Origin of the sequence: Telmatospirillum sp. J64-1, assembly GCF_006980715.1 — a bacterium.
GTDB classification, from domain to species: Bacteria; Pseudomonadota; Alphaproteobacteria; order Rhodospirillales; family Magnetospirillaceae; genus Oleiliquidispirillum; species Oleiliquidispirillum nitrogeniifigens.
In genome coordinates, this window is the sequence record NZ_SBHN01000001.1 from 224739 (window position 1) to 281158 (window position 56420).

Annotated in this window: 52 protein-coding genes and 2 CRISPR repeat arrays (1 of these 54 only partly in view); of the genes, 36 read left to right on the plus strand and 16 right to left on the minus strand. The window is 64.9% G+C overall.

What is annotated here, in order from left to right:
* Positions 1–18 precede the first annotated feature (18 nt).
* A complete protein-coding gene (locus tag EPD66_RS01035; RefSeq protein WP_255448314.1) occupies positions 19–804 on the plus strand; it encodes an HpcH/HpaI aldolase/citrate lyase family protein in 786 nt (261 codons plus the stop codon).
* Between the two features lie 165 nt (positions 805–969).
* Positions 970–1382: a CRISPR direct-repeat array (repeat unit 28 nt; unit sequence CTTCTAACCCCTCATAGGGGACGTAAAC).
* Between the two features lie 156 nt (positions 1383–1538).
* Here EPD66_RS01035 and EPD66_RS01040 read toward each other — a convergent pair.
* Positions 1539–2324, minus strand: a complete 786-nt coding sequence (locus EPD66_RS01040; protein ID WP_142846417.1) for a YafY family protein — start codon at positions 2322–2324, stop codon at positions 1539–1541.
* 142 nt (positions 2325–2466) lie between these two features.
* On the opposite strand from EPD66_RS01040, the gene EPD66_RS24315 reads away from it, so the two are divergent.
* The 8 genes from EPD66_RS24315 to cas2 are packed head-to-tail and all read left to right on the plus strand — an operon-like array spanning position 2467 to position 11493.
* Positions 2467–3198: a CRISPR-associated endoribonuclease Cas6 gene (locus EPD66_RS24315; protein ID WP_221930826.1), complete on the plus strand. Its 732-nt coding sequence runs from the start codon at positions 2467–2469 to the stop codon at positions 3196–3198.
* Positions 3199–3212: 14 nt separating this feature from the next.
* A complete protein-coding gene (locus EPD66_RS01050; protein ID WP_142846419.1) occupies positions 3213–6050 on the plus strand; it encodes a hypothetical protein in 2838 nt (945 codons plus the stop codon).
* Positions 6051–6076: 26 nt separating this feature from the next.
* The gene (cas7d, locus tag EPD66_RS01055; RefSeq protein WP_142846421.1) at positions 6077–7069 is read left to right on the plus strand and encodes a type I-D CRISPR-associated protein Cas7/Csc2; all 993 of its coding nucleotides are present in this window, start codon (positions 6077–6079) and stop codon (positions 7067–7069) included.
* Positions 7070–7094: 25 nt separating this feature from the next.
* Positions 7095–7724 carry a hypothetical protein gene (locus tag EPD66_RS01060; protein ID WP_142846423.1) on the plus strand — a complete coding sequence of 210 codons (630 nt, stop codon included), beginning with the start codon at positions 7095–7097 and terminating at the stop codon, positions 7722–7724.
* Positions 7715–9709, plus strand: a complete 1995-nt coding sequence (locus EPD66_RS01065) for a DEAD/DEAH box helicase (protein ID WP_142846425.1) — start codon at positions 7715–7717, stop codon at positions 9707–9709. Before EPD66_RS01060 ends, EPD66_RS01065 begins: the two co-directional genes overlap by 10 nt.
* A 28-nt stretch (positions 9710–9737) precedes the next feature.
* Positions 9738–10217, plus strand: a complete 480-nt coding sequence (locus EPD66_RS23920) for a Dna2/Cas4 domain-containing protein (RefSeq protein ID WP_185961188.1) — start codon at positions 9738–9740, stop codon at positions 10215–10217.
* A gap of 2 nt (positions 10218–10219) precedes the next feature.
* Entirely contained in the window at positions 10220–11188 is a 969-nt protein-coding gene (gene cas1 / locus EPD66_RS01075; RefSeq protein ID WP_142846429.1) for a CRISPR-associated endonuclease Cas1, read from the plus strand.
* A 2-nt stretch (positions 11189–11190) separates the two neighbouring features.
* Positions 11191–11493, plus strand: a complete 303-nt coding sequence (gene cas2, locus EPD66_RS01080; RefSeq protein ID WP_142846431.1) for a CRISPR-associated endonuclease Cas2 — start codon at positions 11191–11193, stop codon at positions 11491–11493.
* Positions 11494–11626: 133 nt separating this feature from the next.
* Positions 11627–13204: a CRISPR direct-repeat array (repeat unit 28 nt; unit sequence GTTTACGTTCCCCATGAGGGGTTAGAAG).
* Positions 13205–13296: 92 nt separating this feature from the next.
* Here the strand turns inward: cas2 and EPD66_RS01085 are convergent.
* From EPD66_RS01085 to EPD66_RS01110, 6 genes are all read right to left on the minus strand, one after another.
* A complete protein-coding gene (locus tag EPD66_RS01085) occupies positions 13297–14841 on the minus strand; it encodes a Fic family protein (RefSeq protein WP_142846433.1) in 1545 nt (514 codons plus the stop codon).
* Positions 14842–14956: 115 nt separating this feature from the next.
* Complete coding sequence (gene fahA / locus EPD66_RS01090; RefSeq protein ID WP_142846435.1) at positions 14957–16225, minus strand: fumarylacetoacetase; 1269 nt, start codon at positions 16223–16225, stop codon at positions 14957–14959.
* 14 nt (positions 16226–16239) lie between these two features.
* On the minus strand, positions 16240–17577 hold the full coding sequence (gene hmgA / locus EPD66_RS01095) for a homogentisate 1,2-dioxygenase (protein ID WP_142846437.1): 1338 nt from the start codon (positions 17575–17577) through the stop codon (positions 16240–16242).
* A 30-nt stretch (positions 17578–17607) separates the two neighbouring features.
* On the minus strand, positions 17608–18918 hold the full coding sequence (locus EPD66_RS01100; RefSeq protein ID WP_142846439.1) for a TRAP transporter large permease: 1311 nt from the start codon (positions 18916–18918) through the stop codon (positions 17608–17610).
* On the minus strand, positions 18911–19444 hold the full coding sequence (locus EPD66_RS01105; protein WP_185961189.1) for a TRAP transporter small permease: 534 nt from the start codon (positions 19442–19444) through the stop codon (positions 18911–18913). The genes EPD66_RS01100 and EPD66_RS01105 overlap by 8 nt, the downstream gene beginning before the upstream one ends.
* Complete coding sequence (locus tag EPD66_RS01110) at positions 19441–20496, minus strand: TRAP transporter substrate-binding protein (protein ID WP_221930851.1); 1056 nt, start codon at positions 20494–20496, stop codon at positions 19441–19443. The genes EPD66_RS01105 and EPD66_RS01110 overlap by 4 nt, the downstream gene beginning before the upstream one ends.
* Before the next feature lie 247 nt (positions 20497–20743).
* Between EPD66_RS01110 and EPD66_RS01115 the strand changes: the two genes are divergently transcribed.
* Complete coding sequence (locus EPD66_RS01115; protein WP_142846443.1) at positions 20744–21553, plus strand: IclR family transcriptional regulator; 810 nt, start codon at positions 20744–20746, stop codon at positions 21551–21553.
* Positions 21554–21568: 15 nt separating this feature from the next.
* On the opposite strand, the gene maiA is transcribed toward EPD66_RS01115, so the two are convergent.
* Genes maiA through EPD66_RS01135 form a run of 4 tightly spaced genes read right to left on the minus strand, consistent with a single transcriptional unit; the run spans position 21569 to position 25288 of the window.
* Positions 21569–22213, minus strand: coding sequence for a maleylacetoacetate isomerase (gene maiA / locus EPD66_RS01120; RefSeq protein WP_142846445.1), 645 nt, complete (start codon positions 22211–22213; stop codon positions 21569–21571).
* A 56-nt stretch (positions 22214–22269) separates the two neighbouring features.
* A complete protein-coding gene (locus EPD66_RS01125; protein WP_142846447.1) occupies positions 22270–22596 on the minus strand; it encodes a DUF2783 domain-containing protein in 327 nt (108 codons plus the stop codon).
* Between the two features lie 17 nt (positions 22597–22613).
* Complete coding sequence (locus tag EPD66_RS01130) at positions 22614–24272, minus strand: FAD-dependent oxidoreductase (RefSeq protein ID WP_142846449.1); 1659 nt, start codon at positions 24270–24272, stop codon at positions 22614–22616.
* A 53-nt stretch (positions 24273–24325) separates the two neighbouring features.
* Positions 24326–25288 carry an MBL fold metallo-hydrolase gene (locus EPD66_RS01135; protein WP_142846451.1) on the minus strand — a complete coding sequence of 321 codons (963 nt, stop codon included), beginning with the start codon at positions 25286–25288 and terminating at the stop codon, positions 24326–24328.
* 298 nt (positions 25289–25586) lie between these two features.
* Here EPD66_RS01135 and EPD66_RS01140 point away from each other — a divergent pair, with 298 nt between their 5' ends.
* The 10 genes from EPD66_RS01140 to EPD66_RS01185 all read left to right on the plus strand — a co-directional run bounded on the left by EPD66_RS01140 (position 25587) and on the right by EPD66_RS01185 (position 36434).
* Complete coding sequence (locus EPD66_RS01140) at positions 25587–26726, plus strand: homogentisate 1,2-dioxygenase (RefSeq protein WP_142846454.1); 1140 nt, start codon at positions 25587–25589, stop codon at positions 26724–26726.
* 79 nt (positions 26727–26805) lie between these two features.
* Positions 26806–27600 carry an IclR family transcriptional regulator gene (locus tag EPD66_RS01145; RefSeq protein ID WP_221930827.1) on the plus strand — a complete coding sequence of 265 codons (795 nt, stop codon included), beginning with the start codon at positions 26806–26808 and terminating at the stop codon, positions 27598–27600.
* 54 nt (positions 27601–27654) lie between these two features.
* Complete coding sequence (locus EPD66_RS01150; RefSeq protein ID WP_255448315.1) at positions 27655–28524, plus strand: NAD(P)-dependent oxidoreductase; 870 nt, start codon at positions 27655–27657, stop codon at positions 28522–28524.
* Positions 28525–28536: 12 nt separating this feature from the next.
* On the plus strand, positions 28537–29499 hold the full coding sequence (locus EPD66_RS01155; protein WP_142846458.1) for a 2-hydroxyacid dehydrogenase: 963 nt from the start codon (positions 28537–28539) through the stop codon (positions 29497–29499).
* A gap of 271 nt (positions 29500–29770) precedes the next feature.
* On the plus strand, positions 29771–30871 hold the full coding sequence (locus tag EPD66_RS01160) for a tricarboxylate transporter (protein ID WP_142846460.1): 1101 nt from the start codon (positions 29771–29773) through the stop codon (positions 30869–30871).
* Positions 30872–31047: 176 nt separating this feature from the next.
* Entirely contained in the window at positions 31048–32058 is a 1011-nt protein-coding gene (locus tag EPD66_RS01165) for a tripartite tricarboxylate transporter substrate binding protein (RefSeq protein WP_142846462.1), read from the plus strand.
* A gap of 86 nt (positions 32059–32144) precedes the next feature.
* Positions 32145–32657 (plus strand): tripartite tricarboxylate transporter TctB family protein, encoded by a 513-nt coding sequence (locus EPD66_RS01170; RefSeq protein WP_142846464.1) that lies wholly within the window; start codon positions 32145–32147, stop codon positions 32655–32657.
* 48 nt (positions 32658–32705) lie between these two features.
* Positions 32706–34175 (plus strand): tripartite tricarboxylate transporter permease, encoded by a 1470-nt coding sequence (locus tag EPD66_RS01175; RefSeq protein ID WP_255448316.1) that lies wholly within the window; start codon positions 32706–32708, stop codon positions 34173–34175.
* Between the two features lie 211 nt (positions 34176–34386).
* Positions 34387–35049, plus strand: a complete 663-nt coding sequence (locus tag EPD66_RS01180; protein WP_142846468.1) for a response regulator transcription factor — start codon at positions 34387–34389, stop codon at positions 35047–35049.
* Between the two features lie 2 nt (positions 35050–35051).
* Positions 35052–36434, plus strand: coding sequence for a sensor histidine kinase (locus EPD66_RS01185; RefSeq protein WP_142846471.1), 1383 nt, complete (start codon positions 35052–35054; stop codon positions 36432–36434).
* Positions 36435–36450: 16 nt separating this feature from the next.
* On the opposite strand, the gene pcaQ is transcribed toward EPD66_RS01185, so the two are convergent.
* Positions 36451–37386: a pca operon transcription factor PcaQ gene (gene pcaQ / locus EPD66_RS01190; protein WP_142846473.1), complete on the minus strand. Its 936-nt coding sequence runs from the start codon at positions 37384–37386 to the stop codon at positions 36451–36453.
* A 128-nt stretch (positions 37387–37514) separates the two neighbouring features.
* On the opposite strand from pcaQ, the gene pcaD reads away from it, so the two are divergent.
* The 10 genes from pcaD (at position 37515) to phnX (ending at position 47477) form a co-directional block, all read left to right on the plus strand.
* Positions 37515–38285 (plus strand): 3-oxoadipate enol-lactonase, encoded by a 771-nt coding sequence (gene pcaD / locus EPD66_RS01195; RefSeq protein WP_221930828.1) that lies wholly within the window; start codon positions 37515–37517, stop codon positions 38283–38285.
* Positions 38278–38685, plus strand: a complete 408-nt coding sequence (pcaC, locus tag EPD66_RS01200; protein ID WP_370511846.1) for a 4-carboxymuconolactone decarboxylase — start codon at positions 38278–38280, stop codon at positions 38683–38685. The genes pcaD and pcaC overlap by 8 nt, the downstream gene beginning before the upstream one ends.
* A 31-nt stretch (positions 38686–38716) precedes the next feature.
* Positions 38717–40063 (plus strand): 3-carboxy-cis,cis-muconate cycloisomerase, encoded by a 1347-nt coding sequence (gene pcaB / locus EPD66_RS01205; protein WP_142846477.1) that lies wholly within the window; start codon positions 38717–38719, stop codon positions 40061–40063.
* Positions 40064–40113: 50 nt separating this feature from the next.
* Positions 40114–40812 carry a UTRA domain-containing protein gene (locus EPD66_RS01210; protein ID WP_142846479.1) on the plus strand — a complete coding sequence of 233 codons (699 nt, stop codon included), beginning with the start codon at positions 40114–40116 and terminating at the stop codon, positions 40810–40812.
* Positions 40813–40967: 155 nt separating this feature from the next.
* Positions 40968–41996 carry a putative 2-aminoethylphosphonate ABC transporter substrate-binding protein gene (locus tag EPD66_RS01215; protein ID WP_142846481.1) on the plus strand — a complete coding sequence of 343 codons (1029 nt, stop codon included), beginning with the start codon at positions 40968–40970 and terminating at the stop codon, positions 41994–41996.
* Between the two features lie 51 nt (positions 41997–42047).
* The gene (locus tag EPD66_RS01220; protein ID WP_142846483.1) at positions 42048–43172 is read left to right on the plus strand and encodes a putative 2-aminoethylphosphonate ABC transporter ATP-binding protein; all 1125 of its coding nucleotides are present in this window, start codon (positions 42048–42050) and stop codon (positions 43170–43172) included.
* Positions 43169–44863 carry a putative 2-aminoethylphosphonate ABC transporter permease subunit gene (locus tag EPD66_RS01225; RefSeq protein WP_142846488.1) on the plus strand — a complete coding sequence of 565 codons (1695 nt, stop codon included), beginning with the start codon at positions 43169–43171 and terminating at the stop codon, positions 44861–44863. Before EPD66_RS01220 ends, EPD66_RS01225 begins: the two co-directional genes overlap by 4 nt.
* Before the next feature lie 23 nt (positions 44864–44886).
* The gene (locus EPD66_RS01230) at positions 44887–45468 is read left to right on the plus strand and encodes an HD domain-containing protein (protein ID WP_221930829.1); all 582 of its coding nucleotides are present in this window, start codon (positions 44887–44889) and stop codon (positions 45466–45468) included.
* A 31-nt stretch (positions 45469–45499) separates the two neighbouring features.
* Entirely contained in the window at positions 45500–46639 is a 1140-nt protein-coding gene (locus EPD66_RS01235; protein ID WP_142846490.1) for a 2-aminoethylphosphonate--pyruvate transaminase, read from the plus strand.
* Between the two features lie 10 nt (positions 46640–46649).
* Positions 46650–47477, plus strand: a complete 828-nt coding sequence (gene phnX / locus EPD66_RS01240) for a phosphonoacetaldehyde hydrolase (protein WP_142846498.1) — start codon at positions 46650–46652, stop codon at positions 47475–47477.
* 222 nt (positions 47478–47699) lie between these two features.
* On the opposite strand, the gene EPD66_RS01245 is transcribed toward phnX, so the two are convergent.
* From EPD66_RS01245 to pcaF, 3 genes are read right to left on the minus strand one after another with little or no spacing between them, the layout of a single operon-like run.
* A complete protein-coding gene (locus EPD66_RS01245; RefSeq protein WP_142846500.1) occupies positions 47700–48341 on the minus strand; it encodes a 3-oxoacid CoA-transferase subunit B in 642 nt (213 codons plus the stop codon).
* Positions 48338–49021 (minus strand): 3-oxoacid CoA-transferase subunit A, encoded by a 684-nt coding sequence (locus tag EPD66_RS01250; protein ID WP_142846502.1) that lies wholly within the window; start codon positions 49019–49021, stop codon positions 48338–48340. The genes EPD66_RS01245 and EPD66_RS01250 overlap by 4 nt, the downstream gene beginning before the upstream one ends.
* Before the next feature lie 31 nt (positions 49022–49052).
* Positions 49053–50258 (minus strand): 3-oxoadipyl-CoA thiolase, encoded by a 1206-nt coding sequence (pcaF, locus tag EPD66_RS01255; protein ID WP_142846582.1) that lies wholly within the window; start codon positions 50256–50258, stop codon positions 49053–49055.
* A 165-nt stretch (positions 50259–50423) separates the two neighbouring features.
* Between pcaF and EPD66_RS01260 the strand changes: the two genes are divergently transcribed.
* Entirely contained in the window at positions 50424–51191 is a 768-nt protein-coding gene (locus tag EPD66_RS01260; RefSeq protein WP_142846584.1) for an IclR family transcriptional regulator, read from the plus strand.
* A gap of 15 nt (positions 51192–51206) precedes the next feature.
* Here EPD66_RS01260 and nikR read toward each other — a convergent pair whose 3' ends face one another.
* Entirely contained in the window at positions 51207–51689 is a 483-nt protein-coding gene (gene nikR, locus EPD66_RS01265; protein ID WP_142846586.1) for a nickel-responsive transcriptional regulator NikR, read from the minus strand.
* A 168-nt stretch (positions 51690–51857) separates the two neighbouring features.
* Here nikR and nikA point away from each other — a divergent pair, with 168 nt between their 5' ends.
* The 5 genes in view from nikA to nikE are tightly spaced (at most 9 nt apart) and all read left to right on the plus strand, a layout consistent with a single transcriptional unit that may run on beyond the window.
* The gene (gene nikA, locus EPD66_RS01270; RefSeq protein WP_142846588.1) at positions 51858–53453 is read left to right on the plus strand and encodes a nickel ABC transporter substrate-binding protein; all 1596 of its coding nucleotides are present in this window, start codon (positions 51858–51860) and stop codon (positions 53451–53453) included.
* A gap of 9 nt (positions 53454–53462) precedes the next feature.
* Positions 53463–54407 (plus strand): nickel ABC transporter permease subunit NikB, encoded by a 945-nt coding sequence (gene nikB / locus EPD66_RS01275; RefSeq protein ID WP_142846590.1) that lies wholly within the window; start codon positions 53463–53465, stop codon positions 54405–54407.
* A complete protein-coding gene (gene nikC, locus EPD66_RS01280; RefSeq protein ID WP_142846592.1) occupies positions 54404–55279 on the plus strand; it encodes a nickel ABC transporter permease subunit NikC in 876 nt (291 codons plus the stop codon). The genes nikB and nikC overlap by 4 nt, the downstream gene beginning before the upstream one ends.
* Positions 55276–56073 carry an ATP-binding cassette domain-containing protein gene (locus EPD66_RS01285; RefSeq protein WP_142846594.1) on the plus strand — a complete coding sequence of 266 codons (798 nt, stop codon included), beginning with the start codon at positions 55276–55278 and terminating at the stop codon, positions 56071–56073. The genes nikC and EPD66_RS01285 overlap by 4 nt, the downstream gene beginning before the upstream one ends.
* Positions 56070–56420, plus strand: the beginning of a protein-coding gene (nikE, locus tag EPD66_RS01290) for a nickel import ATP-binding protein NikE (RefSeq protein ID WP_142846596.1). 435 nt of this gene lie beyond the right edge of the window; the window shows 351 of its 786 coding nt (coding positions 1–351); the start codon lies at positions 56070–56072; the stop codon falls past the right edge of the window. Before EPD66_RS01285 ends, nikE begins: the two co-directional genes overlap by 4 nt.

Consider the following 56420-nt stretch of genomic DNA (forward strand, 5'->3'; position numbering starts at 1 on the left):
TAAAGCGGAGGTGCGGTCATGCCCATGAATCTTCCCCGGAACGCCTTCAAGCATGCGATCGCCCGTGGTGAACGGCAGATTGGTCTGTGGAGCACCCTGTGTTCGAACATCGTGGCGGAAATCATCGGCGATTCCGGTTTCGACTGGATTCTTCTCGACATGGAACATTCGCCCAACGAGGTGCCGAATATCCTGTCGCAATTGCAGGCCCTCACCGCCGCGACGGCCACCCCCATCGTCCGCCCGGCCTGGAACGACCCGGTCCTGATCAAACGGCTGCTCGATATCGGGGCGCAGACCCTGCTGGTGCCTTTCGTGGAGAATGCGGAAGAAGCGGCGCGGGCCGTTGCCGCCGTGCGCTATCCCCATGCCGGATTGCGCGGCATGTCGGCCTTGCAGCGGGCGAACCGCTATGGCCGCATCAGTGATTACCATGCCACGGCGGAGCGCGAGATCTGCCTCCTGGTGCAGATCGAGACCTCCGCCGCCCTGAACAATCTGGAAGATATCGTCACTGTCGAAGGCATCGACGGCATCTTCGTCGGCCCATCGGACCTTGCGGCCAATCTGGGGCATATCGGCAATCCCGGCCATCCCGACGTCCAGGACGCCATCGCCCAGGCCCTGGCGATCTGCCAGGAAGCCGCAATCCCCGCCGGTATCCTGGCGCCGGTGGAAAGCCAGGCGCGGAAATGGCTGGACGCCGGATACACCTTCGTCGCCGTCGGCAGCGACGTCAGCCTCCTCGCCCGAGGCGCGGACGCCCTGGCCTTGCAATACAAGAAGGCGTTCGAGGTGTCGTGATGAAGGTCCCCAAAGCTAGGGGCGGGGGAAGTTCGGAAATGGCAGCCGCAAGCACCCGTTCCCCGCAGTCGCCGGTACCTTTCTGTCAGGTCGAGAGGGTTTTCGTTGATCTCTCATAGAGGACGTACTGACCTGATCCTCCTTCGCCAGGGCGCTCTTGCCTGTCTTCTAACCCCTCATAGGGGACGTAAACCATGGCGCCGAGCGTGGCGGCGTGCGCCCGGTGCATCTTCTAACCCCTCATAGGGGACGTAAACACCGCACGATCGTTCGGCGTGCCACCGCCGAGTCGCTTCTAACCCCTCATAGGGGACGTAAACGAACCGCTCCAAGCCATCGCGGTGCATCACCTCCTGCTTCTAACCCCTCATAGGGGACGTAAACCTGGGCGTCGGTCAGGTCAGGGCGGTAGGCCAGCAGCTTCTAACCCCTCATAGGGGACGTAAACCCAAGCGGTGAGCAAGTCCAACGTCATCCCGAAGCAACTTCTAACCCCTCATAGGGGACGTAAACGGCCGATTAGAGACCATCACAGTCTCTTCCTGAGAGCCTTCTAACCCCTCATAGGGGACGTAAACCCTGGCTTTGGCTCGATTTTTCCGCTTCCGCCTTTTGCGGGCTGGTGGAAAAGGGGGCTGAACGCCAGGAAAAGGATGTTCGCTCCCCGGGGAATTTTGCAAGATATCTCATCGAACATCGTTCTGCTTGCTCTCCGGGACCATATCGGGCCGAGCTTATCCGGCTTCCTGCTGGCTGGCAATCTGGTCGCATAGGCTTTGCGTCGTCTCGTCGGCGGGCAGCCAGCGGCGGGGGCCGAGGGAGGTTTGCTCGGTCATCCGGCGCACGACATAGCGTGACAGGGCCTTGCGGCACCGGCATTCGCGGATGCCGTCCTTTGTCAGCTCCCATTCCTGGGCCAGCGCCGCGCGCAGGGCGGCGGGCAGGGCCGGGTTCACCTTGAAGCGCAGCAGGATGAATGCCGCCCAGTCCGGGTCGTGGGGATAGGTGAAGCATTCGGACGCAGGCTCCGTCTCGGTGATCCGCGAGAGGACGAAATCCTTGTGTTTCCGCGCAGTGTGATCCCAGGCGCGGAGATGATAGCGGCTTTGCACATGCACCAGATGGGCGGGCGAGATGATGCGCTCGCTGACGCCCTTGCGCCCGGTATAGGCGATCAGGACGGCTCGGCGTTTTTGCAGCGCGGGGAGAAGGACGCGCAGGATATGGGCCTGCACCCGCCTTTCCGTCAGCAGGTCGGCGTCTTCGACGGAGACGCGGAAATCCAGCCCCAGGTCCTTCCAGGCGTGGTTCGACAGGGATTGCGCCCGCAGATGGGCCAGCATCATGTCGGCCGAGCCGGCCCCTTCTTCGGAAAGCGGCGTGTTCATCGCTGCCAGGCAGCGATAGGCTTGGGCCTGCGACAGGCCGAAAGCCTGCTGGATGTCGGCCGCCTTCACCTCGCCGAACCAATGGGCCATCAACTGGATGAAGGCGCGTCGCCGCAGAATCTCGCCCGTCACTCCAGGGTCATCCGTCACCGTTGGTTACGTTCCTCTCATTTTGAGAAAATTAATGGTTGTGGGAGGATTTCTTCTGGTTCAAGCTCAGATTGTCATCTTGTGGTTGATAAAAGCAACCTTTAGGTAATGCGGGGAGGCGGTCATGTTCAGAATTCGCCTGCGTTGCGCCGGAAACCGGCGCATCACCTTCAGCAATGTGGACGTCATCAAGGATGCCGCCGGGGCCATGCTGGAAGCGGCGGGATGCCCGCCACGGATGCTGTACGGGCCGGAAGCGAGGTCCTGGGGGGCCGGGCCGGTGATGCCGCGCCGTATCGCCCCGCTGGTGCGGCAGGCGAAGGAGGTTTTCGTCTCCACCCCCGATCCCGACATCGCCGCCTTTCTGATGAAGGCCGACCCCGCCACCATGCGCAAGCAGCAGCCCGCGACGGGCGAGGTTCTCGACATGACCGGGGCGGCCATCCGCGCCGACCTCGACCCGGTGGTTCCTGGCTGCACCTTCATCGAGGCCGTGGCACTGACCCCGATCGCCATCTCCCGCCAGGGCGGTGCCGAGGGCCGCAAGACCGGCAAATGGCATGACGATATCCGCCACTGCGATATCTCGGCGGCGGTGAACAGCCGCCTGTCGCGGCTGGCGGGGCGCCCGGTGGGGCTGACGCTGGTGCCCGACGATCTTTATCTCGCCGGGCGGGGCAAGGGTCATGCCGTGCGGGTGGACGTCAAGCGCAGCGGCGACAAGGCCGGTGTGGTGGTCGGCCTGCTGTTCCCCTTCGTCCTGTGCGGACCACCGGAAGACCTGCGCCTGGCCTGGTATGCCGGACTGGGCGAGAAGAACCGCATGGGCTTCGGCTTCTTCGGCCTCGCCGCCTGATAAAGGACAGGATCATGAACGAGATCTCCATGCTGGGGCTGCGCCGCCAGGCGCGGGCGCTTGTCCAAGAGGCGCAAGAGGCGCTGGACGAGATCGTCCTGCCCGCCATCCTTTGCGACCGCCTGGGGGATGCGTCGGAGCAGAGCCTGAAGGAAATCGCCGCCGGCAAGCGCACCGATCTGCGTCTTCCCCGCTTCCTCGCCATCAGCGGCAAGGGCGGCCCCGGCCATGAGGAATGGTCGAACGTCACCTTGTTCGATCACGCCACCTCGGTCGGCATGGCGGCGGCCCATTTCGTCGCCCTCGATCTGCTCGCCGCCGAGGTCGAGACGGAGACGCTGCGCGCCTCTGTCGCCACGGCCCTTGCCGTCGGCCTGCTGCACGATATCGACAAGCTGCTGGAAAAGGACTGGAAGGAGGTCACGGCCGAGGAAGCCTGCGCCATCTTCCACCGCTATCGGATCGGTCCCTTCCTGGACCGTTTCGGCGTGACCCTGACGCCCGAGCAATTCACCGCCCTGATCAGCTATGACGAGGTGCGCACCACCTTCCGCCTGCCGGCCCCCCGCATTCCCGATTATCTGGCGAATATCGTGCGGCGCCATGTGCGCCTGGCCGACAAGCTGGATTCCCTGTGGCTGCACGGCCTGCCGTCCGAAACGGCCAAGACGGTCTTGGAGGCCTGGGCGAAGGCGCTGCGCAAGGATGCCAGTTTCTTTCATCCGGAAGCCTTCAGCGATTACGCGCCGATGGTGATTTTCGATCCCCACCATCCCTTCATCCTCGCGAAACTTGCCGATGCCTTGGAACATACCTGCGAGACGATGACGGGGATGCGTCCGCTCTTCCATGCGGTGCGGGACGAAACCCTGGTCTCGTTGCTTCCCGCCGAACAGGCCGAGGCGATCAAGGCCGCCGCCATCGAGGAGGTGGCGCAGGCCATTCCCTTCGACAGTGAGATCCTGTTCAGTGCGGTCGGCATTCCCAAGATCAGCGGCGCGCGGCCCGACTGGGCGATTCTTCAGGCTTTGGTGAGAAAGGGCATTCCAACCGGCGATGTCCGGCGTCTGCTGGCGGTGAACATGGCTGATCTGGAGGCGCATGAAGCGGAATTGCGGCGGCTGGCGGTCGCGGCGGGCTGTCCCGTCGTCAGCACCGAAAAGCTGCCGGGCGGCAAGACCCTGCCGCTTATCCGCATGCCGCAAGAAGACGAGGCGGAATTCGCAGCGGTGCGGCAGGCCTGCCTGGTTTCGCTGGCGGTCGGCGTCGAGGAGGCGACACCGGACAAGGCCTTGAGCCGCAAGGCCCGAGAAGAGAGCTTGGCGCGGCTGCTGGGGGATCTTCCTGAAACACTGGCTTCTTTCGGCGACCTGACCCGGCGCACCTCCCTGACCCTGCTCGCCACCGCGCGGATGGAACAGGACTCCGCTTTCGCGGCGGAACTGGAGGCCCTGATGGAAACCTGGTTCGGCGAACAGGGTGTCTTCGCCACCCTGCCGGACAAGACCACTCCCGTACGTCAGGCCGTCCGGCAGCGTCTCCAGGCCATGGCCGCCGGAGAGGTGGTGGAAGCCCCGGCGGCATCCCAGCATTGCCTGATCACCGGCGAACCGGTTCTGGGGCATCCGGTCGAGGGCAAGGATGGGCTGTACGGCATCAAGTCCAGCGCCCTGTCCTATCGTGAGGGGCGGGCGGAACAGAAGTTCCGCGAACAGGCCGAGGTCTATCTCTCTCCCATCTCCTATGCCGAATACCGCATGCGGGCCGCCAGCTTCGCCAGAATCAAGGGCGGTGAGGACGGCATTCCCCTGCGCCTGTCCTCGCCTACGGCCGGCGGCATCTTCAGCCTGACGGTCAAGGAGATGAACGACCGGGATTTCGGGCTGTTCGACATGGTGCGGGCCGACCGCACCCGGCTGACCTATGACGGGCTGGAAAGCTATTACGGGCGGACACAGCTTGGCCGCTTCGAGCAGATGCCCAATCGTTTCGCCGACCGTATCACCTTCCTGCGCATCGCGATGGAAGCCGCACAGCGCTATGGCCGCCCGCTGCATCTGTTTTCCGGCCTGCCTTATCCGCGCCGGGATTTCTTTCATTGCGACTGCATCGATCCCGAATTGCGCGCCCTTCTGGGCGGCGACAGTTTTCGTCTGGAAGAATTGCCGAAAGCAATCGGCCTGCTGAAGCTGGTCGGGCTGATTGCCGGGGTGCGCAAAGAGGGCGGGCTGGGACTGGTCGATGCCGCCAAGTCCTTCTGCCTGCCGCACAGCCGCTTCGCCGCCGCTTGCCTGGCCTGGGCCACGGCCCGGGACCGGGCGCCCGAGGCCGGAAAGCCGGGGCGGATGGATGTCTCTTCCCAGACGCTCGTCACCCTCAACGACCATATCGCAAACGAGGTTGCCAGGATGGACCAGGACAAAAGCATTGCTCCGCCCGTGGAACTGGGGCGGAAAGCCTGCCGCATTCAACGCCGTCCCGGCTGGGACGCCAGCGCCAATGACGAAAGCTTTCTGCTGCGCACGGCCATCGAGGCGGCGACCGACGCCTATCGGCAGGGATGGCGCGACCGCGAGGGACTGATTGCAGCCGTGGCCGGACGCATTGCCGTGGATGGCGAGAACCGCAAGAAGGGCGAGTTCTATTCCTCGGCGGCTCACCGCGAGCCGGGGCAGAGGATCGATGATGCCATCCAGGATTTCGCCGAAACCTTCGTGGACAGGGCCTGGAACGGCGCGTTCAAGGGCCGCCCGCCGTCTTCGGGCGAGTTGCGCACCTTCCAGGCCGCCTATCGCTGGGCCTTCACGCGCTCCGCCGTGAAGGACGCCAAAGCCGACCTTCCCGCCGCCTGACGCCATTCTTGAACAAGGACAGTGCCATGTCTGTCATTCCCCAATTGAAAAAATATCTCGGTTCCCTCGATCACCTGACCGACGAGAGCAGCGACGGCAAGAAAGACTACACCCATCCCAAGCTGCGCAATCTGGGCGTCGTCTCGCTGGTGCTGGTGCGGGAAATCGTCGCCCCGGCGGTGTTCCGCAACCAGGAGGCCGAGATCACCGACATCACCGTCGGCGGCAAGCGCTTCGTCCGCGCGGTCCCGAACAAGTTCAAGCATCGCGAGCGGGCCAACGGGTTGAAGCTGCTGCGCCATTTCGGCACGGGCGGGGCCTATCCGCAGAACCGTCATGCCATGCCCGAAAAGGCCAAGCCCTCGGCGGCCTTCGACCTCAACAGCCTGGTCTTCGGCGACAGCGTCAACCAGGGCAACAAGGTCCTGCCGGTCAAGGCCGCCGCCCTGTATTCGGACGGGCTGAGCCTGATGCCCTACGAATATTGCGTGGACAAGACCTTCCACAACCGCGCCGCCGAGGACGGGTCGCTGTTCGACGCTGCCAAGAAGGAAAATTCGAACAATCTGTTCGAGCGCCATTTTGTCAAGCCGGGCACGCTGATGGTGCAGGTGATTTCCTGTCCCGGCCGCATCATGCCGGTGGAAGCCTTCGAGCATCTGGTCCTGAGCCTGGGCCTGTCGGGTGCCTATGGCGGCCAGACCTCCGTCACCGGGGTCAATGTGCGGACCCATATTGCGGGCATCTATGCCTCGCTGATCGAACGCCCCGAAACCTCGCCCTATGTCATCGCCGATCAGGTGGAGGGGACGGAGCTTGCCTCGGTGATCGAGAAGATTCATGCCCTGGTGGCGCCTCATCACGAAGTCGCCATCCCGGCGACGGAAGCGGAAAGCTACCGCGCCGCCCTGTCGGAGGACCTGCTCGGCGGCAGCGGCCGCCTGCGCGAGGCCTATGGCCAGGCCCATGGCGCGGTCGCTCATCTGTTCGATGCCTGGTTCAGCGGCCAGGCCTCTTGATCCAGCCTTGCCGGGAGAGTGTGCCATGACCGTGACCCCTATCCGGGCCACCACCCTGACGCCGTTCAATTACGGTCATCTGGCCGTGCAGGGCGGGGTGGCGACCATTCCTCATCTCATCGGCGACCGCGCCATCGCCTTCGCCCTGGCGGCGGCCTTGGGGATCATGAGCACCTCTCCCGTTCCGCCGCCCAAGAATTACCGTGCCCATCTGGCGGCGATGCCCTGGCGGAGTTCGGTGTTGGAAACCGACGATCCGCAGCTTCTGCCGCCGCTGGCCCGCCGTTCGGACCTGGGGGTGGAAGGCGGCTATCCCGACAAGGTCCGCCGTGCCGCGGCCAGCGGCAATTTCAAGGAATTCTTCACCATCCAGGAAGTCCCGGCGGGGCAGGTCTTTCGCGGCGCCGTCTTCGGGCAGGACCCGTTCCGCTTCCGCGATCTCGGCCCCGTCCTGGTGGTGCGCATCGGCTCCAACCGCACCGGCATGCTCAAGATCGAGCGGGACGAGACGGTACAGGATGTCCGCCTCAACGCCTCCACTGCCTTGCTGTTCGGCCGGAAGCTGAAAGTCGAACGCTACATCCTGCACGAGACGCAGCTGACCGCCCCCATGTCCCTGACCGAGGCTGAGGAGGAAGCCCTGAAATGGACCTGATGGCCCGCATGACCATCGCCCGCCATGGCGTGGCGCAGGACGAAGCGGGGCTGTCGCCGATGCAGGCGGGCCTGCTGACCACCGAGCGCCCGGTGACGCTGGCGAGCGCCCCCACCGGTGCGGGCAAGAGCTATGTCTATCGGCGGGCGGTGGAGATGGGGCGGCGGGTGCTGTTCGTGGTGCCGACCCGCCGTCTCGCCCAGAACCAAGCGACGGCCCTGCGCGAGGATTTGCGCAAGGCGGGCTGGCCGGAGCGGGATTGCATCGAGAAGATCGCCGTCTGGACGGGGGACAGCGCCGCCGAGATGCGCGAAAGCGGCCAGGATGTCGGCGCGCACCGCCGGGGGCGGTTCGTGTCGTTGCGGCCCGGCGAGCGCGGCGAGATCATCTTCATCACTCCGGAAAGCCTGTCGCGCCTGCTGCTCGATCCCACCCATGCCGAGGGCCAGGGGGATATCGGCCCGGCGGCGCTGATGACCCATTTCGATCATATCGTCTTCGATGAATTCCACCTCACCCAGGCGCGCGGCTTCGGGCTGATCGCGCTTTGTGCCGGGCTGGCTACCCAGGGGCCCTGGGGACGCGAGACGGCGGACGGCCCGGTGCGCGCCAAGGTCTCGCTGCTTTCGGCCACCCCCATCGACATCCTGCCGGTCATGACGCGGCTGGGCATTCCCATGACGGCGCGGGACGTGATCGGCGAAACCATCATCCCCGAGGGCGGGCGTGCCTTGCATGGCGACGTGACGGTCGATTTCGTCGAGGCGGAATCGCCGCTCGACGTCCTGCGCGGGTTTCGGAACGAGATCGACGCCCTGCCGCAGGGGCAATGCGCCGTGGCGATCTATGATGCCCTGAAGGACCTGCAGCGCGACGTGCCCGAACTGCTGTCCCTGGCCGAGACTCTGGGGCTGATGGAGAATGAGCGCTTTCTGATCGACAGCAGCATCGACGGCCAGCGCGACGCCCCCTGGTGCGGCCGGGGCAAGAGCCTGGAGGGCCGCCGCCTGATCGCCGCCACCTCGACCATCGAGGTCGGCGTCACCCTGCCGGGCCTGACCCTGCTGGTGATGGACCCGGGCTTCACGCCCTTATCCTTCATGCAGCGCCTGGGCCGCGTGGCGCGGGGCAGCCTGAACGGGCGGGTCGTCGTCCGCCTGGGCCGCAAGACGGCCTCCGAACGTCCCTGGCTGCAACGGCTGATCGACTGGGTATCGGCGCGGCCGGGACAGGTCTCCATTCAGGAGCTGTCGGCTTTCCTGGCCGATCTCGCCCGCATCGCCGACCGGTTCCACCTGCCGGAGGAAGCCGGACAGGTGCTGGAGACGGGAGAAGGCGGCGTGGATTTCTTCGCTGCCATGCCGCTCCGCGCTGCTTTCGCCGCCGGTGTCTATTGGGTGCTGCTGGAAGATCGCCTGCGCGAACAGGACATGAAGGACAAGGCCTTCCAGATCGGCAAGGCGGCCCCGCCCACCGCCCGTTGCGTGCGGGCTTGGCTGGACCGGATCGCGGGGATCAAGGGCGGCCGGGCTTGGCGTCGGACATTCGAGAAACAGGCCTGCATCCTGCGCGATTTCTCTCCCACCGTGACGGTCATCGGCGCGGGCGGCGAGAAATTCAAGATTTCCGCCGCCTGGCTGACCACGCACACCTCCGTCCTCGACCACTTTCCGGTCAGCCTCGATGCCGCCGGCAATACGGTGGTCGTCGTGCCCGATGTCATCGAATGGGGCAAATTGCTGCGCCGGGATGGTGACCGGCGGCTTTATCAGCGCCATGCCTTGTTGCCCTTCCCGGGCGACATCAAAGCCCCGCTGGACCGTGCGCCGTTCCAGCAATATGCGGCGGCGGTCGAGCGGCATATGGGGCGCGGCCGCGATGACGAGGGTGTCCGGCTGGCCGTGCAACTGGTCAATGCCACGGGGATCATACCCTATGACGAAGACGGATTGGGATCGGTCGGCGCGGCTACAGGCATTCTGTGAACGAGCCGACAGGCTGGATGCGCAAGGCTTGCATATCCAGCATGCGGCGATCTGCGCCCGGCGCTGCTGGCTGCATCTGCACCGGGCCAGCATGAATGAATGGAGCGAGAATATCCGCCTCGGTTTCCAGCGCCATGCCGACAGCCATGGCCGCGACCGCTCCACCGCCGGTTTGCTGGGACTGCATCCCGACCGGCTGGACTGGGAGGCGGGCATCGTCATCGAGGAGAAGACATCCGCCTCCTATCTCGAAGCCTCGATGGACCAGGCGGCCTTCTATGCGGCGCTGATGAGCCGCGCGACCGGACGGATCTGGTCGGCCCGCCTCTATGTCATGGGTTCGAAACGCTACCACGAGGTGAGCCTCGATCCTGGCAGGGTGGAACGGCTGGAAAGGGCGCTGGACCTGATCGAGACGCTGAAACGCGCCACCGCCGTTCCCGCCGCCCGACCCATTTCCGCCTGCCGGGGATGTTCCAACAACGAATTCTGCGGCTTCGCGGAGTAAGCATGGAAACCCTCTATATCTGCGGCGATGCCGATATCGCTCGCGACGAGAACACCATCCTGGTCCGCATCGACGGCCGCAAGAAGCGCCTTCCCATCGAGACGGTGCGCCATATCGTCATGACCGCCGATGGAACGGTAACGACGAAATTCCTGGCGCTGTGCGGCAGGGCCGGCGTGCGCGTTTCCTTCTTCGACCATTACGGCTGGTTCAAGGGCGCCTTCGAGCCGGCGGTGAATGTGGGCGCGGGCGAGGTGACCATCCGCCAGGCCGCCTTGTTCCTGGAACCGGAAAGACGGATGGCCCTGGCGCGCGAGATCGTCCGCGCCGCCCTCCACAATATCGTCGTCGGGCTGCGCTACTACGCCTATCGCGGCCAGGACGGGCTCAGGCAGCCAATCCGGGAAATCCTCCGTTGCCAAGGGCGGCTAGAAAAAGCCCCGGACCCGGAAAGCCTGATGGGGCTGGAAGGCATGGCGCGGCGTTTCTATTACGAGGCCTGGGGCCTTGTCGACGAACGGCTGGCCTTTGCCCCGCGCGTCAAGCGGCCGCCCAATAACCGCATCAATTGCCTGATCTCCTTCCTCAACGGCCTGACCTATACCGCCATCCGCCACGAGATCGCCAAGACCCATCTCGACGAGACCTTGTCCGTCCTGCACGCGCCCTCGGCGGGCCGTTCCTCGCTGTCGCTGGATCTGGCCGAGCCTTTCAAGCCCGTGGTGGTCGACCGGCAGATCTTCGCCATGGTGCGCAAGGCCATGCCGCGTGACGAGTGGTTCGACGAACATGACGGCATCTGCCTGCTCACCGAAGCCGGGCGGCGGGCCGTGGTGGAACGCTTCACCACCGCCGTGGACAGTGTGACCGGCGAATACAGCCTGCGCACCCTGATGCGCAAGGAGGCGCTCAAACTGCAACGGCATGTCCTGGGGATCGAGGATTATGCCGCCTTCCGGCGGGGGAGCTGAAGATGTTCGTCATCGTCACCTATGACGTCAATGCGAAGCGGACGCAGAAATACCGGAAACTGCTGATCAAGTATCTGGGGCACGAGCAATTCTCGGTCTTCTTCGGCGACATCACCAAATCCCAGCTCGACAAGCTGCGGCGGGAGATGAACAAGCTGGTCGTGGAGGGTGACCGGGTGCTGGAGTTCCTGGTCGAGAACAGGCATAACATCGATATCAGCCTCTGGTCCAAGACCGGCCATTCCACCGGCCTGCCCAGCAAGGAGGCCGATGACCGGCATAAACGCGATTCCCGGATTCTGTAGACGGCAAAGGGGCGATGTTCGATGGCATATCCTGCAAAACTCCCCGGGGATCGAACATCGCTTTCCTGGCGTTCCAGCCCATTTTCCGCCGTCGTCGTCAGGGGGAGGAGCAAAAAATCTTTGTGAGGGCAGGGTTTACGTTCCCCATGAGGGGTTAGAAGTTCCCCCAGGCCAGCCACAGGCTGCTCGGCTTACCATGTTTACGTTCCCCATGAGGGGTTAGAAGACCGGTATCATGGTCGCGACTACCGAAGCCGAGCCTTGTTTACGTTCCCCATGAGGGGTTAGAAGTTGAACAATAAGCCCCGCCGCAAATCCTCCCCTTTGGTTTACGTTCCCCATGAGGGGTTAGAAGAAGGCCAACGCCGTCGAACTCGTTACGCTCCGCATAAGTTTACGTTCCCCATGAGGGGTTAGAAGGAAGTTATCGGCGTCGATCTCAGCCAGTATGAGCCCGTTTACGTTCCCCATGAGGGGTTAGAAGATTGAGGCTCTGGAGAATGGTGGCAGCAGCATGTTTGTTTACGTTCCCCATGAGGGGTTAGAAGACCAAGCTGTATCAGGACCTCGCCGAATGGGCGAGGAGTTTACGTTCCCCATGAGGGGTTAGAAGTTCATGAAGCCGAAAACCTCCCTTTCCCAGACTGCCAGTTTACGTTCCCCATGAGGGGTTAGAAGAGGGTTGAAGACGCCCAGCGGCTACGAGGTTCGTCGTTTACGTTCCCCATGAGGGGTTAGAAGGGTAACGAAAGCCCTGTCGCGGCCTCGGTCAGCACCAGTTTACGTTCCCCATGAGGGGTTAGAAGGACGCGGAGATGGGCTTTGGCTTCGTCCAGGGTGATGTTTACGTTCCCCATGAGGGGTTAGAAGGTGCAACTTTCCATGTTTGAGCCACGCGGCCCGGGCGTTTACGTTCCCCATGAGGGGTTGGAAGGTCAGCCAGTCCGGAGCGGCTTCGGCGCGAACGATCAGTTTACGTTCCCCATGAGGGGTTAGAAGTCTGATGTGCGTGGCGTGCTTCACTCCCGCGCCGAACGTTTACGTTCCCCATGAGGGGTTAGAAGTGGCTGTTCTATGCCGGGACTGCCAGCATCAATGATAGTTTACGTTCCCCATGAGGGGTTAGAAGCCGTTTGATGATGAGGCTGCCGTCTATGACCGCGAGTTTACGTTCCCCATGAGGGGTTAGAAGTTCGATGCTGGCGAACTGGCGGGCGGTGATGTTCTGGTTTACGTTCCCCATGAGGGGTTAGAAGATGCTCTCCAGTCAGGCGGAAATCGGTCTGCGTTACAAGTTTACGTTCCCCATGAGGGGTTAGAAGACAAGTTCGCAGGGGATGACCGTGATGTTTCGAAGCGTTTACGTTCCCCATGAGGGGTTAGAAGAATCACATTGACGCGGAAACCCTGCACATTCGCGGGGGTTTACGTTCCCCATGAGGGGTTAGAAGGCGTTCCAGAGCAGCGGCGCAATCACCCGCGCCACTGGTTTACGTTCCCCATGAGGGGTTAGAAGAGGCCGTTGCCGGCAGTGATGGTGCGTCCGGCCGGCGGTTTACGTTCCCCATGAGGGGTTAGAAGGGCGTCTTCCTCATCCTGGCCGCCGGTCAGAGCGAAGGTTTACGTTCCCCATGAGGGGTTAGAAGATGTCGGTGCTGGCCGAGGCGGCGCCCGCCACCGAGGGTTTACGTTCCCTATGAGGGGAATAAAGCACTCCCTTGGTAAGGGAGAGGTCGACAGTTCTATCCTGCGGGATGGACGTCCCGGCGACGTATGACAGCGGCTGCGGCGTGAGCGTCTTGTTCAGCCGTCGCCGAACGTCTCGGTGTAGATCGCTTCGATCCGCTGCGCCTCCTGGTCGGTCAGGTCCTTGAATTCGCGGTCGCGGGCGCGGTGCGAGAGTTTGCCATCGTTCTGGTTCAGGAAGCGGAACAGCAGGTCGAGGCTGCGGTCCGGCATGTCGACGAGGGTTTCGACGCGGCGGCGGAATGCGTCGTAGCGGCGCAGGAAGGCGGTTTCGCTCGGCAGGTCCTGCTCGATCGTCCGTTCGACGCAGGCATAGAGGAATTCGGCATGGGGGGTGGCGTCGAAGAAGCGGTAGAAATCCCCCGTGTCGTTCAGGACGCGCAGGTTGAACTGCTCGGTCGGTTCCCAGTCGATCAGCGGCAGCAGGCGCTGCGAATAGCTTTCCAGCGTGTTCCGATAGCCGTCGATCCGTTCCAGGATGGCGGCGGAGACGGGGAAGACCATGCCGGGGGGATTGAAGCCGCGCTGGGCCAGGATGTGATGGATCAGATAGCGGTGCAGGCGGCCGTTGCCGTCCTCGAAGGGGTGGATATAGACGAAGCCGAAGGCAAGGACGGCGGCGGCGATCACGGCATCCATGCCCTGCGCCGGGCCGCCGGCGAAGGCGATCATGCCGTCGAGGAGGGCGGGCAGGTCCTCGGGACGGGCGCTGATATGGCTGGGCAGCGGCATCCTGGTTTCGCGGTCATGTTCGCCGACGAAGCCGCCTTCCTCGCGGAAGCCCAGCCTCACGAAGCGGCTGTCGCCGATGACGATCCGCTGCAGGCGCAGCAATTCCTCGCGGTCCAGCGGCTGGCGGCCCGCCTCGCCGATGGCCCGGCCCCAGCGCTGGATGCGGTCTTGCGGCGGGCGCTCCCCTTCGATGGCGTAGCTCGACCTGGAATCCTTGAGAAGCAGGAAGGCCGCCGTGCGGGCAAGGATATCGCGCGGCACGTCGGCGATGATGGCCTGGGCCCGCCGCGGCAGGTCGAGGGCGATGAAACGTTCCAGCGCTTGGCTGCGGAAGACCAGGGGACAGAAATCCGGCGTGCCCGGCAGGTTGTTCCTGAGGCGCTGGCGCGGCGCAGGCACGCCCTCGCTGCCCCATTGCAGCTCGGGATCGAGTACCGGCACATAGCGCCCGGCCTGGGCGTCCGGCAGGTCGAGCGCCGTTCCGGTCAGCCATTCATAGAGAAACCAGATGCGCCGCGCATAGCTGCCGGTCGGCTTATCGCGCACCAGCGCTTCGATGGGAGCGGGGCCGGTCGCCATGAACAGCCGCTTGAGGACCGCCAGATCGAGCCCTTCGTATTTGAGGGCGAAGGTCAGGTGACCGTCCAGGGTGGGATGCGGCGCATGGCGCGGCGTCATGATCCGCCAATTCCGGTCCTCGACGATGCGGTGGCGCGCGCCGATGGCGCAGAGGATGCGCGGCAGCGGAACGGCAAGGCCATAGGCGTCGATCAAGGCGGCATAGCCCGCCGGAACCGCCGTCTCGGGCAGGCGCCTTTCCTGAAAGACGGTTACCGGGCCTGAAAAACGGGGCTGCCGCGCGGAATCCATGAAAAAGGATCTGTCCTGCTGAAATCATGGTCTTGGCCGCATCACGCGGTGAAAAGTGAATCTAGCATCTGAAAAACGATCCCGCAATGACAGCTTCCCTGAAAATTGAGTCCCGTCACAAGGCGGGTTCGATGCGGCCGCTGACCTTGCCGAAGCCGATGCGGTAGCCCTCGCCCTGGCACCAGCCGGTCATGATCACCTCGTCTCCGTCCTGCAAGAAGGACCGTTCCTCGCCGCCTTCCAGGACCAGGGGGGTCTTGCCGTTCCAGGTCAGTTCCAGCAGGCTGCCCAGGGAATCAGGCGTCGGACCGCTGATGGTGCCCGATCCCATCAAATCGCCGATGCGGGTGTTGCAGCCCGAGATGGTGTGATGGACCAGCTGCTGGGCCATGCTCCAATACATATGCCGGAAATTGGTGCGCGAGATCACCGTTTCGCTCTTGGCCCCCGCCGGGCGCAAGGCCACTTCCAGATGCAGGTCGAAGCCCTGCGGCCCGGTCTGGCGCAGATAGGGCAAAGGCTGCGGGTCCTGGACCGGGCCGGCGACGCGGAAGGGTTCCAGCGCTTCCATGGTCACCACCCAGGGCGAGATGGAGGTGGCGAAGGTCTTGCTGTTGAAGGGGCCGAGCGGCACGTATTCCCATTGCTGGATGTCGCGCGCGCTCCAGTCGTTCATCACCACCATGCCGAAGATGTGCTCCTCGGCTTCCGCCATAGGGATCGGCCTGCCCAGCTCGTTGCCCCGGCCGAGGATGAAGGCGGTTTCCAGCTCGAAATCGAGCTTGCGGGAGGGGCCGAAGCTGGGGAATTCGGCGTCGGGGGCCTTGGTTTGGCCGTTGGGGCGGCGGACCGGCGTGCCGCTGACGACGACGGAACTGGCCCGGCCGTTATAGCCGATGGGGATGTGCAGCCAGTTCGGCATCAGGGCGTTCTTCGGGTCGCGGAACATGCTGCCGACATTGGTGGCGTGCTCGCGCGAGGAATAGAAATCGGTATAGCCGCCGATCTCGACCGGCAGATGCATCCTGGCCTGGGCCTGGGGTACCAGGGCGCGGCTGCGCAGGGACAGGTCGTCGCGCAAGGCGGGATTGTCGTGGCGCAGCAATTCGCTGATCCGTGCCCTCGTTTCGCGCCAGGCCGGGCGGCCCAGGGCGATGAAGGGGTTCAGGCTGGGCCGGGCGAAGATGCCCTCGGGCGCGGTTTTCACCAATCCGGCCTCGGCCAGGACGGCAAGGTCCAGCACCTGTCCACCGATGGCGATTCCGACACGCGGCGCAGGGTCGGCGGCGGTCGAGAAGATGCCGAAAGGCAGGTTCTGGATCGGAAAATGGCAGTCCGGCGAAACGTCGATGAAGGACGTCAGACGGGGATCGTTGGGAGTCATGGCGAAGTCTCTTCTTAACGTACAGCCGGATCGAAATTCTTCTTCAAGCCCTGCCAGCAGCGGTAATAATCCGGCTGCAATTGCGCCGTCTCCAGCGCATGGCGGGTGGGGTGGAGGACGGCGCGGGTCTCGAACATGAAGGCCATGGTGTCGCCGATGCGCTGGGGCGTGCTGGTATCGGCCTTCGAGGCCTTCTCGAAGGTGTCGGCATCGGGGCCGTGGCCGCTCATGCAATTGTGCAGGCTGGCCCCGCCCGGCAGGAAGCCGTCCTCCTTGGCGTCATAGCGGCCGTGGATCAGCCCCATGAACTCGCTGGCGAAGTTGCGGTGATACCAGGGCGGGCGGAAGCTGTTCTCCATCGCCAGCCAGCGCGGCGGGAAGATGACGAAGTCGATATTGTCCACGCCGGGCGTGTCGCTGGGCGATTGCAGCACCAGGAAGATCGACGGATCGGGATGGTCGTAGCTGATCGAGCCGATGGTGTTGAAGCGGCGCAGGTCGTATTTATAGGGCGCGTAATTGCCGTGCCAGGCCACCACGTCCAGCGGTGAATGACCGATCTCGGTGGACCACAGATTGCCCATGAACTTGGCGACCAGCTCGAAGCGGCCTTCCCGGTCCTCATAGGCGGCGACGGGGGTCAGGAAGTCGCGCGGATTGGCAAGGCCGTTGGCGCCGATGGGGCCGAGATCGGGCAGGCGGAACAGGGCGCCGTAATTCTCGCAGACATAGCCGCGCGACGGGCCGTCCGGCAATTCGACGCGGAAACGCATCCCGCGCGGAATGACGGCGATTTCCTGGGGCTCGACCTCCAGGACGCCCAGTTCGGTCGCCAGGCGCAGGCGGCCCTGCTGGGGCAGGATCACCATCTCGCCATCGGCGCTATAGAAGAAACGGTTCGTCATCGAGGCATTGGCGGCATAGAGATGCAGGCCGCAGCCGGTCTGGGCGGCGGGGTCGCCGTTGCCCGCCATGGTGACCAGCCCGTCGAGGAAGTCCGTGGGATGGTCCGGCAGGGGCAGCGGGTCCCAGCGCAGTTGGTCGGGCGGCGTCGGGCCGTCGCCGAAACGGCTGACCAGGCGGCCGTTGCCGATGCGGCGGAAGGGCGGATGCATCGCCGCCGGGCGGATGCGGTAGAGCCAGGAGCGGCGGTTGGCATGGCGCGGCGCGGTGAAGGCCGTGCCGGACAGCTGTTCGGCATAAAGGCCGTAAGGGGCGCGCTGGGGCGAGTTCTGGCCGACGGGCAGGGCGCCGGGCAGGGCTTCGGTGGCGAATTCGTTGCCGAAGCCCGATTGATAGTCCAGGACCGGCGCCGTTTCGGCGCGGGAATGGGCGGATGAAATCTTCACCATGTCAGGATTCCCGATTTCCTTGGCCCTGCGTCACATCAGCGATGGCAGCAGCAGGGTCAGCGTTGGAAAGGCGATCAGCAGTCCCAGCCGGAAGAAGTCCGAGATCAGGAAGGGCATCACGCCACGGAAGATGGTCCCCAGGGACACGTCGGGCAGGACGCCGCGCAGGACGAAGACGTTCATGCCGACGGGGGGCGATATCAGGCTGATTTCGGTGACGACCACGACGATCACGGCGAACCAGATCAGCACCATGTCCGGGTCGCCGATGCCGAAATCCAGCCCCATGATGACGGGATAGAAGACCGGCACGGTCAGCAGGATCATCGACAGGCTTTCCAGCACGCAGCCCAGAACCAGATAGACGCCGACGATGATCAGCAGAACCAGCCAGGGCGAGACCTCCAGGTCTTCGACCCAATAGCGTAGCTCGTCGGCCAGCCCGGCGAAGTTGACGAAATTCGCGAAAAGCAGGGCGCCGATGATGACCATGAACAGCATCGCCGTGGTGCGGGCGCTGTCGATCAGCAGGCGGAAGAAGATCGACAGGGTCAGGCGGCCGCGCAGCAGCGCCATCAGGAAGGCGGCGAAGGCGCCGATGCCAGCGGCTTCGGTCGGTGTGAAGAAGCCGCCATAGATGCCGCCCATGATCAGGCCGAGCAGGCCCAGCATTCCCGCGACGCCGCGCAAGGCGCGCAGGCGTTCCGGCCAGGGCATGCGCTCGCCCGCCGGTCCCGTCTCGGGCTTCAGCCAGGTGGTAACGGCGACGGCCAGGCCATAGAGGAGGATGCCCAGCAGGCCGGGAATGATGCCGGCGATGAACAGCTTGCCGATATCCGACTGAGTCAGCAGGCCGTAGATGACCATGATCACCGAGGGCGGAATCAGGATGCCCAGCGTGCCGCCCGCGGCGATGGAACCGGCGGCCAGGCTGTCGGAATAGCCGAACTTGCGCATGGGCGGCATGGCGACCTTGGTCATGGTCGCCGCCGTCGCCAGGGACGAGCCGCAGACCGCCGAAAAGCCGCCGCAGGCCGCGACCGAGGCCATGGCGAGCCCGCCCCGGCGATGGCCGAGAAAGGCATAGGCGGCCTTGTAGAGTTCGCCCGAGACGCCGGCCTGGGTGACGAAATTCCCCATCAGGATGAACAGCGGCAGCACCGACAGGGTGTAGGAGAATCCGGCGTCGAAGGTGTTCTGCGCCAACATCGCCAGGGCCGGTCCCCAATCCACCAGCAGGGCGAAGCCCACGGTTCCGACCAGTGCCATGGCGAAACCGATAGGCATGCGCAGCAGAATCAGGCTGAACAGGGCGCCGAAGCCGATCATGGACTCAGTCATAGGCCGGTCCTTTCAGCATGACGACGCATTTCCAGGCCAGGATCAGGGCGGACAGGAAACAGCAAAAGGCGGCGATATAGCCCACCGGCGCGATGGGGATCCGCAGCTGATCGGTATAGGCGCCATCGGCCACCAGCTTGCCCGCCCGCAGCCAAAGCTGCCAGGACAGCACCCCCAGCACGAGGCTGCTCAGCAGGGTCATCAGGGCTGAGCTGACCCGCAGGACCGAAGGCGGCAGCAGATGGTCGAGGATGTCCACCACCACATGCTCATCCCGCTCGGTGGTCAGCGGCAGGCCGATGAAGATCAGCGCCGCCAGCATCAGCGAGGTCAGTTCGTAGGATCCGGGCACGGGCAGGCCGAGGAAACGGCGGCCGATCACATCGGCGGTGGTCATGGCCGACATTCCGAACAGCAGCAGGGCGGCGGACCCTCCGAGGACGTGGTTGATGATCCGGTGGGAGGCGGGCAGGACCCACCTCCCCTTGGCGGTCGGCGCCCGGCGCTGCCCCAGGTCCACGGTCATGACGGCAGGATGACGCCGGTGGCGGCGCGCAATTCGCGCAGGGCGGCAAGGCCGTCCACGCCGCGCTGCTTGGCCTGTTCCGCCCATTCCGCTTCCAGCGCGTTGGTATGGACGGTCAGTTCCTGCACGAAGGACGGATCGGCCTCGATGATCTCGATGCCCGCCTTCCTGATCTGGTCGAGCGCCACGTCGTCGGCGTCCATCCAGGCCTTGCCCACCCGCCGGGCGAAGGCCTCGCCCGACAATTCGGTGATGGCCTCGCGGTCGGCATCGGAGAGGGCTTCCCATTTCCACGGATTCATCACGAAGAACCAGGAGGTATTGTAGATGCCGCCCGGCACGGTGGTTGTATGCTTCAGGTGGTCGGTCAGCTTGAAGGCGGTCAGGGCTTCCTGGGTGAAGGTGACCCCCTGGATCACGCGGTTGGACAGCATCTCGTAGACTTCGCCCGAAGGCGCCTGGCGCGGCACGGTTCCCAGGCGCGCCATCAACTGGCTGACATAGCCGCCCGGTACGCGCAGGGTCAGGCCCTGGAGGTCTGCGGCGGTACGGATCGGGCGCACATTGTTGTGGATGGCGCCGGGGCCATGGGCGAAGACGCCCAGGGTATGCACCCCGTCATGCTCGTTCGCCTGGGCCAGGCGGTCCTGGTAGAGCTTCCAATAAGCCACCGACAGGTCGGCGGCATTATCGCCCAGGAAGGAGAATTCGGCGGCGCGGCTGAGCAGGAAGCGGTCGCCGGGCGTGAAGCTGTGCAGGCCGTAGGTGATGTCGGCGATGCCGTCGCGGGCCATGTCGAAATGTGCAGGCGCGCCGCCCAGCGGCTTGGGCAGGATGCGGATGCGCACCCGCCGGTCGGTGGCCTTGGCCACATCCTCGGCCCAGGGCTCGAAGGCGTTGACCACGATGGGATGGCGCGGCGGCAGCCAGGACGAGAAGGTCAGAGTGGTCGCGGCCTCGGCGCGGCGGGGCAGGATGGTGGCGCCGAAACCGGCAAGGACGGCACCAGCCGCGGCACCCTTCAACAGCGAACGGCGGGACAAATGGGTCATGACGTTGAACCTCCGTGGGATTTTCCGGACGGTGTTTTTGTTGAGCCCGTCCTTTACCGGCATCATATAGTTTCGAGTGAAACCATGCAACGCATTAGATAATGTCAAATGGCATAGGCCGGGTGTCGGCTTTTGCCTCTTCCGGGTCTCTGCCGAACGCTTGGAAAATCTCTCGAACGGATTCGCTCATGATGAATTTCTGCGCTACCTTCTTGGGGCCGACAGAATGGAAAGGCAGCGGACGCGGATGGAAGAAGACAGGCAGAAGGACCGGCGGGGCATTCAGTCCATCGAGGTGGGCGGGCGGATCCTGCAGGCCCTGGCGCGGTCGGGCCTGCCCATGATGCTGAAGGATCTGGCGCGCGAGGCGGGGATGAGCGCGGCCAAGGCCCATCCCTATCTGGTGAGTTTCGGCAAGATCGGGCTGATCGAGCAGGACCCGCTGACGGGCCGCTATGAGGTCGGGCCCCTGGCCCTGCAATTGGGGTTGGTCAGCCTTCAGCGCCTCGATCCGGTGCGCATCGCCTCGGGCGCCATCGCCGCCCTGTCCAGCCGCATCGGCCATTCCGTCGCCATCGCCGTCTGGGGCAGTCTCGGCCCGACCATCGTGCGGGTCGAGGAATCGAGCCATCCGCTGCATGTCAATCTGCGCACCGGCAGCGTCATGTCGCTGCTGAACACGGCCACGGGCCGGGTCTTCGCCGCCTATATGCCGCGCAAGCTGATCGAGAGCCTGCTTCTGTCGGGGCCCCGTCTGCTGGGCGACGAGAGAGCCGCGGTGGAGTCACCGGACTGGAACGAGATCGAGCCGGTCCTGACCGAAGTCCGCCGCCAGGGATTGTCCCGCGCATTGGGCAATCCCATCCCCGGCATCAACGCCTTCAGCGCCCCCGTCTTCGATCACAGCCGGAACATCGTCCTGGCCGTCACCGCCATGGGACCGTCGGGCATTTTCGATGCCGACTGGAATAGCTCGCTTGCCCAGGATATCCGCGCCTGCGCCGCCGATATCTCCCATCGTCTGGGATATGTCGGCGAGACAAGGGCGGCGGGGTAGGAGGCGAAGCTCTCCTCACACCGCGTCCGGCTGGTTGTCGGGATGGGCGGCCTGGAAGGCGGGCAGGGCGGCGCAGGCTTCGTCGATGCGGGTCAGGGTGGGATAGGGCGCCAGGTCGATCTGGAATCGCCGCGCATTGAAAAGCTGGGGCACCAGGACGCAATCGGCCAGTCCGGGCGTGTCGCCATGGCAGAAGCGGCCGGTGGCGGGATGGCCCGCCAGCATGCTTTCCAAAGCGGGCAGGCCGGTTTCGATCCAATGCCGGTACCAGGCGTTCTTCTGTTCCTCCGAAACGCCCAGCGTCCTGACCAGATAGCGCAGCACCCGCAGATTGTTCAGCGGATGGATGTCGCAGGCCACCGCCTGGGCCAGGGCGCGCACCCTTGCCCTTTCCACCGGATCGGAGGGCAGCAGCGCCGGGGCGGGATGCGTCTCTTCCAGATATTCGATGATGGCCAGGGATTGGGTCAGCACCCGCCCGTCCTCTTCCAGGACCGGCACCAATCCTTGCGGATTGAGGGCGAGATAGGCGTCCCGGTGCTGTTCCCCGCCATCGCGCAGCAGATGGACGGGCAGCGAGTCGTATCCCACCCCCTTCAGCCCCAGGGCGATGCGGACGCGATAGGCCGCCGAACTGCGGAAATAGGTATACAGCTTCATATTCGGCTCCGGATCGGGATTGGGCGGAGAAGAGGCCTCCGCCCAGTTTCCCTCATTTAGACTTTCGCGGCCAGCGCCGGTTCGGTCTTGTAGCGGTCTTCCAGGGCGGCGGCGGGAAGGGAAGGCGAGGCGGCCGGGAGCTGGCCGCCGACCGGCGCGCCGATGCCCTGGCGCGCCATGTTCATGGCTTCGCGCAAGACGTCCAGATCGCCGATATGGTTGGACAGCAGCAGGATCAGCCGGGCATTGACCTGGGCGCTTTCCTCCTCGCTCAGGTCCTGGTGCATAGCGATCAGGGCTTCGTAGAAATCGTCGCCGGGGCTGAAGTCGCGGAGGAAGCGCCGGCCCTGCTGGTGGAAATTGGGTTGGGTGTTGAGCGTCATGATCGTCTCCCCAAGGCTCAGGCGTTGCAGGTGGCGCGGGCGACTGCGTCGCGGATGGCGGTGGCGTCGAAGCGGCGCCAGCGTGCCGTCACATGCTGGTCGGGACGGATCAGATAGACCGTGCCGGGCTGGGCGTCGTAGCGTTCGGCAAAGCGGCCCTTGATGTCCTCGAACACGGTCATGCCCGCCGGGGCGGCGGCGCCCTTGGGCATGACGGCGACTGTAGTGACGGGAATGGCGCCTTCGCCCAGGGCGATCACCTGTCCGGCGGGAATGTCGTAGGAAGGCGCATAGACCAGCGCCATGAAGCGATTGCCGACATGGTCGAGCAGCCAGCCTTCCTCTCCCTCGACGGCGATGGGGGCATCGGCCATGGGCGCCCCGGGAAGCATGTCGCCGCCGAAGGTGTCCTGGTCGGGCGTGTTCAGCCGCGATCCGGTCAGGACGCTGGGCACCGACAGCCGCCCGGAATTGACCAGCGCGCGGGCGAAGGGATAGTCCCGCGCCAGGGTCAGGACGGCATTGCGGAAGGTCAGCGAGGCCATGGTCTTGGGCGTGATGAAATCGGTCGAACGGGTCGAATTCATGATGTTTTCGTCGGCGGCGAAGACCCGTTCCTCGCTATAGGTGTCGAGTAGGCTTTCCGGCGCCTTGCCGTCCATCACCAGCTTCAGCTTCCAGATCAGGTTGTCGGTGTCCTGGATGCCCGAATTGGCGCCGCGTGCGCCGAAGGGCGAGACCTGATGGGCCGAATCGCCGACGAACAGCACCCGGCCCTTGCGGAAGTCCTTCATGCGGCGGCATTGGAAGGTATAGACGCTGACCCATTCCAGCTCGAATTCCTTGTCCTCGCCCAGCATGGCCTGGATGCGGGGGATGACCTTCTCCGGCTTGCGCTCCTCTTCGGGGTCGGCCTGCCAGCCGAGCTGGAAGTCGATGCGCCAGACATTGTCCGACTGGCGGTGCAGCAGGACGGACTGGTTGGGATGGAAGGGAGGGTCGAACCAGAACCAGCGCTCGGCCGGGAAATCGGCATGCATGACGATATCGGCGATCAGGAAGCGGTCCATGAAGACCTTGCCGTCGATATCCAGCCCCATCATGGTGCGAATCGAGCTGCGCGCGCCGTCGGCGACCACCAGCCAGCCGGTTTCCAGCGTATAGAAGCCGTCCGGCGTCTGCACATCCAGCGTGGTCTTGTCCGTTCCGGCCTCGACCGCCACCACGCGGTTCTTCCAGCGCAGGTCGATATTGGGCAGTTCCGCGCAGCGCTTCACCAGGAATTCTTCCAGGTAGTATTGCTGCAGGTTGATCATTCCCGGACGCTTGTGGTCGGGTTGGGGGCAGAGATTGAAGCTGTAGACCTCTTCCTCGCGGAAGAAGGTGCGGCCGACATTCCAGCTGACGCCCTTGGTGCAGCAGGCATCGCCGACGCCCAGGCGGTCGAGGACCTCCAGCGCCCGCTTGGCATAGCAGACCCCGCGCGAACCGACCGAGACGGTGTTGTCGTCATCGAGCACGACGACCGGGATGCCCTGCTGCGCCAGGTCGATGGCCGCCGTCAGCCCCACTGGACCGGCACCGACGACGATGGCGGGATGGCGCCCGGCCTGTCCGGCCTTCTGTTCGGACGGCTGGACATAATCGAATTTCGGGTATGTGTAAGTGCTGAGCAACGCTTCCTCCCTTATGCTTTTTTTAGCTTTGTTGGACGTTGTCGCTTCGAGGCTCAATCCGCCTGTAAACCGTGCCACATTTCCTTGTCGCGTTCTGCCGTCCAGATGCGCGGATGCGCTATGCCCTTGGCTTCGTCCACCGCGCGGGTGACATCGAAGGGCAGGCAATGCTCGTAGATGAAGACATGGCCGAATTTCGGGTCCATGACCTTGCGGGTATGGGCCATGGCCTGCTTCAGGGTCATGTCGGCGGCGACGGCTTCCTGGGCGCAGCGGAACAGGGTGGTGACGAAATCCTGGGTGTAGTCCAGGCCGGCGGCCACTTCGCGGGGTGACATCAGCGCCGGGCCACGCCCGGGGACCAGCTTTTCAGGGGCCAGGGCGCGCAGGCGGTCCAGCGTCGCGGGCCATTCCGCCAGATGGGCGTCGCCGGTGTAGCAGGCCGCTTCGCATTCCACCAGATCGCCCGAGAACAGCACCTTCTCGGCGGGCAGCCAGACAATTGTGTCGCCCTTGGTATGGCCTGCGCCCGGATGCATGATCCGGATTTCGACACCGCCCATGAACAGCGTCATCTCTTCCTTGAAGACCAGGGTCGGCCAGGTCAGGCCGGGGACGGATTCGAAATTTTGAAACAGGCGCGGAAAGCGTTCGTATTCGGACTGCATGTCCTGCGCGCCACGTTCGACGATCAGGTCATAGGTGCCCTGGCTGGCGATGATTTCCTGGCAGCCTTCGGGCCCATAGGCCGAGGCGCCCAGCACGCGCACGGCGTGATAATGGCTGAGCACCAGATACTTGATCGGCTTGTCGGTGACCTTGCGGATTTCGTCGATCAGGCGCCGGGCCATCACCGGTGTCGCCAGGGCATCGACGATCAGCACCCCTTCGTCGGTGATGACCACTCCCGTATTGGGATCGCCTTCCGCCGTATAGCCCCAGGCATGGTCGGACAACTGGGTGAAGCTGGCCTTCTTTTCCTCCAGGTCGGCAACCGAGGCGAATTGCTTTGTCATTGTTATGTCCTCAAGGCTCGAATTCCGGTGCGGGGGCATGACGCGGACGTCCTTCGGCACCCCCGATTTTCCAAATTGCGACACAAGTTATGAAATTCAGAATCTATTCCGTCAATCGGAAAGAGGGTGCGGTCTCGCCTCCTGGTCGTAAGGGGTGGGGCTATTTCTTTCGTGGGAATGGGGCGGAAGGGCCATTTTTCCGCTTGGAATATGTTTCAAATGAAACTAATTTTGCATGGGAAAGTTTCAAATGAAACGTTGTGCCGGAAAAACCGGCAGGCCAGACAGGGAGAAGAGGATGAAGAACTGGATTTCGTTTCCGCGCATCGAAGGCAACGCGACGCGCCAAGCCCATTGCAGGCTGCCCGAAGGCACCTACGAGCGGGAAGTGGGCCGCGAAGGCTTCTTCGGTCCGGCCAGCCAACTGCATCACAAGCATCCGCCGACCGGCTGGACCAGCTTTGACGGCGATCTGCGCCCGCGCGCCTTCGACACCACCCGCATCCGGGCGGTCAGCGACAATCCCTGGGATGCCGTGGCGCTGATGGGCAATGCCGCCACCCAGGTCCGCCTGTGGCGCACCGAGGGCAAGAGCCTGCTGGTTCGCAATGCCGACGGCGACGACGCCCTGTTCTTTCACCAGGGGGCGGGGGACCTATACTGCGATTACGGCCACATGACCTTCCGCGAAGGCGATTACGTCATCCTGCCGCGCGGCACCGCCTGGCGCATCGAATGCGCCGAACCCGCCACCGTGCTGATGATCGAAGCCACCGGCGATTCCTACAAGCTGCCGGAAAAAGGCATCGTCGGACGCCATGCCCTGTTCGATGCCGCCGTGCTGGACGTGCCCGCGATCGACGAAGCCTTCCTGGCCCAGCAGGACGAAGCCGAGTGGACCATCCACATCAAGCGCGGCAACCACCTGTCCCGTCAGACCTTCCCCTTCAATCCGCTGGATGCCCAGGGCTGGCATGGCGACCTGGCCCCGGTGAAGCTGAACTGGCGCGACATCCGCCCGCTGATGAGCGCGCGCTACCACTTGCCGCCTTCGGCCCATGCCACCTTCCTGGCCGGTGGGGTGATCATCTGCACCTTCGTTCCGCGCCCCATCGAATCCGATCCGGACGCGCTGAAGCTGCCCTATTACCATTCCAACGAGGATTTCGACGAAGTGCTGTTCTACCACAAGGGGCAGTTCTTCTCGCGCGACAACATCCATCCCGGCATGATCACCTATCATCCCAACGGCTTCGTCCATGGCCCCCATCCCAAGGCCTATGAGACGGCGATGCGATACGGCCGTAAGGAGACCGACGAGGTGGCGGTGATGATCGACACCCGCCAGCCGCTGGAGGTCTACCCCCTGCCGCCGGAGGTCGAGTGGGAAGGCTATGTCCATTCCTGGAAGCAGCCGGAAAACGCAGCGGCTGAATAAGTCTTTATCCTGACGCCATTCCCGTGGCTAGAATGCCTCCTGTCCCCGGCTCGCGGGGACAGGTAAGGAGACGAGCCCGGTGAGTGACAACGGAGAAGGCAAGCACGGCGTCCAGTCCATCGAGATCGGCATGCATGTCCTGCGTGCCGTGGCCAGCGGCGACCGGCCGATGATGCTGAAGGAAATCGCCGCCGTCGCGGGGATGCCGGCCTCGAAGGCCCATCGCTATCTGGTCAGCCTGATCCGCTCGGGGATGGTCGAGCAATTGCCCAGTACCTCGCGCTACGAACTGGGCCCGGCCGCCCTGACCATCGGTTTGGCGGCCATCGACCGGCTGGACCGCATCCAGCTCGGCCTGAACGCCATCGCGGAATTGCGCGACGAGATCAACGAGACCACCGCCCTGGCGGTGTGGAGCGAGAACGGCCCGGTCATCATCCGGGGGGAAAGCCCGCGCCGTCCCATCACCGTCAATCTCATGACCGGCACAGCGCTGGACATGCTGACCTCGGCCAGCGGGCGCATCTTCGGCGCCTATCTGCCGCCCGAGACCTATCGCTCCCTGGTGGAGCGTGAACTGGCCGAGGGCCGCGCCCCCGGCGGCATCGAGTCCTGGGAAAAGGCGCTGGAGATGTTCGGCGAAATCCGCAAGGCGGGCATCGCCAGCGTTTCGGGCTATCACCTCGTCCCCGGTGTCGAGGCGGTCGGCGCACCCGTTTTCAACTTCAAGAACGAAATCACCCTGGCCATGCTGGCCGTGGGCATCCACGGCATGTTCGACATGGACCCCGACGGCCCCATCGTCGCCGCCTTGCGCCGCAGCGCCGCGCGGCTATCGGCCCGGCTGGGCTATTCCCAAGGGGCGGAGGCTTAAGTCCAGCGGCCCTGTCCGCCGCCTTCATTCACGGCAACCTATCCGGAGAAGATCATGAAAATCGCTTTCCTTGGACTTGGAGTCATGGGGGCTCCGATGGCCCGCCATCTGGCCGCGAAGGGCCACGAGGTGACCGTCTACAACCGGACGGCCGCGAAGGCGGAACAATGGGTCGCGGAGCATGGCGGCCGTGCCGCCGCGACACCGCGCGAGGCAGCGGCCGGGCAGGACATCGTGATGAGCTGCGTCGGCAATGACGACGACCTGCGCTCGGTGACGATGGGGCCGGACGGGGCGCTTGCGGGCATGACGCGCGGTGCCGTTCTCGTCGATCACACCACGGCGTCGGCCGATATCGCGCGCGAGCTTTATGCCGCCGCCGGAGAAACCGGCATCGGCTTCATCGACGCCCCCGTCTCGGGCGGCCAGGCGGGCGCCGAGAACGGCGTGCTGACGGTGATGTGCGGCGGCGATGCCGAGGTCTTCGCCAAGGTCGAGCCGGCGATCATGAGCTTCGCCCGCTCGGTACGCCTGCTCGGCCCTGCCGGTTCGGGGCAGCTGGCGAAGATGGTCAACCAGATCTGCATCGCCGGTCTCGTCCAGGGCCTGGCGGAAGGCATCCATTTCGCCCAGGCCGCCGGTCTCGATGTCGAGGCGGTGCTCGACGTCATCTCGAAAGGCGCCGCCGGTTCCTGGCAGATGGAGAATCGCGGCAAGACCATGAATGAAGGCAAGTTCGATTTCGGCTTCGCCGTCGACTGGATGCGCAAGGATCTTGGCATCTGCCTCGCAGAGGCGCGCCGGAACAAGGCCTCCCTGCCGGTGGCGGCCCTGGTCGACCAGTTCTATGCCGACATCCAGAAGGCCGGCGGCGGGCGCTGGGATACGTCGAGCCTGATCACCCGTCTCCGCCTGCCGCAGTAACGGGGGCGAGACATGAGCGAGACGAACAAGCCGGAGATTCTGCTCACCGGGGGAATCCCGTCCTTCGCGGCTGGGGATTTCGAAAGCCGTTTTTCCCTTCACCGCCTCGGGGAGGCCACGGACGAGGAAGGCTTCCTGAAGGAGATCGGTCCGCGTATCCGCGGCGTGGTGGCGAACGGCAAGGTCGATGCCGGGCTGATCGCCCGTCTTCCGGCGCTTGAGATCGTCGCCAATTTCGGCGTCGGCTACGACCGCGTGGATGTCGCCGCCGCTGCCGCGCGGAACATTGTCGTGACCAACACGCCGGATGTCCTGACGGAGGAAGTGGCCGATTTCACGCTCGGCCTGATGCTCGCCACCGTCCGGCGGATCCCCCAGGCGGATCGCTACCTGCGGGCCGGGCGCTGGCTGGAGGGAGCCTTTCCGCTGTCTGCCTCGCTGCGCGGGCGGAAGATAGGCATCGTCGGCCTGGGGCGCATCGGCAAGGCCATCGCCAAGCGCTGCGCCGCCTTCGACTTGGAGATCGCCTATTACGGGCGGCGCCGGCAGGATGTGCCCTACCGCTACTATTCCTCCCTGACGGAGATGGCGCGGGACAGCGATATCCTGATCGTCATCCTGCCCGCCTCCGACGAGACCCTGGGGCTGATCGATGCCGAGGTCCTGACGGCGCTGGGACCGCAGGGCATCCTCGTCAATGTGGCGCGGGGCACGGTGGTCGATCAGCCCGCACTCGTCGCGGCCCTGCAGGAAGGGCGCATCCTGGCCGCCGGTCTCGACGTCTTCGCCGAGGAACCGCATGTCCCGCAAGAGCTTGTGGCGCTCGACAACGTGGTCCTGACACCGCATGTCGGCTCTGCGACCCTCCATACCCGGCAAGGGATGTGGCGGCTGGTCCTGGATAATCTCGACTCATGGTTCCGGGGACAGGGGCCGCTGACCCCGGTGGCGGAAACGCCCTGGCCCAGGCGGTGACGCCGCCTTCTTTGGTCCTTTTTCATAAATCCTACGGCATAGTCCGCCAGTCTTGCACAAACAGGGCGATCCTCAGGGATCGCCCTGCAAGTTATGACGTTTCCGTGTTTTCCCTGCGATGAAAGATGGATGAAAGAGTCCGCTGATATAATGCGTTCTATAGGGGTAGAGCCTGCGGTATGTCGGGCACGGCCCTATAGGTGGAAACGTTGAGCGATTCAGTGGGCGCAGAAAAACAACAGAGCGTGCTGAAGCGGTCCAAGGAGACGGAATGCGCGGGAACATGGCGCAGATTTCCCGGTTGCCGCACTACGCGGGGTTGACGCTGCTGCTTCTGGCCTTCACGCCGGGGGCAGTCCATGCCGCCTCGGCCGAGGACGACTGGAAGGTCGAGTGGGTCGTTCCCTTCCAGCCGGGCGGGGGAACCGACATCTGGGCGCGTTATCTGGCCGCACGTCTGCAGGACGAGCTGCGAGATACGGCCTCGATCCATATCCGCAATATTCCTGGCGGCGGCTCGACCAAGGGCGCCAACTACTTTCACGGCCGCGCGCAATCCGACGGTTCCATGCTGTTCAGCGCGACCGCTTCGACCCAGATCGCGCATCTGCTCGGCGACCGGCGCGTCCAGTACGATTATTCGGACTGGCAGGTGCTGGCGGCGTCCGGCAGCGGCGGGGTTGTCTATGTATCCAGCGAAACCGGCATTTTGGGCCCCGAGGAGATCGCCAAGCTGAAGGGGCGCTCCCTGAAATTCGGCAGCATCGGTGCAGCCACCCTGGACATGGTGCCGCTGCTCGCCTTCGAGATGCTGGGGCTGGACGTCAAGGTCGTCTTCGGCATGTCGAGCCGGGGCGCGGCCCGGCTGGGGCTGGAGCGCGGCGAGTTCGAGATCGATTACCAGACCTCTTCGGCCTATCTGACCGAGGTTCTGCCGCTGATCAAGGCGGGCAAGGCCGTCCCGCTGATGTCCTGGGGCGTGCTCGACAAGACGGGAAAGGTGGTGCGCGATCCCTCCTTCCCGGAATTGCCGACATTCGTCGAAGTCTACGAGCAGGTCCATGGCCAGCCGCCTTCGGGGGCGATGTGGGAGGCCTGGTCGGCCGCCTTCAAGATCGGCTATTCGGCCCACAAGATGCTGTTCATGCCGAAGGGAACCTCCGAGGAGGTGGCCGAAATCTACAAGGCGGCGCTGTCGCGCATCGCCATGGACGAAGCCTTCCAGGAAAAGTCCCGCGATGCCACCGGTGCCTATTCCCTGGTCGTCGGGAAAGAGGCAGAAGCCCTGCTGAAACTGGGCACGACGATGGATCGCCCGATCAGGGAATGGTTCCTGAGCTGGCTGAAGAAACGTTTCGAGGTCACGCCATGACGGCAATGCCTTGAGACCCGTTCAAGCCTGACCGCCCCCTATCAGGCCTTCAACAACAAGAAGTAATGCGACGCTGCGGAGCATAGTTCCGCAGAAGGGGGACCTTTTGCCTGGATGAAGCGGTTTCCGCTCTTCCGGATCTTCGAGTTAGCAAATTTTTCTCTTGGAGGATTTCAATGAAGATTACCCGCCGGACCTTCGGGCGCACCGTAGCCACCCTTCTGGTCTCCGCCATGGCGTCCGGGGCGGTGCTTTCCAGCCCGGCCCATGCTGATAACTGGCCGAACCAGCCGATCAGCTTCGTCGTCGGCTTCGGCGTCGGCGGCGGCGCCGACCGCTTCGCCCGCGCCGTGGCTCAGTTCGTCGCCCCTGAACTGGGCGTTCCGGTCACGGTCATGAACCGTCCCGGCGCCGGTGGCCAGCTCGCGGCCTCTTATGTCCTGAGCCGCCCGGCCGACGGCAACACCTTGCTGGTCAGCTCGCTGTCGCCCTATCTGGCCAACAGCATCCTGCACACCAATGCCAATTACAGCCTGGACGATTTCGCCTTCGTCAACGGCCAGTGGCCCGACTGGGATCTGATCGCCGCCCGTACCGACGCCGGCTTCTCGTCGCTGTCCGAGCTGCTGACCTCGATCAAGGAAAATCCGGGCAAGCACAGCGCCGCCGTGGTGCAGGGTTCGGCCGGTCACCTGATCCTCTACATGATCCTGGATGCCGCCGGCGTGCCGGCTGAGAACCTGAACATCGTCACCTATGACAATGGCGGCCAGTGCCGTGCCGCCGTGGCCGGTGGTCAGGTGGACTTCTTCATCATCGGCGGCCTGGGCAGCGACGGCGTCGTCGACCAGATCAAGCCGCTGGCCGTGATGCTGGACAAGCGTTCCGACCTTTTCGACGCCCCCACGGTGAACGAAGCCCTGGAACCGCTGGGCGTGACCGTCCCGGTGGTCAGCCGGGCGACCCTGCGCGGCATGGCCGCTCCGGCCGCCTTCCGCACCCAGTATCCCGAGCGCTGGGCCAAGCTGGTCGCCGCCTATGAGCGCGCGCTGAAGAACCCCGAATTCCTGGCCTATCTGGAGCGCAACCAGATCGGCGCCGACTGGATCGGCCCGGACGAGACGGAGCGCCAGCTGAAGGAGTTCTACACCATCGCCGAGCGCTACAAGGACCTCATGGGGAAGTAAGAGGGGCCGAATCTCTGGCCGAGATTTAAGAAACCGATCCGCACCACGCGGCGCAAGCCGCGTGGTGCGTCCGAGGGAAGAAACAGATGGAAAAGACCCAGCAGAAAAGCCGCCTCCCTTGGGGGGATATCGGCTTCGCTTCGGCCATGGCGGCATTTACTCTGTGGTATCTGTTCGACAGCTACCACGCATCGTCCCGGACGACGAATCTCGTTCTCATTCTGCCGGTCGGCATTCTCGTGCTCGCTTTGGCCGTCGGGATCGCCCTGCGTCCTTTCCTCGTCGGGCGGAAGACGGCGGTGGAAGCCGCGCCGGCCCCGACGGAGGAAACGGTAGCCGATCCGGCACCGGTGACGGAACAGGCGCAAGATAAGCCCTGGGCGAGCATAGGCGTCATGATCCTGTTCGCCGCCTATATCTGCGCCATTCCCTTTGCCGGTTTTGACGTCAGTTCCGCCGTCTTCCTGGCGATCTCGCTGTTCCAGGACGGTGAGCGCCGTCCGCTCGTCCTGCTGGTGGGACCGATCCTGTTCGCCGCGGCAGCGACGCTGGCCTTCAAGATGATCATTCCCTTTCCGCTCCCGACTTTGCTGCTCTGAGGTACCTTGATGGTCGACTTGAATGCTCTCATGGGAGCCATGGACCTCATGGCTTCCTCTTCGAATGCGTGGCTTCTGATTATTCCGGGCCTTTTGATCGGCTTGATCTTCGGCTGCATTCCGGGCCTCCAGACCAGCCTCGCCATGGCGCTTGTCCTGCCGGCGACGATGACGATGGACCTGATGTCGGCGATCTTCCTGCTGACGGCGGTGTTCACGGGCAGCATGTTCGGTGGCGGCATTTCCGCCATCCTGATGAATATTCCAGGCACGTCCTCGGCCGTCGCGACGGCCTTCGACGGCTATCCGATGACCCGCCGGGGCGAGCATGGCGAGGCCCTGGGCCTAGCGCTGGCCGCCTCGGCCATCGGCACGATGCTCGGCTATCTGGTCCTGCTGATCGTCATCGCGCCTTTGGCCGGTTTCGTGCTCAAACTCGGCCCGACGGAGATGTTCATCGTCGTGCTGTGGGGCCTGACGCTGATCGCTGGCCTCGACAGCGGATCGGTGGCCCGGGGCATCCTGGCCGGGGCCTTCGGCCTGCTGATCGGCACGGTGGGCATGAGCTCCAACGGCGTGATCCGTGGGACGCTGGGCGTGCCCGAACTGCTTGACGGCATCGCCATCGTGCCGGCGATGATCGGTATGTTCGCCGCCTCGGAACTGTTCTCGCTGAAAGGCAACAGCTATATCGTGGCCGAGGGCAGCGCCCGCCGCGTCTCCATCGGTAGCATCGCCAAAGGGGCCCTGCAGGTGCTCCGCTATCCCGGCGTGATCCTGCGCGGCGGTCTGCTGGGTGTGCTGGTCGGTGCCGTTCCCGGCGTCGGTTCCTCCATTTCCAACCTCGTCTCCTATAAATGGGAAAAGGGCCGCAAGGCCGTGCCCGGCGAGCGGAAGTTCGGCGAGGGCAATCCGCGTGGGCTGGTGGCCTCCGAATCGGCCAACAGCAGTTCGGAAGGCGGATCGATGGTCAGCCTGTTCGCCCTCGGCATTCCCGGCGGCGCCGGGACGGCGATCCTGCTGGCCGCCTTCAACATGCATAACATCACCGGCGGGCCGCGCTTCCTGCGCGACCATGGCGATATCGTCTATGCCGTGATCGCCGCCAACATCGTCCAGGCCATCGCCCTGTTCTTCGTCGGCTTCCTGGCCTTGCAGCTTCTGGGTGCGGTGGTGCGCCTGCGCATGTCGTGGATCCGCCCGTCGGTCCTGATCCTGGCGGCCCTGGGCTCCTATGGCATCATCGGTACCATGCAGGGACCGCTGACGCTGCTGGCCTTCGCGCTGCTGGGCTGGCTGATGAAGCGGTATGGTTATTCGGTTCCGGCGATGGTGATCGGCCTTCTGCTGGCCCGCATGGCCGAAGGCGAGCTTCTCCGCTCCTACCAGATCAGCGGCGGGAACTTCTCCTATGTGCTGGATCGTCCGATCACCCTGGTCATGGCAGCTCTCCTGTTGCTGTCGTTGATGGTGCCCTTCCTGCGCAAACGCCTGACGGCCAGCAAGGCGGCGGCCTAGGCTAGCGGGAAAGACCAAGCATCCGTCATGATCGGAAAGCGCGCCGAAAGGTTCCTCCTGGAACCCGGCGCGCTTTCTTTATGAATCGTTAAATCCCTTTACCAATAGAGGGGATAACACTCCTTGGTTGTGTTGTCGTTTTTTGTTGAAGAGGAGACAGATCGTTTCGGATAATGCTTCGGGGGGAGGCTTATTGTGAACGAAAGTTTCCATGCGGACATTGCTGGTCGAAGACAATAGGAGTCTGGCGGAAAGCCTTGAGCAATCGCTGACGGGACTGGGGCTTGCCGTCGATCATGTCTCGGCGGTTTCCGATGCCATAGAATTGCTTGAAGCGGTCGAATTCGACCTGGCGGTCCTCGACCTGAACCTCACAGATGGGGACGGGCTCGATATCCTGCGCCATGTCCGTCAGCGGAACATGCGCGTCGCGGTGCTGATCCTGACCGCCCGGTCCGGCATCAAGGACCGGGTGCTGGGGCTCGATCTCGGCGCCGACGACTATCTCGCCAAGCCGTTCGACCTGGATGAGTTCGAGGCCCGCATCCGGGCCTTGTCCCGCCGCCTGCAAAGCAATCCTTCGCCGGTCATCGAGCTGGGGCGGCTGCGTTTCGACACGGTGACCCGCGATATCGTGATCGAGGGGGCGCAGCTCGACCTGCCGGCGCGGGAGCGGGCCTTGTTCGCCGCCCTCATCCGCCGGCCGGGGAAAGTGGTGCTGAAAGAGCAACTGGTGCAGCAATTATCCAGCTATAAGGACGAGCTTGCCCCCAGCGTGGTGGAGCTTTACGTCCATCGCCTGCGGCGGCGCCTGGCCGGCAGCGGCGTGACGTTGAAGACCATTCGCGGCCTCGGCTATATCCTCGAAGCCTGACCGTGACGCCGCGTTCGCTGACCCGCAACCTGCTGTTCTGGCTGTTGGCGCCGCTCACCCTGCTGAGCGCGGCCCTGGTTGGGGAAGCCTATGTCAGTTCGCGCGCGACCACGGAACTGCTTTACGACCAGCTTCTCGTCTCCGCCTCGATCAGTATTTCCGAGGCCGTGGACCTGACCTATGGCGATGTCGTCGAGGAAGAGGTCATCACCCTGCTGCGCAACACCACCAGCGAGCGCATCTATTATAAGATCGTCGGTCCCGACCGGTCCTATGTCACCGGATACGAGGACTTTCCCCATACGGTGCCGGACGACCAACTGGAGCCCGGCACGCCGCTGCTGATGGACGCGGTCTACCAGGGGCAGGAGATCCGGGCCCTGTCGCTCCGCTTCTTCCATGGCGATTCGCTGGTGGAAGGCTGGATCACCATCCATGTCGGCATGACCAAGGAAAGCCAGCGTCAGATCATCCGGGACGCCGTGCTGCGTTCCATCCTGCGCCTGTTCGGCGTGGTGGCGGTCGTGGCCCTGCTGGCCTGGATCGCGGTGCAGCGGGGCCTCCGGCCCTTGCAGAATTTCGAGGCGGCGATGACGCAGCGCTCGATCACCGATCTGCGCCCCATCCACCATCCGCTGCCGCGCGAATTGCAGAATATCGGCGTGGGGGTGAACAAGCTTCTGCAGCGCCTGGACGAGAGCATCGCGGCGGAAAAGGAATTCCTGGCCAATGCCTCGCACCAGCTCCGCTCGCCGCTGGCGGCGCTGCAATTGCGGACCCAGTTGACCCTGCGCTTGGCTCCCGACGAGGCGACACGCAAGGCCCTGGCGAAGATACTGGAGGATACCCGTCACACCACCCGCCTGGCGGATCAGATCCTCGCCTTCAGCCGCGCCGACAGCAGCCCGCCCGATTTGACTCATGCCGGGCAGGTCGATCTCGGCGTGTTGGTCCAGTCGGTGGTGGCCGATCACGTTCCCGCCGCCCTGGAACGGGGGATCGATCTCGGCTTCTCGATGCCCAATACGCCCCTCATGCTGGGCGGCAGCAGCACCTTGCTGCGCGAGGCCGTGGTGAATCTGGTCGACAATGCCTGCAAATATGTCGGCGAGGGCGGGCGGATCGACGTGGGCCTGTCACGGACGGCGGAGGGGAGTATCCGCCTCGATGTCGAGGACAACGGGCCGGGCATTCCGCCGCATCAGCGCGAGGCCGTCTTCCGCCGCTTCTTCCGGGCCAACGATGCGGCCGCGCTGGGCTGCGGCCTGGGGCTGGCGATCGCCAAGCGCATCATCGAAAGCCATCACGGCAGCATCGAACTCCATTCCCGCCCGGATTATCCCGGAACCCGCTTCCGGGTAGTTTTTCCGCTGCAATCGGCCTGATCCCGGAAATCCCCGGTCAGGGATGAAGCTGTTTCGTCAGCATCTCCGCCGCAGCCTGCTGCACCGTTTCCATGAACAGCCGGATGCTGCCGGTCGTTTCGGTCGCGGCGCTGGTGGTGAGGCCGACGGGGCCGCTGGTATCGCGCGTATCCACCGGCAATTCGGCAAGCGCACCTTCCGACAGGTCGGGTTCGGCGACGCTGCGCGAGATGATCCAGACGGCATCGGTCGAGCGCGTGAAACTGCGGCCGAAGGAGGTCGAGACGGTTTCGATGCGGTCGGGCAGGTCGCCGATGCCGTGGGCCACCAGGATATTCTCGACCACGGGGCGGATCACCGCCTCCTTGTCCGGGATCAGGACCGTGAAGCCGGCGATGGCGGAAAGATGGAACGGAGTCTCTTGCCGGAGAAGGGGATGGCCCCGCCGCACGATGAAGGCGACGCGTTCCGAATAGAGATGGATGAAGGAAAAGCCCCGCATCTCGTCCGGCGGGCCTAGCCGCCCGATCACCACATCCAGCGCGCCGAGGCGCAGGCGGTCGAGCAGATAGGCATTGGGTCCGCTGACCAGGCTGACGATGGCGCCGGGGACGAGACGCTTGTAGCGCTGCACCGCTTCCGGAGCCAGCAGCGAGGCGACGGTGGGCAGAACGCCGACGCGGATGGAGGGGCGTGCGCCCATGCGCACATGGGCGATGCTGTCCAGGCCCTGCTGCAGGGCCGAGACGCTGGCTCCGGCATGGCGCAGGAAGACCCGGCCCATTTCCGTCAAGACGATCCCCCGCTTGCCGCGTTCCATCAGCGGGACGTCGAGGATCTCTTCCAACTCCTTCAGCGTCTTGGACACGGCGGGCTGCGTCAGCGACAGGGCCGCCGCGGCCTTGCTGATGCTGCGTTGCCGGGCGACTTCGAGGAAGCATTGGATATGGCGGTGCTTGAGACGGCTGAGCATCCCTCATCCATAACAGATGGGAATGTTTCGGGCAAAGAATGTCATTTCTCATAACGAAATGGAGAGGGATAAACTGGCGAAAATTTCTGGAAGGTGGAACAGGAATGAAAGCGGCAAGGAACGGTGCGGTGACGATCCGTTACCGCGAGGACGGCAATCCCGGCGGCAGGGCCATGGTTTTCGCCAATTCCCTGGGGACGGACATGCAAGTCTGGGAAGCGGTGCTGCCGGCCTTCACCGATACGTTCCGCGTCATCCGCTATGACGAGCGCGGCCACGGCCTGTCCGACGCGCCGCCGGCGCCCTACAGCCTGCAGGACCATGTCCTCGACATCGCGGCGGTGATGGAAGCCGCCGGGGCGAAGGATTCCATTGTCGTCGGCCTGTCCGTCGGCGGCATGATCGCCCAGGGGCTGGCGATCGAACGGCCCGATCTGGTGGCGGCCCTGGTGCTGTGCGACACCGCCCATAAGATCGGCACGCCCGAGATGTGGGAACAGCGGATCGGCCTGATCCGCAAGGGCGGGATCGCGGCGCTGGCCGAACCGATCCTGGAACGCTGGTTCTCCGCCTCCTTCCGCGAGACGAAGGCGGTGGAGCTGGGCCTGTGGCGCAACATGCTGACCCGCACCCCGCTCGAAGGCTATCTCGGCACCTGTTGTTCCATCCGCGATGCCGACCTGACCGACCGCGTCGGCGCCATCCGCGTTCCGACGCTGTGTCTGTGCGGTACCGAGGACGGCGCCACGCCGCCGGAGCTGGTGCGCAGCATGGCCGATTTGATTCCTGGGGCGGGCTTCATGCTGATCCCCGAAGCCGGACATCTGCCCTGCGTGGAGAATCCCGCCGCTTTCGTTTCGGCCGTGACCCGTTTCCTGGAGGAGAATGATCTTGTCTGAAGAAATGACCATCAAGGAGCGCCGCGCGCTCGGCATGGCGACCCGCCGCTCCGTTCTGGGCGATGCCCATGTGGACCGGGCCGAGGCGCGCAAGACGCCCTTCGACGTGGATTTCCAGAACTTCATCACCGAAGGTGCCTGGGGCTCGGTCTGGAGCCGCCCCGGCCTGACCAAGCGCGAGCGCAGCCTCATCACCATCGCCCTGCTGGCGGCGCTGGGGCACCATGACGAAGTTGCCATGCATATCCGCGCCACCCTGAATACCGGCGCCACCCCGGAAGACGTGAAGGAAGCCTTGCTGCATGTCGCCGTCTATGCCGGCGTTCCGGCGGCGAACAATGCCTTCGGCGTCGCGAAGAAGGCCTATGCGGAAATGGACGCCGCGAAGGAAAAGGAATAAGGCAGCCTGCCTATCGAGCGGAGGATCGTTGATGTCGTTGAACGCCTTTGGCCCCGGAATGTACGGGCTGCTGTTTTCCGATCCGGATGTGGCGCCGCTGCTGGACGAGGATGCGCAGATCCAGGCGATGCTGCGGGTCGAGGCGGCGTTGGCCCGGGCCGAGGGACTTTGCGGCGTCATCCCCGCTGAGGCGGCGGAGAAGATCGCCGCCGTGGCCGAGACCTTGACGCTCGACCCCCGGGACTTGGCCGTCGGCACTGCCCGCGACGGCGTGCCGGTACCGGCGCTGGTGGAACGGCTGCGTCAGGCCGTGGGCGGCGAGGCGGCGCGATACGTCCATTGGGGTGCGACCAGCCAGGACATCGTCGATACCGCCCTGGTCCTGAACCTGCGGGACAGCGTGGCAATCATTGACGGGCGGCTGGAAGACCTGGCCCAGCGCCTGGCCGGACTGGTCGCGGAGCATCGCGCCACGCCGCTGGCGGCGCGGACCCGCATGCAGCAGGCCACGCCCACCAGTTTCGGTCTTAAGCTGGCGGGATGGCTGGCGCCGCTGCTGCGGCATCGCGACCGTCTGGGGGAATTGCGCGGGCGCGTCTTCACCCTTTCCTTCGGTGGGGCCAGCGGCAATCTGGCGGCCCTGGGCGGGGATGCCCTGGCCGTCGAGGCGGCCCTGGCCGAGGAACTGGGCTTGGCAACCGCTCTCCTGCCCTGGCACGTCCAGCGCGACGGCATCATGGAGCTGGCGGGATGGCTGGCCCTGGTGACCGGCAGCCTGGGCAAGATCGGCACCGACATGGTGCTGCTGAGCCAGTCCGAGGTCGGAGAGGTCCGGCTTGCGGCGGCGGGCGGGTCCTCGACCATGCCCAACAAGACCAATCCGGTAGGCCCCGAGGCCCTGATCGCCCTGGCGCGTCACAACGCCACGCAGATCGGGGCGATCCATCAGGCAGCGCTTCAGGAACATGAACGCGGGGGTCCAGGCTGGCAGCTGGAATGGATGGTGCTCCCATCCATGGCCGTCGCGGCGGCGGCCTCCCTGCGGCATGGACAGACGCTGTTCGAGGGCCTGTCGGTCGAGGCGGAGCGGATGCGGGCGAATATCGCCGCCTCGCAAGGCCTGCTCCTGGCCGAGGCGGCAAGCTTCGCCCTAGCCCAGCACATGCCGCGCCCCGAGGCCCAGAAACTGGTCAAGGAAGCCTGCCGCAAGGTGGTGGCGGGCGAGGGCAGGCTGAGCGAGGTCCTGCCGCGCCTGACCGATGCGCCCGTGGATTGGCGGAAGCTGGACGATCCGTCCCTTCACCTCGGTGCTTCCGAGCCCTTGATCGACCGCTTCCTGGCGGCGCTTCGACCGCGCCTGCGTCCCGGCTCGACTTAAGGAAGGCAGGGCGGCAAGATAGCGGCCCCACCAGCCGAGAAGCCCTGTGAATGTCTGACGCCTATTACCTGCAGCTTACCGAACATCTGCGCGAATTGATCCGTGACCCCGAGCGGCTGACGGATGGGCGTCTGCCGCCCGAGCGCTTGCTGGCGGAACGTTTCCGTACGACCCGGATGACCTTGCGCCAAGCGCTTGCGCAGCTGGAAGGGGAAGGACGCATCCATCGCAGCAACCGGCGCGGCTGGTTCGTGTCGCCCGAACGGCTTCTCTACGATCCCACCCGGGATGCGGGCTTCAACGATTATGTGCGCGCCCAGGAGCGGGTGCCGCGCACCGAGGTGCTGGCCGTCGAGACCCGGCCGCATCCGCCCGCCGCCCAGGCCCTCGGCTTGCCGGCGAGCCATGCCTTCTACCACATCCGCCGCCGCCGCTTCGTGGATGACCGCGCCGTGCTGGCAGAATCCCTGTGGGTGGTGCCGGAACGCGCCCCGGGGCTGCTGGAGCATCGCTTCGACCATTCCCTGTGGGGATTGCTGCGCAAGCATTGGCAGATCGAGCTCGCCCACCGTTCCATCCGCATGATGTCAGAAGCATTGTCCCGCCAGGATGCGAAGGACCTGGGGGTGACGCCGGGGACTGCCGGGCTGGGCATCAACCGCGCCATCTTCGACGGCGAACGTCGGCCCGTCGAATATGACGAGGAACACTGGCTTCACGACGCCATCTGCGTGACCGTGGACATCTGATCCTTCCGCCTTGGGCGGTCTTCATCTTCCGAAAGGGTAAAAACAGGCTTCGGGCAATTTTCACGGAGCTGTCATCCGAATAGCTGGCAATCTGGTCTATACCAAGGATGGTTTTGCGTTGCATCGACCGACATCACCACCCTTCGGAGAGAGCCATGACCCGTTTGACCTCTTGCCTGATGGCGGCTGCCATCGGCCTGCCGTTCCTTGGCACGGCTGCGAGCGCCACCCAGTTGACCGTCTATACCGCCGTCGAATCCGATGACCTGCAGAAATACGCCCAGCGTTTCAACGAGGCGCATCCGGAGATCGAAATCCGTTGGGTGCGTGATTCCACCGGCGTCATCACGGCCCGCCTGCTGGCCGAGAAGGACAATCCCCAGGCCGACGTGATCTGGGGCCTGGCGGCGACCAGCCTGCTCATCCTGGAAGAGGAAGGCCTGCTGGAGCGCTATGCCCCGGCCGGTGTCGAAAAACTGGATACTAAATTCGTCGACCCCGCCTATAGCCGCGACGGGAAGGACCCATCCTGGGTGGGCATGGACGCCTGGGTGGCGGCCATCTGCTACAACACGGTGGAAGGCGCCCGCCAGGGCGTGCCGCAGCCGACTTCCTGGGAAGACCTTACCAAGCCGGAATATCGTGGCCATGTGATCATGCCCAATCCCAGCTCCTCGGGCACCGGCTATCTCGACGTTGCCGGCTGGGTGCGTCTGTGGGGCGAGGAGAAGGCCTGGGACTACATGGACCGCCTGCACGCCAACATTTCCCGCTACACCCATTCCGGATCGGCCCCCTGCAACCTGGCCGCTTCCGGCGAAACGGTCGTCGGGGTGTCCTTCGCGTTCCGCGCCGCCCGCCTGAAGTCCCAGGGGGCGCCTATCGAGATCGTCTTCCCCGAGGAAGGCCTTGGCTGGGACATGGAGGCCGCGGCCATCGTCACCGGCACGGGCAAGGCCGAGGCCGCCCGCACCCTGATGGACTGGGCGGTCACCCGCGAGGCCAACGAGCTTTATAACGAGGGCTATGCGGTCGTCGCCTATCCCGGCGTGGCCAAGCCGATCGAGAATTATCCGACCGACATCGTCGAGCGCATGATCGATGCCGACTTCCAGTGGGCCGCCCTCAACCGCGAGCGCGTCCTCGAGGAGTGGCAGAAGCGTTACGACGGCAAGACCGAGTAATCCCGGTGACGTGCCCCGGTACCTGCGGGTGCCGGGGCCAGAGGAGGCATCATGCTCCATTCATCTGCCACTCTCGCGGCCAAAAGCCGCTCGGTCGCACCGCCCTCGGCCCAGCCCCACCTCCAGATCTCGGGCCTGACCAAGCGTTTCGGGGATTTCACCGCCCTGCGCGATATCGCCCTGGAGGTCCATGAAGGCGAGTTCGTGTGTTTCCTCGGCCCGTCCGGCTGCGGCAAGACCACGCTGCTGCGGGCCATTGCCGGACTGGCGCCGCAGAGCGAGGGCCGCATCGTCCAGCGCGGCCGGGACATTTCGCGCTTGCCGCCCCAGGCCCGCGATTTCGGCATCGTCTTCCAGTCCTATGCCCTTTTCCCCAACCTGACCGTCTTCGACAACATCGCCTACGGCCTGCGCAACCAGCGCGCCGACCGCCAGCGGATACGCCAGCGGGTGGCCGAATTGCTGGAACTGGTCAATCTGAGGGGAAGCGAGGACAAATATCCCGCCGCCCTTTCCGGCGGCCAGCAGCAGCGCGTCGCCCTGGCGCGGGCGCTCGCCACGGAACCGGCGCTGCTCCTGCTCGATGAACCGCTTTCGGCCCTGGACGCCCAGGTGCGCGTGCATTTGCGCGGGCAGATCAAGGGGCTGCAGCACCGCCTGGGGGTGACCACCATCATGGTGACCCACGACCAGGAGGAAGCATTGGCGATGGCCGACCGCATCGTGGTGATGAATCACGGTGTGATCGCACAGGTCGGCACCCCCGCCGAGATCTATCGCGAACCCGCCAGCGCTTTCGTCGCCGCCTTCATCGGCAACATGAACTTTTTCGACGTCACGTCCGAGGGCAGGGAAGGCCTGCGCCTGGGGCACCGGCGCCTGGAAGGGGTGCCGCACGATCTGACCCCCGGCGTCGCCGCCCGTTTGGCGATCCGGCCGGAAGCGGTGCGGCTTTGCACCGAGGCGGAGGGGCTGGCCGCCCAGGTCGAAGATGTGGAATTCCTAGGGGCCTTCCTGCGCGTCACCCTGCGCCTGGAGGAATGCGAGCAATTCGTGGTCGCCGACATCGCGGATCGTGAGGTCGTCTCGCTGGATGTGAAGCCCGGACAGCGCCTCGGCATCCGCCTGCCAAATGAATCCGTCCGCCTCTATCCCGCGGCGGAGGCCGGGGTATGAGGGCAATACACCAGTCCCTGCTTGTCCCCTCCGTCTCGGCCGAGGGCGTGCTCCGTCTCGTGGCGCTGCTGCTGGGCGTCGCCTTCCTGGCCCTGGGGCTGTTGTTGCCTTTGGCGACGATGCTCCTCAAGAGCCTGCAGGATCGTTCCGGCGATTTCGTCGGGCTCGCCAATTTCGCCCGCTATTTCCAGACCCCCGCGCTCGCCGGATCGATTGCCAATTCGCTGACAGTGGCACTCATCACCACGGTGATCGTGGTGGGCCTCGCCTTCCTCTGCGCCTATGGCATCACCCGAACCCGCATGCCGGGCAAGCGTTTCTTCCGTATGCTTGCCATCCTGCCCATCCTCGCGCCCTCGCTGCTGCCCGCGATCAGCATGGTCTATCTCTTCGGCAATCAGGGATGGTTCCGGGACTGGCTCATGGGGCAGAGCATCTACGGTCCCATCGGCATCGTCATGGGCATGAGCTTCTGGATCTTTCCCCATGCCTTGATGATCCTGACCACGGCGCTGTCCAACAGCGATGCCCGGCTCTACGAAGCGGCCGAGGCGCTGGGTACGCCGAAATGGCGCAGCTTCTTCACCATCACGCTTCCCGCCGCCCGCTACGGTTTGATCTCCTGTGCCTTCGTGGTCTTCACCCTGGCCATCACCGATTTCGGCGTGCCCAAGATCATCGGCGGGCAGTACAACGTGCTGGCAACCGATGTCTACCGCCAGGTGGTCGGGCAGCAGAACTTCCAGATGGGCGCGGTGGTGAGCGTGATCCTGCTCATCCCGGCGGTGATTTCCTTTATCGTCGACCGGCTGGTCCAGCGTCGGCAGGTCGCCCAGCTTTCCGCCCGGGCGGTGCCCTGGCAGCCGGCCCCGAATCCGGTGCGCGACTGGACCTTCACCATCCTGTGCTATGGCGTGGGGGGCATCATCCTGGTGGTGATCGGCACCGCGATCTATGCCTCGCTGGTGCGGTTCTGGCCCTACAACCTGTCCCTGACCTTGACCCATTACGCCTTCCAGGGCCTGGCCGGCAGCGGTTGGGAGGCCTGGACCAACTCGCTGCGGATGGCGGCGGCGGTTGCGCTGGTCGGCACCTTGGTCGTTTTCGTCAATGCTTGGCTGATCGAGAAGAGCGGGGGATATCGTCCCTTGCGCCAGGGCCTGCATTTCATGGCGATGCTGCCCATGGCGGTGCCGGGCATGGTGCTGGGGCTGGCTTATATCTTCTACTTCAACCAGCCCGGCAATCCTTTGAACTGGCTCTACGGTACCCTGGCGATCCTGGTGCTCAACACGCTGGTTCACTATTACACCGTCTGCCACCTCACCTCGATCACCGCCCTCAAGCAGCTGGACCCCGAATTCGAATCGGTCGGGGCCTCGCTCAAGGTGCCGTTCTGGACCACCTTCCGGCGGGTGACGCTGCCCGTGTCGCTTCCGGCGGTGCTGGATATCTCGGTCTATTTGTTCGTCAATGCCATGACGACCGTCTCGGGCGTTGTTTTCCTCTACAGCACGGATACGAGGCTCGCCTCGGTCGCGATCATGCATCTGGACGAGGCGGGCTATTTCGCCAGTGCCGCCGCCATGGCCGTGCTGATTTTCTTCACTTCGCTGGTGGTCAAGCTGCTGCATGCGGCGCTGACCTACGCGCTGCTGACCAAGGCACAACGCTGGCGCAACGCCGGTTAGCGCCAACTTCAAGGAGACCCATAATGGCCTTATTCCCCCAGGATTTGGGCTTGCCGTCACCCGAGGCAGGCGTCATGGCGGTGGTGCAAGCGCTGGAGTCCCTCTATGCGGCCCGGGGCGATGTCCTGTATGGCGAATCGGTGACGCAGAAGGAACATGCCGTGCAATGCGCCGCCCTGGCGCGGCGGGCGGGGGCCGGCAGCGAATTGGTCGCGGCCGCCTTGCTGCACGACATCGGCCATCTGGCGGGGCCTGATGATTGGCGCGCGGCGAACCGCCATGACGCGGATGGCGCCGACCTGCTGGGCGTCTACTTCTCCGCCCGGGTCTGCGAGCCCGTGCGCCAGCATGCCGAGGCCAAGCGCTATCTCTGCGCCACCCGCGAGGGCTATTTCGAGACCCTGTCGGCGGCCTCCCGCCATTCCCTGACGTATCAGGGCGGCGTCATGACCCCGGAAGAATGCCGCGCCTTCGAGGCCCTGCCGCATTTCGAGGCTGCCATCCACCTGCGCCTGTGGGATGATACCGGCAAGGATACCGACCTTAGCGGTTTGGCTTTCGCCGACTTCCGTCCCGAACTGATTGCCGCCCTGCAGGCGCGGTAATTTTTTTGCCTCGTTCGACTGGTATAGACCAATGAAGAAAACGATCCAGCCTTCCCCCTCTCCCTACCTGCTGACGCCCGGCCCGCTGACCACCAGCGCCACCGTGAAGGAAGCGATGCTGCGGGATTGGGGGTCTTGGGACAGCGACTTCAACCGCATGACCGCCGAGATCTGCGCGCGCCTGCTGGCCCATGCCAATGTGACGGAAAGCCATGTCTGCGTGCCGGTCCAGGGCAGCGGAACCTTTGCCGTCGAGGCGGCCCTGGGGACCTTGATCGAGCCGTCGCGCAAGACCCTGGTGCTGGCCAATGGCGCCTATGGCAAGCGCCTCGCCAGCCTGCTGGCCCGCATGGGGCGGCCTTTCGAGCTGCTCGACAAGGGGGATTACGAACCGCCGATGCCCGAGGAAGTGGCGGCGATCCTGGCGCGCGATCCCGCCATCGCCTATGTGGCCGTCATCCATTGCGAGACGAGTTCAGGCATCCTCAACCCGCTGGAAGGCATCGCGGAGGTGGTGGCCCGGCATGGCCGTCGCTTGATCATCGACGCCATGAGCAGCTTCGGTGCCGTGCCCGTGGACGGTCGCCGCATTCCTTTCCTGGCGCTCATCTCCTCGGCCAATAAATGCTTCGAGGGCGTTCCCGGCTTCGGCTTCGCCCTGGTGGAGCGCGAGGCCCTGGCCGCCGCCGCAGGACGCTGCCATTCCCTCTCGCTCGATCTTCATGACCAGTGGCGCTACATGCAGCATACCGGCCAGTGGCGCTATACGCCGCCGACCCATGTGGTGGCGGCCTTCCTGCAGGCCCTGCAGGAGCACGAGGCCGAAGGCGGCGTTCCCGGCCGCCTGGCGCGCTATACCCGCAACCGCGACCGCCTGGTAGCGGGAATGCGCGGGATGGGCTTCCGCACCCTGCTCGACGATGCTTGGCTCTCGCCGATCATCGTGACCTTCCTGTCCCCGGAGGGGCTGAACTTTTCCGCCTTCTACGAAGAAGTGAAGCGGCGCGGCTTCCTGCTCTATCCCGGCAAATTGACCGAGGTCGAAAGCTTCCGTGTGGGATGCATCGGCCAGCTTCATGACGCCCAGATCGATGCCGTGCTGGCCGCCATCGGCGACACCTGCCGGAATCTCGGCGTCCGACCCGCCGCCATTCCCCATTCCGCTGCCTGAGGAGGCTGTCATGTATCACTACCAGCGCACTTATCGCGGCCCCATCCGTGCCCTGATCATGGACATGGCCGGGACCTGCGTCGATTTCGGCTCGACCGCGCCGATCCACGCCTTCCGCCGCCTGTTCGCCGATCAGGGCGTGCCGATCAGTGTGGAAGAGGCTCGCACCCCCATGGGCAGCGAAAAGCGCGAGCATATCCGCGCCCTGCTGGCCATGCCCCGCATCGCCGAGGCTTGGCGGGTGGCGCATGGAAGTACGGCTGGAGACGGGGACGTCGATCGTCTCTATGGTGATTTCGTGCCGGTGCAGATCTCGGCCATTGCCGAACGGGCCCGCGCCATTCCCGGCCTGCGTGAATTGCTGGAACATTGCCGGTCAGCGGATATCCGCGTGGGCGTCAATACCGGCTATGGGCGCGAGATGATCGGCGGCTTGCTGGCTGCCCTGGCCGAGCAGGGCTTCCTTCCCGAATCCGTGGTCTGCGCCACCGATGTGCTTGCGGGACGCCCCGCGCCGCAGATGGCCTTGAAGGGAGCCATCGAGCTAGATGCCCCCTGCGTGCAGGCCTGCGTCAAGGTGGACGATACTGCCGTGGGTATCGAGGAAGGGCTGAACGCAGGCATGTGGAGCATCGGCGTCGCCGTTACGGGCAACGCCGTGGGGCTGGACCTGGAGACCTGGCGCAGCTTGCCCGAGGCGGAGCAGGGAAGGCTGCGCGAGCGCGCTCATCAGGCCTTGCTGGCAGCCGGGGCCCATGCGGTGGTGGATTCCATCGCCGACCTGCCGGAATTGCTGACGTCGCTCAACGCCCGCCTGGCACGGGGCGAACGTCCTTAGCAGGCGGTGGAAAAGGCGTCTCTGTCTGTACCGCCTCGTCACCCCCGCGAAAGCGGGGGTCCATGTGGGACTTGTTGCGGTGCGAAGCGCTCAATATTAATGTTGCGACAACATGGATTCCCGCATTCGCGGGAATGACGATGAAAACAGGCTGTCACCCCTCGAGACGCCCTTGCGGCGTCTCGAGGGGTGAGGCGGGCCCGGCAAGGGCAAATATGTGCTTTACGCGTGCAGCGTGACGCCCGACAGCCTTTCCAGTTCCTCCAGCGACAGCCCCTCGACCATCTCGACCACGCTGAAGCCCTGGGGCGTGACGTCGAGGACGGCCAGGTCGGTATAGACGCGGGTGACGCAGCCCAGCCCCGTCAGCGGGTAGCTGCACTGGGAGACGATCTTGGATTGGCCGTTCTTCGTCAGATGCTCCATCATCACGAAGACGCGCTTGGCGCCCACCGCCAGGTCCATGGCGCCGCCGACGGCGGGAATGGCATCGGGCTTGCCGGTGGACCAATTGGCGATGTCGCCGTTTTCCGCCACCTGGAAGGCGCCCAGGATGGCGATGTCGATATGGCCGCCGCGCATCATCGAGAAGGAGGTGCTGTGATCGAAGAAGCAGCCGCCTTGCAGCAAGGTCACCGGCTGCTTGCCGGCATTGATCAGGTCGCCGTCTTCCTGGCCCGGCTCGGGACGTGGGCCCATGCCCAGGATGCCGTTCTCGCTATGCAGCAGGATTTCCTTTTCCGGCGGCAGGCAATTGGCGACCATTTCGGGCATGCCGATGCCGATATTGACCACGGCGCCGTCGGGAATGTCGTCGGCGATCCGCTGCGCCATCTGCTGGCGCGTCCACTTGGTATAGCTCATCGGCCTGCTCCGTCCTGTCCCTCGATCTTGACCACGCGGTCCACGAAAATCCCCGGCGTGACGACGTTTTCCGGATTCAGCGCGCCCAGCGGCAGCACCTCGGCGACCTGCGCCACGGTGGTCTTGGCGGCCGAGGCCATGATGGGACCGAAATTCCGGGCGGTCATGCGATAGGTCAGGTTGCCCCAGCGGTCGCTCTGTTCTGCCTTGATCAGGGCGAAATCGCCGCGGATGGGATATTCCAGCACATAGTTGCGCCCGTCGATCTCGCGGGTTTCCTTGCCTTCGGCCAGGGCGGTGCCGTAGCCGGTCGGGGTGAAGAAGGCCCCGATCCCCGCGCCCCCGGCCCGGATGCGTTCCACCAGATTGCCCTGGGGCACCAGTTCCAGCTCGATCTTCTTGCTGCGGTACAGTTCGTCGAAGACGAAGGAATCCGCCTGGCGGGGGAAGGAGCAGACGATCTTCCGCACCCGTCCGGCGGCCAGCAGGGCGGCTAGGCCGGTGGTGCCGTTGCCGGCATTGTTGCTGACCACGGTCAGGTCGCGGGCGCCCTGGGCGATCAGGGCGTCGATCAGGGTATGGGGCATCCCGGCGCCGCCGAAGCCCCCGATCAGGATGGTCGCGCCGTCCTGAACGTCCTGAAGGGACGCCAAGGCATCTGAATAAATCTTGTCAATCATGGAAGTCTGTTCCTGCGGTCGCTTTGTTCCGTCAGACGCGTTCGATCACGGCGGCGATGCCCTGGCCGACGCCGACGCACATGGTGCAGAGAGCGTAGCGGCCGCCGCTGCGCTGCAACTGGTGGGTCGCGGTGGTCAGAAGGCGGGCGCCCGACATGCCGAGGGGATGGCCGAAGGCGATGGCCCCGCCATAGGGATTCACATGCGCGGCATCGTCGGGCAGGCCGAGGTCGCGCAGAACCGCCAGGGCCTGCGAGGCGAAGGCCTCGTTCAGCTCGATCAGGTCCATCTGGTCGAGGGAAAGGCTCAGGCGGTCGAGCAGGCGGCGCACCGCCGGGGCCGGGCCGACCCCCATCACGCGCGGCGGCACACCGGCCGAGGCCATGCCCAGGACGCGGGCCTTCGGGGTCAGGGCATGGCGCTTGGCCGCCTGTTCCGAGGCCAGAAGCAGGGCGCAGGCCCCGTCATTGACGCCCGAGGCATTGCCCGCCGTGACGGTGCCGTCCGGGGCGACCACGCCCTTCAGCTTCGCCAGGCTTTCCAGGGAGGTGTCGGGGCGGGGATGCTCGTCGCGCTCGACGAGGCGGGGATCGCCTTTGCGCTGGGGAACGGAGACCGGCACGATCTCGGGCACCAGCAGGCCTTCCTGCTGGGCGCGGGCGGCGCGCTGCTGGCTGCGCAGGGCGAAGGCATCCTGGTCCTCGCGGGAAATCCCATAGTCGCGGGCCACGTTCTCGGCGGTTTCCGGCATGGAATCGACGCCATAGAGGCTGCGCATCTTCGGGTTCACGAAACGCCAGCCGATGGTGGTGTCGTGGATTTCCGCCTGGCGGCTGAAAGCCGTCTCGGCCTTGCCCATGACGAAGGGCGCGCGGCTCATGCTCTCGACACCGCCCGCGATCATCAGTTGCGCATCGCCCGAGCGGATGGCGCGGGCGGCGCTGCCCACGGCATCCAGTCCCGAACCGCAGAGGCGGTTGACGGTGGAGCCCGGCACGGCAATCGGCATCTCGGCCAGCAGGGCGGCCATGCGGGCGACATTGCGGTTGTCCTCGCCGGCCTGGTTGGCGCAGCCCATGACCACATCGTCCAGCTCTTCCCAGGCCACGCCCTGATTGCGCTGCATCAGCGCCTTCAGCGTGAGGGCCGCCAGGTCGTCGGGGCGCATGGAGGACAGGGAGCCGGCATAGCGGCCGATGGGGGTGCGGATGGCGTCACAGATAAACGCGTCTGTCATGGCTTCCTCTCTCGCCTTGCCCGGTCGGAGAAGGCGTTGTTCGTATTGTGAACAGATGTCCGTTATGCGGACGGTAGCGCGGCCGCTTTCCTGCTGTCAATGGAATGTTCGTATTGCGAATTAGTGTTCGCTGTGCGAACTTTGCGGCGAGAGAGAGGGAAGAAGATGGAAGAAAAAGACAGCCCGGAATTCGTGACCGCCCTGGCGCGCGGTCTTTCCGTCATCCGTGCCTTCGGCGAAAGCCGCACCCGCATGACGCTGGCGGACATGGCCAAGGCGACGGGTCTGTCGCGGGCGACGGTCCGCCGTTTCCTGCTGACCTTGAAGGCGCTGGATTACGTCGATTCCGATGGGCGGCAATTCTGGCTGACGCCCAAGATCCTTACCCTGGGCTATGCCTATCTGACCTCGTCGCCGCTGCCCCAGAAGATCCAGCCCTTTCTGGAACAGGTCAGCGAGACGACCGGGCAATCCTGCTCGGCCTCGATCCTGCACGGCGACGAGATCATCTATATCGCCCGCAGCGCCACCAAACGGATCATGTCGGTGGGCCTGAATGTCGGTACCCGTCTGCCCGCCTACAGCACGGCGATGGGGCGCGTGCTACTGGCGGAATTACCTCCGGCGGCGCTGGACGAGTATTTCTCGCGCGTCACGCTCGAACGCCATACCGAGAAAACGGTGACGGATGCGCGGGAATTGCGGCACATCCTGGCCGCGATCAGGCAGCAGGGCTGGGCCCTGGTGGACGAGGAACTGGAGATGGGGCTGCGGGCGCTGGCCGTGCCGGTGCGCGATTCCTCGGGCCGGGTCGTGGCGGCCATGAATATCGGAGCCGATGCCGGCCGCATCACGAGCGAGGAAATGACGGAAACTTTCCTGCCGTCCCTTCAGGCCGCGGCGGAAAATCTCCGTCCCCTCCTGGGGAGCTGAGGATTCCGGACGCTTTTATGTTTTCGCCTTTTCCCCGCCGCCATCGGCATCCTCGTCATGGCTGTGTCCATGATGGTGGCCATGATGATGGATCGCGGCCCCGTCGGCGCGCACGGTGACCACCTGCCCGTAACGGACGCCCCGTTCCGAAATCACCTGGGTTGCCATGTCGCGGATCTCCGACGCCTCGCCGCGCAGAACCGAGACTTCCATGCAGCTGGACTCGTCCAGATGGACATGCAGCGAGGAGAGGGACAGGTGGTGGTGGCTGTGGAAGGTGCGGGTCAGGCGCTTCGATAGCTCGCGCGCGGCATGGTCGTAGACATAGACCAGAGCGGCAATACAGGGACCTTCCCCGGTCGCGGCCTGGGCTTCCTTGAGGCCGCCGCGCAGTAGGTCACGGATCGCTTCCGAGCGCCCGCTATACTGCCGCTCGGCCGCCAATTGGTCTATTTCCGCAAGCAGGTCGTCGTCCAGCGTGATTGTGATCCGTTGCATGCCGTGTCTCTCCCGATAATCCGGCGGTTGCGTTGCGCGATTCTCCGTCGCCGCTGCGTCGGTATGATGTTTTCCAATAGACATCATACCGACGCAGCAGTAATAGGAGAGTCATAAGGGCGGCCGCTATGCGGAACGGACGCGAATCATTGCATAAAGGGGAGTGCGATGCGGCTCAAGAACGGAATTGCGGCGGCGCTGGCGGCCGGGATGATGCTGGGGGGCATCGCGGCGGTACCCGTGGCGGCCGGGGCCGAGTCCACCTTGACCTATTCCTGGCCGCGCAATAGCGGCGTTCTCAACCCGCATCTCTATTCGCCGCACGAGATGGTGTCCCAGGCCTTCGTCTACGAACCACTGGTGAAATACCGCGCCGACGGCAGCATCGTGCCGTGGCTGGCGAGTGCCTGGGAGATTTCGCCCGACGGTCGCGTCTACACCTTCACCCTGCGCGAGGATGTCCGGTTCAGCGACGGCACGCCCTTCGACGCCGCGGCGGTGAAGGCCAATTTCGACGCGGTGCTGGCCAATTTCGATCGTCACCGCTGGCTGGAACTGATCTCCCAGATCGAAGCGACCGAGGTGGTGGACGAGTACACCTTCCGCCTCACCTTGAAGGGCGCCTATTACCCGACGCTCTACGATCTCGCCCTGGTGCGGCCCTTGCGTTTCCTCTCGCCCGCCGCCATTCCGGCCAACGGCAATACTGCCGACGGCATCGAGGTGGCGGTCGGCACCGGCCCCTGGAAGCAGGTGGAGACGCGCCTCGGCGAATATGATCTTTATGCCCGCAACGAGATGTACTGGGGCACCCAGCCTTCCTTCGACCGCTTGCTGGTCAAGGTCATCCCCGACGCCAATTCCCGCGCCATCGCCTTCGAGACCGGCGCGATCGACCTGATCTATGGCGGCGAGAACCAGGTCAGCGCCAACACCTTCGCCCGTCTTCAGGCCAACAAATCCATCTGGACCGGCATTTCGGCGCCCCAGGCGACGCGGGTGCTGGCGGTCAATTCCGGACGCGCGCCGACCGACGACCTGGCGGTGCGCCGGGCCATCAACCATGCCGTCAACAAGCAGGCCATCATCGACGCCATCCTTTACGGGCTGGAGCCGGTGGCCCACACCCTGTTCGCGCCCAATGTGCCCTATGCCGATCAGGGGCTCGAACCCTATGCCTACGACCCGGCCAAGGCGGCGGCCCTGCTGGATGAAGCGGGCTGGGTGCAGCCCCCCGGCGGCGGCATCCGCACCCGAAACGGCCAGCCCCTGCGCCTGGAATTGTGCTTCGTTGGCAACGAGGCGCAGGAAAAAGCGATCGCCGAGGTGATCCAGGCCGATTTGCGGGCGGTCGGCATCGATGCCGTGCTGGTCGGCGAGGAAAAAAGCGCCTTCCTGTCGCGTCAGCGGGACGGCCGCTTCGGCATGATCTTCAACAACACCTGGGGCGCCCCCTACGAGCCCCATTCCTTCGTCGCCTCGATGCGCCAGCCGTCGCATGCCGATTACCAGGCGCAGAAGGGCCTGCCCATGAAGGCGGAGCTGGATGCCTGGATCAGCGATGTGCTGGTTTCGGTGGACGAGGAGGCGCGGCGCGATCTCTACCGCGACATCCTGACGACCCTGCACGAGCAGGCGGTCTACCTGCCGCTGTCCTATTTGACCAGCGTTGCGGCCGCTCGCCCGAACATCGAGAACGTCACCTTCGGCGCCACGAAGAACGAGATTCCCCTGGAAACCGTGCGTCCGGCGACCGCGCGCTGAGGCAAGGCCATGTTGCGATACATCCTCGGGCGTCTGCTCGCTTTGCCGCCGATCCTGCTCGGCGTCTCCCTGATGGTCTTCCTGCTGCTGCGGCTGGGGCGCAACGATCCGGCCTTGGATTACCTGCGTCTGTCGCAGATCCCGCCGACCGACGAAGCGGTGGCGGCGGCGCGGCTGGAACTGGGCCTGGACCGGCCCTTGCCCGAGCAATTCCTGACTTGGCTGTGGAATGCGCTGCATCTCGATTTCGGCCATTCCTTCGTCACCCGTAAGCCGGTGCTGGACGAGTTGCTCTATTACCTGCCGGCGACGCTGCAACTGGGCGGGATGGCGCTGCTGCTGACCTTGGCGATCAGCATCCCGCTGGGCATCTGGGCGGCGCGCCATCGCGACGGGCTGCCCGACCAGATCGTCCGAGGCATTGCCTTCGTCGGCGTGTCGGCGCCCAATTTCTGGCTGGGCTTTCTGCTGGTTCTGGCCTTTTCGGTATGGCTCGGCTGGCTGCCGCCGATGGGGCGGAGCGGCGTCGAAAGCATGGTCATGCCGGCCTTCGCCGCAGCCTTCATGTCCTTGTCCATCAATGCCCGGATGCTGCGCGCCAGCATGCTCGAGGCCTCGGGCCAGCGCTACGTCCTCTATGCCCGGCTGCGCGGCCTCAGCGAGCGCCGGGTGGTCGGCGGCCATGTCTTCCGCACGGCGCTTCTGCCCATCGTCACCGCCGTCGGCATGCATATCGGCGAATTGATCGGCGGCACGCTGGTGATCGAGAACATCTTCGGCTGGCCGGGGGTGGGGCGCTATGCCGTCTCGGCCATCTATAACCGCGATTATCCGGTCATCCAGTGCTTCACCCTGCTGATGACGCTGATCTTCGTGCTCTGCAATCTCGCCGTGGACATTCTTTACGCCGTGCTCGATCCCCGCATCCGCCAGGGCCAGGAGGGCAGGCTATGAACGCGCTGTCCGATCTCGACCTGTCGGCCCGGCACTTGCCGCCGAAGCGTCGCCGCAAGCGTTGGGCGACAATGGTCGGCGCGGTGCTCGCCGTGGCACTGATCCTGGTCGCCCTGCTGGCGCCGGTGCTGACGCCGCATGACCCCAACGCCGTCGATCTCGCTCAGCGCCTGCAAGGCCCCAGCCTGTCCCACTGGCTCGGCACTGATCATCTCGGCCGCGATATCCTGACCCGGCTGATGCACGGCGCCACCGTCTCCCTGGGCGCGGTGGCGGTGATCCTGGCCTTGATCGTCACCCTGGGGATCGGCGTCGGCGGGTTGTCGGGACTGATAGGCGGGCGGGTCGACCAGGTGATCATGCGCATTTGCGACATGTTCCTGACTGTGCCGACCTTCGTCCTGTCCATGTTCATGGTCGGCGTGCTGGGCACCGGCCTGACCAATGTGATCCTCGCCATCGCCCTGTCGCATTGGGCTTGGTATGCGCGCCTCGTGCGCGGGCTGGTGCTGTCGCTGCGCGAGAGGGAGTTCGTGCTGGCCGCCCGCGTCGCCGGGGCCTCGCGCCTGCGCATCTTCGTCGAGCATATCCTGCCCGGCGTCATGGCGCAGCTGATCGTGCTGGTGACGCTGGATATCGGCCATATGATCCTGCATATCGCCGGTCTGTCCTTCCTCGGCCTCGGCGTGACGCCGCCGACGGCGGAATGGGGCGTCATGATCGGCGATGCCCGCGACTTCATCTGGACCCATCCGATGCTGATCGTCTATCCGGGGCTGGCGATCTTCCTGACGGTGATGGCCTTCAACCTGCTGGGCGATGCCCTGCGCGACCATCTCGACCCCAATCTGCGGGCGGAGGAGGGGGCATGAGCGCCGCCGCCGGCCATCTGCGTGTGGAGGGCTTGCGGATCGCCACCCGCCGCCATGGCCAGCCCCTCGAACTGGTGCGGGGGATCGACCTCGACATCCGGCGCGGACAGGTCACCGCCCTGGTCGGTGCCAGCGGTTCGGGCAAGTCGTTGACCTGCCTAGCGCTGCAAGGGCTGATGCCGCCGGGGGTGGAATGCCTGGACGGCCGGGTGCTGCTGGACGGACGGGAGGTCGCTCCGGCTACCTTGCGCGGTCGTCAGGTGGCGACGGTGATGCAGGCCCCGCGCAGCGCCTTCAACCCGGTCCTGACCATGGCCGCCCATGCCCGCGAGACGCTGGCGGCGCGGGGCATCACCGGCAGCGACGCCGAGCGCCGCATTCTTGCCGCCCTGGCCGAGACCGGGCTGGCCGAGCCCGAGAGGGTGCTGCGCCTCCATGCCTTCCAGATGAGCGGCGGCATGCTCCAGCGCATGATGCTGGCCCTCGCCTTGATGAGCGAGGCACCGTTCCTGCTGGCCGACGAGCCGACCACCGATCTCGATCTGGTTCTGCAGGCCCAGGTGCTGGCCCTGATCGAGAGGCTGGCGGTGTCGCGCGACCTCGGCGTGCTGCTGGTGACCCACGACATGGGTGTTGTCGCACGGCTGGCCGATCACGTGGCCGTCATGGACCACGGGCGCATCGTCGAAACGGGGACGGCGGCGGATATCTTCGCGTCCCCCCGCGCCGCACCGACCCGGGCGCTGGTGGCCGCCCATCTGGCCCTTTATCCCGAGGAAGAGGTGGCGCCATGACCTTGCTTGCCGCCGAGAAAGTCGGCAGGACCTATCGCAATGGCGGCCTGCTGGGCCGGGGCGGCGACTACAAGACGGTGCTTTCCGAAGTCTCGCTGAGTCTGGCGGCGGGGGAAAGCCTGGCGCTGCTGGGCCCCAGCGGATCGGGCAAGAGCACCCTGGCCCGCCTGCTGCTCGGCCTGGAAAGCCCCTCCAGCGGCCGCATCACCTTCCGAAACCAGCCGCTGCAAGGCTTGCGCGGCGAAGATTGGCAGGCTTTCCGCCGGGCGGTGCAGGTGGTCTTCCAGGATTCCCTGAGCGCGGTCAATCCGCGTCACCGGGTCGGGCGCATCGTCGCCGAGCCCCTG

Bases quoted from the DNA above. Each gene is read 5' to 3' on its own strand.
- EPD66_RS01140 (WP_142846454.1), top strand. From the start codon at position 25,587: ATGAAGAACTGGATTTCGTTTCCGCGCATCGAAGGCAACGCGACGCGC.
- EPD66_RS01035 (WP_255448314.1), top strand. From the start codon at position 19: ATGCCCATGAATCTTCCCCGGAACGCCTTCAAGCATGCGATCGCCCGT.
- maiA (WP_142846445.1), bottom strand. From the start codon at position 22,213: ATGAAGCTGTATACCTATTTCCGCAGTTCGGCGGCCTATCGCGTCCGC.
- hmgA (WP_142846437.1), bottom strand. From the start codon at position 17,577: ATGGTGAAGATTTCATCCGCCCATTCCCGCGCCGAAACGGCGCCGGTC.
- EPD66_RS01135 (WP_142846451.1), bottom strand. From the start codon at position 25,288: ATGACAAAGCAATTCGCCTCGGTTGCCGACCTGGAGGAAAAGAAGGCC.
- EPD66_RS01115 (WP_142846443.1), top strand. From the start codon at position 20,744: ATGGAAGAAGACAGGCAGAAGGACCGGCGGGGCATTCAGTCCATCGAG.
- EPD66_RS01170 (WP_142846464.1), top strand. From the start codon at position 32,145: ATGGAAAAGACCCAGCAGAAAAGCCGCCTCCCTTGGGGGGATATCGGC.
- EPD66_RS01250 (WP_142846502.1), bottom strand. From the start codon at position 49,021: ATGATTGACAAGATTTATTCAGATGCCTTGGCGTCCCTTCAGGACGTT.
- EPD66_RS01160 (WP_142846460.1), top strand. From the start codon at position 29,771: ATGCGCGGGAACATGGCGCAGATTTCCCGGTTGCCGCACTACGCGGGG.
- nikC (WP_142846592.1), top strand. From the start codon at position 54,404: ATGAACGCGCTGTCCGATCTCGACCTGTCGGCCCGGCACTTGCCGCCG.
- cas1 (WP_142846429.1), top strand. From the start codon at position 10,220: ATGGAAACCCTCTATATCTGCGGCGATGCCGATATCGCTCGCGACGAG.
- EPD66_RS01110 (WP_221930851.1), bottom strand. From the start codon at position 20,496: ATGACCCATTTGTCCCGCCGTTCGCTGTTGAAGGGTGCCGCGGCTGGT.
- pcaQ (WP_142846473.1), bottom strand. From the start codon at position 37,386: ATGCTCAGCCGTCTCAAGCACCGCCATATCCAATGCTTCCTCGAAGTC.
- EPD66_RS01155 (WP_142846458.1), top strand. From the start codon at position 28,537: ATGAGCGAGACGAACAAGCCGGAGATTCTGCTCACCGGGGGAATCCCG.
- EPD66_RS01260 (WP_142846584.1), top strand. From the start codon at position 50,424: ATGGAAGAAAAAGACAGCCCGGAATTCGTGACCGCCCTGGCGCGCGGT.
- EPD66_RS01245 (WP_142846500.1), bottom strand. From the start codon at position 48,341: ATGAGCTATACCAAGTGGACGCGCCAGCAGATGGCGCAGCGGATCGCC.
- EPD66_RS01165 (WP_142846462.1), top strand. From the start codon at position 31,048: ATGAAGATTACCCGCCGGACCTTCGGGCGCACCGTAGCCACCCTTCTG.
- pcaB (WP_142846477.1), top strand. From the start codon at position 38,717: ATGTCGTTGAACGCCTTTGGCCCCGGAATGTACGGGCTGCTGTTTTCC.
- EPD66_RS01210 (WP_142846479.1), top strand. From the start codon at position 40,114: ATGTCTGACGCCTATTACCTGCAGCTTACCGAACATCTGCGCGAATTG.
- EPD66_RS01235 (WP_142846490.1), top strand. From the start codon at position 45,500: ATGAAGAAAACGATCCAGCCTTCCCCCTCTCCCTACCTGCTGACGCCC.
- EPD66_RS01105 (WP_185961189.1), bottom strand. From the start codon at position 19,444: ATGACCGTGGACCTGGGGCAGCGCCGGGCGCCGACCGCCAAGGGGAGG.
- EPD66_RS01220 (WP_142846483.1), top strand. From the start codon at position 42,048: ATGCTCCATTCATCTGCCACTCTCGCGGCCAAAAGCCGCTCGGTCGCA.
- EPD66_RS01215 (WP_142846481.1), top strand. From the start codon at position 40,968: ATGACCCGTTTGACCTCTTGCCTGATGGCGGCTGCCATCGGCCTGCCG.
- EPD66_RS24315 (WP_221930826.1), top strand. From the start codon at position 2,467: ATGTTCAGAATTCGCCTGCGTTGCGCCGGAAACCGGCGCATCACCTTC.
- EPD66_RS01150 (WP_255448315.1), top strand. From the start codon at position 27,655: ATGAAAATCGCTTTCCTTGGACTTGGAGTCATGGGGGCTCCGATGGCC.
- EPD66_RS01085 (WP_142846433.1), bottom strand. From the start codon at position 14,841: ATGGATTCCGCGCGGCAGCCCCGTTTTTCAGGCCCGGTAACCGTCTTT.
- EPD66_RS01285 (WP_142846594.1), top strand. From the start codon at position 55,276: ATGAGCGCCGCCGCCGGCCATCTGCGTGTGGAGGGCTTGCGGATCGCC.
- EPD66_RS01230 (WP_221930829.1), top strand. From the start codon at position 44,887: ATGGCCTTATTCCCCCAGGATTTGGGCTTGCCGTCACCCGAGGCAGGC.
- EPD66_RS01225 (WP_142846488.1), top strand. From the start codon at position 43,169: ATGAGGGCAATACACCAGTCCCTGCTTGTCCCCTCCGTCTCGGCCGAG.
- cas2 (WP_142846431.1), top strand. From the start codon at position 11,191: ATGTTCGTCATCGTCACCTATGACGTCAATGCGAAGCGGACGCAGAAA.
- EPD66_RS01100 (WP_142846439.1), bottom strand. From the start codon at position 18,918: ATGACTGAGTCCATGATCGGCTTCGGCGCCCTGTTCAGCCTGATTCTG.
- nikA (WP_142846588.1), top strand. From the start codon at position 51,858: ATGCGGCTCAAGAACGGAATTGCGGCGGCGCTGGCGGCCGGGATGATG.
- EPD66_RS01175 (WP_255448316.1), top strand. From the start codon at position 32,706: ATGGCTTCCTCTTCGAATGCGTGGCTTCTGATTATTCCGGGCCTTTTG.
- phnX (WP_142846498.1), top strand. From the start codon at position 46,650: ATGTATCACTACCAGCGCACTTATCGCGGCCCCATCCGTGCCCTGATC.
- fahA (WP_142846435.1), bottom strand. From the start codon at position 16,225: ATGACTCCCAACGATCCCCGTCTGACGTCCTTCATCGACGTTTCGCCG.
- EPD66_RS01125 (WP_142846447.1), bottom strand. From the start codon at position 22,596: ATGACGCTCAACACCCAACCCAATTTCCACCAGCAGGGCCGGCGCTTC.
- nikR (WP_142846586.1), bottom strand. From the start codon at position 51,689: ATGCAACGGATCACAATCACGCTGGACGACGACCTGCTTGCGGAAATA.
- EPD66_RS01180 (WP_142846468.1), top strand. From the start codon at position 34,387: ATGCGGACATTGCTGGTCGAAGACAATAGGAGTCTGGCGGAAAGCCTT.
- nikB (WP_142846590.1), top strand. From the start codon at position 53,463: ATGTTGCGATACATCCTCGGGCGTCTGCTCGCTTTGCCGCCGATCCTG.
- cas7d (WP_142846421.1), top strand. From the start codon at position 6,077: ATGTCTGTCATTCCCCAATTGAAAAAATATCTCGGTTCCCTCGATCAC.
- EPD66_RS01060 (WP_142846423.1), top strand. From the start codon at position 7,095: ATGACCGTGACCCCTATCCGGGCCACCACCCTGACGCCGTTCAATTAC.
- EPD66_RS01050 (WP_142846419.1), top strand. From the start codon at position 3,213: ATGAACGAGATCTCCATGCTGGGGCTGCGCCGCCAGGCGCGGGCGCTT.
- pcaF (WP_142846582.1), bottom strand. From the start codon at position 50,258: ATGACAGACGCGTTTATCTGTGACGCCATCCGCACCCCCATCGGCCGC.
- EPD66_RS01065 (WP_142846425.1), top strand. From the start codon at position 7,715: ATGGACCTGATGGCCCGCATGACCATCGCCCGCCATGGCGTGGCGCAG.